Here is a 57,084-nt window from a genome sequence, read left to right as displayed (position 1 = left end):
TTAGCGCCAGCAGCAGTTAAGATTACGTCGAATTCTGATTGCTCTTCAGCAGCAGCACCAGCGTCACCAGCAACAGCAACAGCTGCAGCAGCAGATACGCCGAACTTCTCTTCCATAGCTTCGATTAGTTCAACAACGTCCATTACTGACATTTCAGCAACAGCTTCGATAATTTGGTCTTTAGTGATAGACATGACTCAAATTCCTAAATTCAATTAAATTTATAAAATAATGTAGCAACAAGCAAATTATGCTGCTTCTGACTCTTTTTGGTCGCGTAGTGCGGCCAGAGTGCGTACCAGCTTGCCAGCAGAAGCTTCTTTCATAGTTGCCATTAACTTGGCAATTGCTTCGTCGTAAGTTGGTAGTTTTGCAAGAACGTTTACGTCTGCTAATGCACCTTCATATGCTGCTGCACGTACTTCGAATTTTTCTTGCTCTTTAGCGAAATCTGTTAACAGACGCGCTGCAGCACCGGGGTGCTCATTAGAGAAGGCAATCAAAGTAGGACCGCTGAATGACTCAGTAAGACATTCTAGGTCTGTGCCAGCTACTGCACGACGAGCAAGGGTATTACGTACCACTTGCATAGATACGCCAGCTTCACGTGCTTTCGCACGAAGTGAAGTCATCGCATCTACAGTTACGCCGCGTGAATCAGCAACTACTGCAGAAAGTGCACCTTTGGCAGCTTCGTTGACGTCAGCGACAATTTGCTTCTTGTCTTCGAGTCTTAAGGCCATTGGCTTTACTCCTGGATTCCAATACCAGATAAATCTGGTGTTTACTTCCCTCTAATTCACTAGGATTTAGAGGCCTTTACGGTTTGGTGTTCCAGAATAAAAAATTTATTCTTGGGTTTCCTCACCATCTACGTAGGAAATTAAGCGGTTAAGCACCTACGGTCTTGGATGAGGGCATAAGCCCTGACCCATAATTACAAAGCGCGAAATTTTAGTACAAATTTCACGCGTTGTAAATAATTATACTTGGGTTTCTAATGACGCAACATCAATAGATAAGCCTGCACCCATAGTGGTAGATAGGCTAACTTTCTTGATGAATTGACCTTTAGATTGAGCAGGTTTAGCTTTTTTAAGAGCTACAACCAACGCTTCCAAGTTTTCTTTAAGCTTGTCTGCATCAAAATCAGCTTTACCAATAGTAGTATGGATAATGCCGTTTTTGTCGTTGCGGTAACGAATCTGACCCGCTTTTGCTAATTTAACTGCATCAGCAACGTTTGGTGTAACCGTACCCACTTTAGGGTTAGGCATCAAACCGCGAGGACCTAGGATTTGACCTAGTTGACCTACAACGCGCATTGCATCTGGAGAAGCAATAACTACGTCGAAGTCCATCTCACCAGCTTTAACTTTAGCAGCTAAGTCGTCCATACCAACAATGTCGGCACCGGCTTCTGTAGCAGCTTCAGCGTTTGCACCTTGAGTAAATACTGCAACGCGAACGTTACGACCAGTACCGTGTGGTAGCACAGTTGCGCCACGAACGTTTTGGTCTGATTTACGAGGATCTACACCTAAATTAACAGAAGCATCAACGCTTTCTAAAAACTTTGCAGAAGCAAGTTCTTTTAATAGCTCAACAGCTTCGGTTACTGAATAATCTTTTGTTGAATCAACTTTTTCGTTGATCGCACGCATGCGCTTAGAAAGTTTTGCCATCGTATTAGCCCTCTACAACCAAGCCCATAGAACGGGCAGAACCTTCAATTGAACGAACCATTGCATCAACGTCTGCACCAGTCATATCGACTGCTTTAGTGTTAGCAATTTCTTCAAGTTGTGCACGAGTAACAGTACCAACTTTAGTCTTGTTTGGAACACCAGAGCCAGACTTAATACCAGCCGCTTTTTTCAGCAAGTATGAAGCAGGTGGAGTTTTTGTTTCAAAAGTGAATGAGCGATCTGCATATACAGTAATTACTACTGGTACTGGAGCGCCTTTCTCAATTGAATCTGTTTTGGCGTTAAACGCTTTACAGAATTCCATGATGTTTACACCGTGTTGACCTAATGCAGGACCAACTGGTGGTGACGGGTTTGCGGCACCCGCAGCAACTTGAAGCTTAATGTAAGCTTGGACTTTTTTAGCCATTTTAATATACCTTAATTTGGGTTCTAGCGCCTTCCGATAACACGGTCAGCTTCCCGATGGAACAAAGGGCAGCGGATTATAGTCGATCCGCTGCCCCAAATACAACTGATTGTTTATTTTTTATCAGCCTTTCTCGATTTGGCCGAATTCCAATTCAACTGGCGTAGCGCGGCCAAAAATAAGCACTGAGACTTTTACGCGGCTTTTTTCGTAATCCACTTCTTCGATAGTACCGTTGAAGTCGGCGAATGGGCCATCGGTAACCCGAACCACTTCGCCTGGTTCGAATAACGTTTTTGGTCTTGGCTTATCACTGGTCTCATCTAGACGATCTAGGATAGCCTTAGCTTCTTTATCAGAAATAGGCGCTGGACGTTCTGCGGTACCACCAATGAAACCTAACACACGAGGAACACTTTTCACTAAGTGCCAACTCTCATCGTTTAAGTCCATTTGAACCAATACGTAGCCAGGGAAGAATTTGCGCTCACTTTTACGTTTTTGACCTGCGCGCATTTCCACTACTTCTTCAGTAGGAACTAAAATCTCACCGAAAGAGTCTTCCATAGAATGGATCTGGATATATTCTTTAAGAGATTTAGATACACGACCTTCATAGCCAGAAAAGGCTTGAACTACGTACCAACGTAATTTGCGCTCTTCAGTCATTAGATACTCACCCCTGTTACAAAGGCAACTAAACGAACTAATATGGCGTCTAGTCCCCATAAAATTAGCGACATGAATGCAGTAGCAGCTAATACAATCATGGTAGTTTGAATGGCTTCTTGACGAGTTGGCCAGATAACCTTACGCACTTCCATACGCGATTCTTTAGCAAATTCGAAGGCTTGCTTGCCTTTATTAGTTTGCGAAGCGATGCCTAAAGCAGCAATCATCGCGATCACAACGCCAATTACACGAACTAATACCGACATATCTGTGTATAGGTAGTTACCTACCACAGCGGCGATTAAAATTAGAGCAGCTAATGCCCATTTTAGGCCATCTAACGACCCACTTTGGTTTTCAGTACTGGTACTCATCAAACAACCTACAAATAATCCCACAAAATCAAAAATCCCTTTAAAGGGAAGTGGCAGGGGTGGAGAGATTCGAACTCCCAACATTCGGATTTGGAATCCGACGTTCTGCCATTGGAACTACACCCCTATAGCACGAAGCCCGACATTATAGGCACTTTGTTTCAAGATTGTAACCCTTAGATGTCGAAAAAACGTGCCTCATTCTGCAATAAGATAGCGAGTTGCTAATAAGCTCACGAGATCTCAGTGCCGAAAACAAAAAAGGCCGCTAACGCGACCTTTTTTCTGCTGTGCTAACTTCTTATTCGAAGATTTTAGCTACAACACCCGCACCTACTGTACGGCCACCTTCACGGATTGCGAAGCGTAAACCTTCGTCCATCGCGATTGGGCAAATTAGCTCTACAACAAATTTCAAGTTGTCGCCAGGCATTACCATTTCAACACCTTCTGGAAGCTCTACAGCACCAGTTACGTCAGTTGTACGGAAGTAGAACTGTGGACGGTAACCTTTGAAGAATGGCGTGTGACGGCCACCTTCGTCTTTGCTTAGTACGTATACTTCAGCTTCGAACTTGGTGTGTGGAGTAATAGTTCCAGGAGCCGCCAATACTTGGCCACGTTGTACGTCATCACGCTTAGTACCACGTAAAAGAATACCACAGTTCTCACCAGCACGACCTTCGTCAAGAAGCTTGCGGAACATTTCAACACCTGTACAGGTAGTTTTAGTCGTTTCTTTAATACCAACGATTTCGATTTCTTCTGAAACCTTAACGATACCACGCTCTACACGACCTGTTACTACCGTACCACGACCTGAAATTGAGAATACATCTTCAATTGGTAGTAGGAATGGCTTGTCGATGTCACGCTCTGGCTCTGGGATGTAAGAATCTAGTGCTTCTGCAAGCTCAATGATTTTTGCTTCCCACTCTTCTTCGCCTTCTAGGGCTTTAAGCGCTGAACCTTGGATTACTGGAATGTCATCACCTGGGAATTCGTATTCAGATAGAAGTTCACGAACTTCCATTTCTACTAATTCTAGTAACTCTTCGTCATCTACCATGTCACATTTGTTCATGAACACGATGATGTAAGGTACGCCAACCTGACGAGAAAGCAGGATGTGCTCACGCGTTTGTGGCATTGGGCCATCTGTAGAAGCTACTACTAAGATTGCACCGTCCATTTGAGCAGCACCAGTAATCATGTTTTTAACATAATCGGCGTGTCCTGGACAATCTACGTGTGCGTAGTGACGTGAAGGAGTATCGTATTCAACGTGAGACGTTGAAATAGTGATACCACGCTCGCGCTCTTCTGGAGCGTTGTCGATAGCTGCGAAATCTTTAGCTTCACCACCGTATACTTTTGCAAGTACGTTAGTAATGGCTGCTGTTAGTGTAGTTTTACCGTGGTCGACGTGGCCAATTGTACCAACGTTTACATGCGGTTTATTACGTTCAAATTTCTCTTTAGACATAATAGTTCCTCTGGATAAAGGTCATTGGCACAAAAGCACCATTGGTTTGCGTTTACCGAACGGTAAAAAGTAATAGGAAACTTACAAGGAGTGGTGCTGATAGGCAGATTCGAACTGCCGACCTCACCCTTACCAAGGGTGCGCTCTACCAACTGAGCTATATCAGCATTGGAGCGGGCAGCGGGAATCGAACCCGCATCATCAGCTTGGAAGGCTGAGGTAATAGCCATTATACGATGCCCGCATCAAACCTTTGGAAGACGACCTACTACCAAAAAATAATGGTGGGGGGGGACGGATTCGAACCATCGAAGCTTTCGCGGCAGATTTACAATCTGCTCCCTTTGGCCACTCGGGAACCCCCCCACACAATCACCCAATATAACGGGTGAGCCTACTTAAGAGATGGTGCCGATTGCCGGAGTCGAACTGGCGACCTACTGATTACAAGTCAGTTGCTCTACCAACTGAGCTAAATCGGCATCGCTTAAGTGCTGCGCATTCTATGTAATGCATTTATTAAATGCAACAACCAAATACAAAAAAAACTTCAGGAAAGGCGTGAACGCGCAAAATTCAGCCATTAGGTACATTTATTGGCCACGAAGTGACACTTCGCCTGCCATATAAGTCCTTACCAGCCCATCGTTTTCCAACAGGAGCTGTCCGCTAGCGTCGACCCCCTTTGCCACACCAGATACCAGCTTATGTTCAGAAAATCGCAGGCAAACCGGCTTATTGAAAAAAACGTCGTACTGATTCCAGCGTTGCTGCAATCCCGCAAAGCCTTGTTCACGAAAAACCTCAAACATAGTATTTAGTGAACGTACAACCGCCACACTGAGTGCGCTACGATCTGCTGCTGGACTCTGCTCTGATTCTAATTGGCTAAAGCTTTGGTCAATTTTGTCGGCATGCAATTTAGCTACACGAACATTAATGCCAAGCCCCACTACTAAGCTAAGCTTGCTATTGGCATGGCCTTGAATCTCAATCAGTACTCCGCCCAGTTTTTTGCCGTTTTGATAGATATCGTTAGGCCATTTTAAGCCCAGCTGCTGATAGCCGCATTCTTGCAGGGCTTCAACAATCGCTAAACCAACCGCCAAACTTAAGCCCATGGCGGCTTCAATACCGTCTTCAAGGTGCCAAAGTAGAGACATGCAAAGCTGCCCAGCATAGGGGGTTTGCCAATCGCGACCGCGACGCCCTCTCCCCAAGGATTGGTATTCAGCCAGCACTAATTGACCATGTTGTAAATCATGCAAGTGTCGCATTAGCCAAGCATTGGTGGAGTCTAGCTTATTAAAAACCAGTGGATTGTTGTCGGGTAAACTTTGTTTTATCAGGTTTTGGTCTAACAAGGACAGAGGTTCTGAAAGCCGGTAACCTTTACCTTTTACTTTAAAAATGTCTAAACCTAGCAAGCCTAGTTGCTTTATGTAGCTAGCCACCGTTGTTCTCGATACTCCGAGCAAATTGGCCAGCATTTCACCGGAACAAAACTCTCCCTCGGCGAGCCTTTTAATCAGCAGATAGGGTTTATCTTCATTCATTCGGCTGCCCAAGTACACTGCTTGGCGGAACCTCTTCAATGGCGCCAATAAACCTCACTTCCGGCTCTAGTACTATTGCAAAAGCCTGCCACACTTTAGCCCTTACCACTTTACAAAGTGCTATTAAATCAGCTGCGCTGGCAAAACCGTGGTTGACCAATACCAAAGCTTGCTCTTTATGCACTGCGGCGTCTCCGACCCTAAATCCCTTCAACCCAAGGTAGTCAATAAGCCAACCGGCCGCTACCTTGCTAAATCCTTCATCCGCGGAGTAGTAAGGAAGATCTGGATATAGCGCTAACAAACTCGTCAATTTTTGTTGATTGATAATAGGATTTTTAAAGAAACTACCAGCATTCCCGAGCACTTCTGGGTCAGGAAGCTTACTGGCACGAAGCTCACACACCTTATCAAATACTTGGCGAGCACTGGCATTAGCGGGAAGTTGATTCAAACCGCTATATTCAATCAGCGGTGCCCACAATGTTGGTAAGCGAAGCTCTACTTCGCAGATGACAATTTGGTCTTTTAAGCTTTGTTTGAAGATACTATCTCGGTAAGAAAATTGACAAGCCTGTCCGGTTAACCTTTTCGTCTGACCTGTAGCAACATCAAAATAAGTAACCGCGCTACAATAACGAGCGATTTCCAAGCCATAAGCACCAATATTCTGAACTGGCGCCGCGCCTACAGTACCAGGGATCAACGCCAAATTTTCTAGACCATTGTAGCCATTATCTACGGTCCAACTCACTAGCTCATGCCAGTTTTCGCCCGCGCTGACGGTTAACACCGTTTGCTCAGCGCTATCATCGACTGTAACGCCCATCATTCGATTAACAATAACCAAACCATCAAAGTCACTCAGCATTAACAAATTGGAGCCACCACCGACGATTAACCAGCTCAGTTTGTGTCTGCGAATATATTGAAACAACGCGGGTAATTGCTGCTGAGAATCGAGTTCAAATAAAAAGGTCGCTTTAGCGTCTAAACCAAAACTATTAAATTTGCGTAAACTGACTTGTCGTTGGATGTTTAATGCTGACTTCATTTTCTTAATCGTACTCTGCTTACCTCGTGATTTTTGCCCTTCTCCAAAATAAGATCCGCTCGTTCACGAGTCGGAAGAATATTTTCAATCAGGTTCACATGGTTAATACTATTCCAAATTTCGGTTGCGATATGAGTAGATTGCTGTTCACCCAAGCTGGCATAGTGGTGGAAGTAGTTATTGGGGTCTGTAAATGCGCTAGAACGAAGTTTCATAAACCTTTCAACGTACCACTTTTCTAATAAGCTTGGTTCTGCGTCGACAAAAATCGAGAAATCTAAATAGTCAGATACAAATACTTGTCGTTGCTGGCCTGGGTAGTCGCCTGCCGACTGCAGCACATTAAGCCCTTCCAAAATGAGAATATCGGGCTGCTCTACGACCACACTTTTATCTTTCACAATATTATAAGATTGATGCGAATACACCGGCGCGGATACTTTTGCTTCGCCGGTTTTTAAAGCTGCGATGAATTCAACTAAGCTTTTTTGATCGTAACTTTCAGGAAAGCCCTTACGCTGCATCAAGCCCCTAGCCTCTAGCTCCTCATTGGGATAGAGGAAACCATCCGTCGTAACGATGTCGACTTTAGGATGCTCCGGCCAGCGCTGCAATAAAGCCTGTAAGATCCGAGAAGTGGTGCTTTTACCGCCAGCAACACTGCCTGAAACACCGATGATGTAAGGTACATGTTTTTCTGTACCCAGAAAGTTAGCCAACACTTCACGCCTATCCTGGCGTGCTTTCACATACAGATTGAGTAAACGAGATAAGGGCAAGTAGATATCACAGACTTGCGGTAACGATAACGCTTCGTTAATACCACGGATACTTTCCAGATCAGATTCAGTCAGGGTCAGGGGAACAGATTGGCGAAGATGTGACCAGGCTTCACGTTCGAAATCAAGGTAACTAAAAGCAGGCTGCGTAGTGTTGTGAATAGCTGGCATGGGCCCTTCCTATATAATGCGGCACAACCATATACCAAAAGCGTAAAACACTCCACCTTAAAGCGCCCATTAACCGTGGCGGCGAATTACATCATCATGCAGTGGCACCACTGTCGCACCACGTTCCACTAAATGAACAGAAGGAAGATCGTAGTCATAAGCTCTACGATTTCGAGCCACCTTATTAAACACCACTCCGGCAATTTCGATATCCATGCGTGATAACTTATTAAGTGCATTCTCGATCGACTTACCATCGGTACGTTCAGCCTGGACCACGAGTAAGGTGGCATCCACTGACGGAGCCACCATTACGGCATCACTGACCTGCATCAGTGGACCCGTTTCGATGACTATTCGATCGTAATACTGACGCAAACCCTTTAGTAGCATCTTGAATTTCTTTGATGCCAACAAAGAGGTTGAATGGCGGTCGATCAGTCCAGCGGTTAATACATCAAAACCCAACTGGTTATCTCGATGGATACACTGCGATACAGTGTGAGTGCGTGACAATAAATGGGTTAGACCCGGTTGGGAAAGCGGGTAATTCAAATAAGTGGATACCGACGCTCTGCGTAAATCAGCATCAATCAGTAGCACCTTTTCAACGTCACTACAGGCGGCAGCGGTTTGGATGGTTAAGCTGGTTTTACCCTCGCCTTCCAAGGCGGAAGTGAACAATACAACTTGACCGCGGTTGGGCCGCATTTGCAAGCGAGCCCGCAGCGAGCGCAGCGGTTCACCTAGCCAAGGATGGACTCCTTGTCGTAACCACTTATTACTGCGCACTTTTACTTTAGGGACTTCGGCTATCACTTCTACGTTCAACGCGGTTTCCAATTCGTCCACCGTGGCGAAAGTACGTGACATAGCCTGCCTAATTAACACAAACACCACGCTCAAAATGCTGGCTAGCATGCCTGCTAAAATGACAATGATCGCTTTTTTCGGCTTTATCGGCGCTTCAGGTAAGCGCGCACTATCAACCATTTGAGCATAACCACGGTTAAAGCCTTCTGCCGCCTCTGCTTCTTTGAATTTCTCTAGAAAGGTATTATATAAACGGGCATTACTTTCTATTTCACGAGTTAGTTGGTTAAAACGCGTAGTCTTGCGGCTTAGGTCTTGGTACTCAATTTTTGCTAATCGCAGTGAATCTGCTAAGGCGGCTTCACGCGCAACGGCTGCCTGATAATTTTTTTCGATACCGGAAATGATAAAATTAGTTTGGCTACGCAGTTCTAACTCTACCCGTGAAATTTCCCCAGCTAAAGATACCCGCTTAGGGTGTTTAGGCCCATAGCGTTTAGCTAAGTCGGCTAATTCAAGTTCTAACTCAATGCGTCGGCGCTTTATACTTTGAACCATGGGATCGCGTTGGATTTCACCCAACGAAGTCAGTTTATCCAGATCACCTTTAGCCGCTTTTTTAACTAAAAACCACAGCGAACTGGCTTCACTTTTTTGTCGCTGAGCTTCTAGCTGCTGACTAGTTAACTGTTGCAATTCTTTACCGATTAGACCCAGTATGCCCTCTTGGTCTACTAAATTTTCTTGCTCTCGGTAGAGTTGTAATTCGACTTCTGAATTTTGTAGTGCCGACTTCAAGCGGTTTAGCTCTTGCAGCAGCCAGCCTATGGTATGGTCAGTCGCCGCTTCGCTAGAGCTGCGGTGATACTCTATATAAGCCGCCGAGATAGCGTTGGAGACTTGCTGAGCTAATAAACGGTCCCAACTTCTAAAGCTAATTTCAATTAAACGGCTTTTAGGTAAAGGGGTCACCGACAAACGCGTTTTAAACACCTTGAGTAATTTTGCTTCAGACAACGAGGGGCTAGGGCTGAATTGGCTACTGTAGCCGAGTGTGACAACTTGCCACCAATAGCGCCAAGGAGAAATAGGATTACGCAGAAACTCGGGGTGGTGTTGTAAATCTAACTTTTGAATAACCGCTAGAGCGATCCGCTCTGAACGTAGAATTTCTATTTCGGTATTAAAGTAGGCTTCCGCCTGAGTATCTAAGCTATATACGTCTTCTACTGCCACCATCTTAGCTTGGCTGTATCCGATCATTAACTTTGACGAAGCTTGGAATAAAGAAGGTAGCGCTTTAACGTAGAGCATACTGAATAATAGCGTCACCATGACCACTAAAATTATTTTCAGCCTAGCTTGCCACAAGGTAATAAAAAGCTGTCGAAGATCGACCTCTTTACTTTCCCTAGCTTGTGACGATTTCTGCTCTTCCATGAACCTAAACAACTTTTCCAGTATAAAAAACGGTAACTAACTAAATGATACTGCCAGCTAGTTTGGCGACATGCAATTGGCAAATAACGGAATTGAGGACAGAAATATCGATTTATACTGCAAAACTAGCTAATAACATTACTATTGTTAGGTTTATAACGAAAAAAGGCTCCTAAATAGGAGCCTTTTATATAGTTTAAAGCTTAGGCTTTAACTACTACGTCTACCAAAGTCCAAGACTTAGTCTTAGAGATTGGAGCACACTCTTTGATGGTAACTACGTCGCCTTCAACAGCAACATTCGCTTCATCATGAGCATGTAGCTTAGTAGTACGCTTGGTGTATTTCCCATAGATTGGGTGTTTAACCTGGCGTTCAATAGCAACAACAATAGACTTGTCCATTTTGTCGCTAACTACTTTACCTTGCAATGTACGGATATCGCTCATTACGCACCTGCCTTCTGATTCAGAATAGTTTTCACACGCGCGATATCGCGACGTACGTTTTTAAGCAAATGTGTTTGAGCCAATTGGCCAGTACTCGCTTGCATACGCAAGTTAAATTGCTCACGAAGCAGGTTAAGTAGCTCAGCTTTAAGCTCTTCAACACTTTTATCTTTAAGTTCGTTAGCTAACATCACATCACCGTCCGCGTTACAAAAGTAGTGCTAATAGGTAACTTACGCGCTGCAAGCTCGAAAGCTTCGCGAGCAAGTGTTTCTGCTACGCCGTCCATTTCATACAGGACTTTGCCTGGCTGAATTTGGGCTACCCAGTATTCTACGTTACCTTTACCTTTACCCATTCGAACTTCGAGTGGCTTTTTGGTAATAGGCTTGTCTGGGAATACACGGATCCAGATTTTACCTTGACGTTTAATGTGACGAGTCATAGCACGACGCGCTGCTTCGATTTGACGAGCAGTTAGACGGCCACGGCCAGTCGCTTTCAAACCGAAGTCACCAAAAGACACTTCTTGTCCTTTGCCTAGACCACGGTTACGACCTGTAAATTGCTTACGGAATTTAGTTCGTTTTGGTTGTAACATTCCCAGTTCTCCTATTTAGCGTTGCGCTTGTTACCGCGCTTCGGCTTAGAAGGAGCTTCAGGAGCTGCAGCCACTGGCATTCCGCCAAGAACTTCACCTTTAAAGATCCAAACTTTAACGCCGATGATACCGTAGGTAGTCAACGCTTCTGAAGTTGAGTAATCAATATCAGCACGAAGTGTGTGCAGTGGCACACGACCTTCACGATACCATTCAGCACGAGCAATTTCTGCTCCGCCTAAACGACCACTAACTTGAACCTTGATACCTTTAGCGCCTAGACGCATTGCATTTTGCACGGCACGCTTCATAGCGCGACGGAACATAACACGGCGTTCTAGTTGGCTAGAGATAGAATCGGCTACTAATTTAGCGTCTAACTCTGGCTTACGAACTTCAGAGATGTTGATTTGCGCAGGTACGCCAGCTAATTTAGCTACGTTCTTGCGAAGTTTTTCAACATCTTCGCCTTTTTTACCAATAACAACACCTGGACGAGCAGTGTGAATAGTCACACGGATGCTCTTTGCAGGGCGTTCGATGGTAATGCGAGACACTGAAGCACTTTTCAATTCTTTAGTTAAGAACTGACGTACTTTGTGGTCGCTGAAAAGGTTGTCTGCGTATTCGCTTTTATCTGCATACCAGGTTGAATTCCATGGTTTGACGATACCTAGGCGAATACCATTAGGATGTACTTTCTGACCCATTGCTTATCTCCTAGTTATCAGATACAACCACAGTAATGTGGCTGGTACGCTTGATAATACGGTCGGCTCGGCCTTTCGCACGAGGACGAATACGCTTTAAAGTTGGACCATCATCAACAAAGATTTTGGCAACTCTTAACTCGTCGATATCAGCACCTTCGTTGTGCTCAGCATTGGCGATAGCAGATTCTAGAACTTTTTTAACAAGTCCAGCTGCTTTCTTAGTGCTAAATTGCAACGTAACAAGCGCTTTTTCAACTGGTAGACCACGTACTTGATCTGCAACCAGGCGAGCTTTCTGCGCAGAACCACGAGCAAAACGGTGTTTAGCTAAAGCTTCCATCATCTACTCCTACTTCTTCTTCGCTTTCTTATCAGCAGCATGGCCGCGATAAGTACGAGTTGGCGCGAATTCACCCAGTTTATGACCGATCATTTCATCGGTAACAAATACTGGAACGTGCTGACGACCATTATGGACAGCGATGGTCAAACCGATCATTTGTGGAATGATCATTGAGCGACGAGACCAAGTTTTCAATGGTTTCTTGTCCCCGCTTTCCACCGCTTTCTCTACCTTCTTCAACAAGTGTAGGTCAATGAATGGACCCTTCTTGAGAGAACGTGGCATGGCGATTCCCCTTATTTCTTAGAACGACGGCGTACGATATATTGATCCGTACTCTTATTTTTACGAGTTTTGTAACCTTTGGTAGGAACACCCCATGGAGTAACTGGATGACGGCCACCAGATGTACGACCTTCACCACCACCGTGTGGGTGATCAACCGGGTTCATTACCACACCGCGAACGGTAGGACGAACACCACGCCAGCGCGTTGCACCAGCTTTACCAAGTTTACGTAGCATATGCTCGCCATTACCCACTTCGCCTAAAGTAGCGCGACAATCAGATAATATCTTACGCATTTCACCACTACGTAGACGTAGAGTTACGTATGCACCATCACGCGCAACGATTTGAGCATAAGCACCAGCTGAACGTGCCATTTGGGCACCTTTACCAGGCTTCATTTCAATCGCGTGAACAGTAGAACCTACTGGCATGTTACGCATTGGTAGACAGTTACCTGCTTCAATTGGTGCATCAACACCAGAAGCAATAGCTGCACCTGCTTTAACACCTTTTGGTGCCAAAATGTAACGGCGTTCGCCATCTGCAAATAATACCAAAGCAATGTGAGCACTGCGGTTTGGATCATATTCAAGACGTTCTACTTTCGCAGGAATGCCATCTTTATCATTTCGTTTGAAGTCAATCAAACGGTAGTGTTGCTTATGACCACCACCGATATGACGCACGGTAATTACACCGCGGTTGTTACGACCACCAGATTTCGACTTACTTTCCAACAAAGGAGCGTAAGGCTTGCCTTTGTGCAGGTCAGTATTAACCACTTTAACAACGTGGCGACGACCAGCAGATGTAGGCTTACATTTTACAATAGCCATTTAAGAATACTCCTATTACTCTGCGGTACCGGTGAAGTCGATGTCTGAACCTTCAGCTAAGGTTACATACGCCTTCTTCACGTCGTTACGACGGCCGAAACGAGCTCCATGACGCTTGGTTTTACCTTTTTGGTTCAAGGTAGTAACGCCAGTCACTTCAACTTCGAATAGTTTTTCAACTGCAGCTTTGATTTCTGCTTTAGTTGCTGTAGAAACAACTTTGAATACGATAGTGTTATCGGCTTCAGCAGACATAGTGCTCTTTTCAGAGATATGTGGAGCTACTAGTACTTTCAACAAACGTTCTTCGCTGATCATGCTAACCACTCCTCAATTTGTTTCACTGCATCTGCAGTTACCAACACTTTATCGAAAGCAATCAAGCTAACTGGATCAATACCAGCTACATCACGTACGTCTACTTTATATAGGTTACGTGCGGCCAAGAATAAGTTTTCATCAACTTCTGGAGTAACGATTAATACATCGTTCAAATCGAAGTCTTTCAACTTAGCAACTAATTCTTTAGTTTTTGGCGCTTCAACGCTGAATTTCTCAACCACAATCAAACGTTCTTGACGAACAAGTTCAGACAAGATGCTGCGGATTGCGCCGCGGTACATTTTCTTGTTAACTTTTTGGCTGTGATCTTGTGGCTTAGCTGCGAAGGTTACCCCGCCGCTGCGCCAAATTGGGCTTCGTATAGTACCGGCACGAGCTCGGCCTGTACCTTTTTGACGCCATGGTTTCTTACCACCACCTGACACTTCTGAACGTGTTTTCTGAGCACGTGATCCCTGGCGTGAACCTGCAGCGAATGCAGTAACAACCTGGTGAATCAACGCTTCGTTAAAGTCACGTCCAAAGGTAGTTTCGGAAACTTCAAGAGCGCTTTGCGCGTCTTTCAATACCAATTCCATTACTATCTCCTAACGTTACGCTTTAACAGCAGGTTTAATGATCACGTTACCATTGGTAGCGCCTGGTACGGCACCTTTAACCAAAATTAGGTTACGTTCAACATCAACACGTACAACATCTAGGTTTTGCGTAGTTACACGCTCTGCACCCATATGCCCGGCCATCTTCTTGCCCTTGAATACTTTACCTGGGCTTTGGTTTTGACCAATAGAACCAGGAGCACGGTGGCTCAAAGAGTTACCGTGAGTAAAATCTTGGGTAGCGAAGTTCCAGCGCTTAACAGCACCTTGGAAACCCTTACCTTTAGAAGTACCAGTAACGTCTACTTTTTTAACTTCATTGAACAAGTCAACTTTTAGCTCATCAGCTACGTTAACTTCTTCACCTTCACCGTCAGCTAGACGGAATTCCCACAGGCCGCGACCCGCATCAACACCAGCTTTAGCGAATTGACCCGCTTCTGCCTTGTTAACACGACTTGCTTTTTTAGCGCCGGTGGTCACTTGTAGAGCACGGTAACCGTCGTTATCTTCAGTGATAACACGAGTAACGCGGTTTGGCTCACATTCGATTACGGTAACTGGAATTGATACGCCATCTTCAGTGAAGATGCGAGTCATTCCAACTTTACGACCGATTAGACCAATCATTGTAAAAACCTCTTATTAGTCAGACTCAGGTTTAGCCCAAGCTGATTTGCACATCTACACCAGCAGCAAGGTCAAGGCGCATCAAAGCGTCAACTGTTTTATCAGTTGGCTCAACGATGTCTACAAGACGTTTGTGGGTGCGAATTTCATACTGATCACGCGCGTCTTTGTTAACGTGCGGTGATACAAGAATGGTGTAACGCTCTTTACGAGTAGGAAGTGGAATAGGACCACGAACCTGAGCGCCAGTGCGTTTGGCAGTTTCTACGATTTCCGCAGTAGATTGATCGATCAGACGGTGATCGAATGCTTTCAAGCGGATTCGAATTCTTTGGTTCTGCATTGACAGAGCTCCAAATAAAAAATTAAAGAACCTAACACACACCAACGACATCCTAGTCCAAAATTTGGGGATGGTAGTGCGCGCGACGAGTAACGTTTGTTTCCAAATCGGAAACACTGTTAGTAGCTAACTCATAACAAGTTAACTAAATGAATTGCCTAAACAACTCAGCCACTAATTTAGTGAGCCGCGGTATTATACTCAAGACAGATTAAAAAACAAGAGAAAGCCAAAAAATTGTTCAATAGATAGTCAGCCACAAGAAATCAGCCTTGTGAACCTTTAAGCAGCTCGCAAAACCTTAGCAATTGTAAGCCTATAATAAGCAACAATAAGCGCACACGTAGATTGCTATGACCCAACAGCACAGCTTGCTTGTATACAGCCAACACTCTCGGTTTGAGTTCTTGAATGAGCCCACTAATGCTTGGCGTTTTTGGCAATCGGCTACTTTACCTCCGCTTAGAACAATACTGCAGCAATCCCCAGCCCTACTGATTATCGACCTTGAACTATTCGCTAATTCGCCCAGCGATTGTAGAGTGCTTCAACACGTGCTGTCGCACCCCGGCATTCACTTACCCAACGTTATTTTCTACGCCCCACAATTACCTAGCGCAGAGCAACTCTGCTTGTGGGTAAATGGCTTTAAGCCGAAGTTTATTGTGTCAGCCGATACTAGCGACAGTGAAATTCAGAGCCTGGTAGAGCAATTCTGGCCCAATTCGGTCAACGATAGCGAGCAGCAAGGTTGGCTAGAACAACAACTGGCCGCCGAGGTTGCCCAGTTTCGCGCTCACTTCTTTGACTATACAGCCTTAAGTGACCAGCAACTGTCAGATAAAGTCATTTCCGCTTTATATGCTTTTTTTAAAGACAATGATGAAGACCATCGTTGCCGCACATACAGCGCTAATCATGTGCTAACCGAAGAAGGCAAAGCCAATCAGTTTCTTTGGTTTATCGCCAAGGGAGAAGTGGTATTAAAGAAACGCCAAGACGCACATTCTTTAGAAGTAGCCAGAATGCTGGCCGGTTCACTCGTGGGAGGTATGTCATTTGTAACCGGTGAGTTAGGTTTTACCAGCGCCGTGACAACCATGCGCACCGATGTTATCAAGCTGGATAGAGAGACCTTTGCCAGAGTATTAGATTCAAGTAGCCAATTGCTACCTTTGTTCACCAATCTTTTGTTACGCCATTTTAATCGCCGTTTACAAAAAAGTATTCGTACTAAACTTACCCTGCAAAGCACCTTAAACTCTTTAGACTCAGCGCACGAACAGTTAATAGAAAAAGAAAAAATGGCCGTACTTGGCCAGCTCATTTCAGGCATAGCCCATGAATTGAATAATCCTGTAGCGGCAATCATTCGCGGCAGCGACACCATCGCCAAGCAACTACCTCAAGTACTCGATAATGAATTATCTAAGCAGCAGCAACAACTCGGTAAGCAACTACTGCATGCAGCTTTTACCGTCATACCGATGTCCACTAGCGAAATTCGCCATCGCAGTAAAAACGCAGTGTCATTGTTTGGTGATGCCATCAGCGCACGTAAAGCCGTCACTATTGGCTTAGACAAACCGGAACTTCGCCAGCGATACCTAGAATCGAATAACGACATAGAAAGCCCCCGATTTATCGAAGAGCTATCTCGCTACCATCAAATTGGCAACTTCCTGCGTAATATCCAAGTCTGTGCCTCGCGTATCGCCGGGTTGGTAAAGGGACTAAAGCATTACGCAGGTCAAGATCCTGAACAGCCAGTGCAGGCAGATTTAAATGAAGGCATTGCCGAAACCTTAGTGATTCTTGAAAACCGTTTACGCGGCTTTGATGTGGAATGTGACTACGGTTTGTTACCGATATATCACTGCCATCCGATCGCTCTTCAGCAAGTATGGACCAACCTAATCGCCAATGCCTTAGATGCAATGGGCAATCACGGCAAGCTCATCATCAAGAGCCAATATATCGATGCCTCGCCCAGTTATATATCAATCAGTATCGAGGACACCGGCCCAGGAATAAGCCCAGAAATTATCAACAAAATATTCCAACTCAACTTTACCACCAAACGCGAGGGCAATTTTGGGCTGGGTATTGGGCTTACAGTTTGCCAACAAATTGTTGCCCAACATTTCGGCAGAATTGAAGTTGAATCTGAGCTAGGACAATTTACCCGTTTTATTATTACCTTACCATTAAGCCAAACTGGACAATAAGGACTCTCACTATGGAACAGTTACTGATTTTATGTGTCGATGATGAACGTGAAGTACTTGATAGCGTGCTACATGACATCGGAACATTAAGCCCCCCCTTTACCATAGACGGAGCAGAGAGCGTAGCCGAAGCTCGCGAAGTAATCAAAGAGTTTGAAGCGCAAGGGGGAAAATTGGCCTTGATACTGGCTGACCACATAATGCCCGACGAACTCGGCATTGATTTCTTAATAGACCTTAATCACTCAGACAACTGCGAACCGGCAAAAAAAATCTTACTGACTGGGCAAGCCGGTTTACATGACACCATTGAAGCCATTAACCGTGGCGGGTTAAATTACTATTTGGCTAAACCCTGGTCAGAAGAACAACTGCTCGAGATTGTTAAAGAAAAACTGACCGACTACGTATTAGAGCATTGCGACAACCCAATGCCTTACGCTCAAGCGCTTGATGGTGAGCGGATCTTTAGTTACGTATCACAACACCGAATGGACATGAGTAGCTAAACCCTATTTATCTAGGCCATGGATGTTCGCTATCATGGCTCCGAACACCACCCCAAAGGGCATAGTGAAATGGAATATCAAGCGCTCAAAGACTATTTAATGGCAAAGCCAGAGACCATCATGGAGCTGCCATTTGCTCCCGACGTACCGGTGTTTAAAGTACGCGGAAAAATGTTCGCTTTGGTAGGCTGGAAAGACGGCGTAATGAACATGAACTTAAAATGCCAACCCGAGCAAATAGATGCGCTTATTGATATTTACCCGGCGATTACCCGAGGCTACCACATGAATAAGCGCCATTGGCTGACCTTGTATTTTGACGGTAGCGATGCAGAACGAGAAGCCTTTCGCCTTATCGATAACTCTTTTGAACTGGTGGTTAAAGGAATGAACAAAAAAGCCCAATCAGAGCTGTTAGCGGCTAACTAAATGGTACCCAATGACTGACAAGTTGGTTTGACTTTTCACGGCCAGAGGGTTCATGCCAAATAGCTCTACACACTGCCTAGCGCTACTGCATATCATGCTTATCACAAGACCAAAAAAAACCTCGCTTAGCGAGGTTTTAAAAGATAGAGACAGATAATCTAAGCCACACTCTGCTTATGGATCAGCGTGTCGTTATCAATGATAAACTCCAAAGCAACTTCATCACAGGCATGTTGACGCGGACAAATATCACAATCTTTCATTACCTTCTCTGGCAGCATATTCTTTGAGGTTGGGCTAAAGCCTAGCTTCATAAAGAACTCCGGAACACGAGTCAGTACAAATACTTTCTCAATTTCCATTTTCTGAGCTTTCTTCATTAAGTGCTGTACCATCGCGCGACCTTGGCCAACCCGTTGCGAACCAGGATTCACTCCAAGCGAGCGTATTTCAGCCAAACCGGTGTCGTACAAGTATAGGGATGCACAGCCAGTCACCTTGCCGGCTTGTTCACTCACAGTAAAATCACCCACCGCTTGTACAAGTTCTGGGCGAGGACGTGGTAAGTTTTCGCCCGCTTGAGACCAATAGTTCACCATGTCTTCAATGGTATCTAGGTCGGTCATACGCGCCGAGCGTACATATAAGCCTTTCACGTTGCGTTTAGACAAGCGAGTTTCAGCTTCAGTTAGCGCGTGCTCAACTTGTTCAGGGGCTACCCCACCTAAAGCTTGACGTTTAGCTAAGGTAGACTCCAGCGACAAGTTAGGATAAACGTCATCTTCGATCTCTGGCGCCAGCTCTTTAAACTCAGCCAGAGTAAGGTCTTCCAAGGGAACCCCTTTCTCAATCGCTTTCACCACCGCAATCCCCACAATATGGTGAGCTTCTCGGAAAGGAATACCTTTAGCCACCAAGTAATCGGCCAATTCAGTAGCATTAGAATAACCACCTTTTGCGGCTTCGGTGGTGGTTTCTTCGTGCACGTCCATATCATCGAGAACCAGTTCAGCCATTGCTAAACAGTCGCCCCAGGTATCTAGCGCATCAAACAAACCTTCTTTATCTTCTTGCATATCTTTGTTGTAAGCCAGCGGTAGCGCTTTTAAGGTCATCATAATGCCTGACAACGCACCGTATACTCGGCCGGTTTTCCCTCGGATAAGCTCTAAAGCATCAGGGTTTTTCTTTTGTGGCATCAATGATGAACCAGAGGTCACCTGATCAGACAAATCTAAGAACGCTGACTCGCCAGAATTATAGAAGATGAGATCTTCAGCCATGCGTGACAAGTGAATCATGCTGATAGACGCGGTAGAGATAAGTTCAACTACATGGTCACGGTCTGAAACGGAATCTAAGCTGTTACGGGTGGCACGGCGAAAACCCAAATCTTTGGCTATTTGCTGGCGATCCATTGGATAAGCTGTTCCAGCTAATGCGCCACACCCCAAGGGGGAAACATCTAAGCGACTTAAAGCATCTTGTAGTCGAGAGTAATCTCGCTCAAACATTTCTACATAGGCCATTGCCCAGTGAGAAAAGGTGACTGGCTGGGCACGTTGCAGGTGAGTATAACCTGGCAAAACCGTATCTTGCTGCTGACGGGCAAACTTAACCAATTTTTGTTGTAGTTTGTCTAGGTGCTCAAGCAATTCAATACCCTGACTCTTACACCACAGTTTCAAGTCAGTGGCGACTTGGTCATTGCGGCTACGGCCAGTGTGCAACTTTTTACCTAAGTCACCCACTCGCTGGATAAGTTGAATCTCTACCCAAGAGTGAATATCTTCAGCATCACTACCTAAAATTTGTTGCGGGTTTTCAGCAACTTGTTTACCCAAATCCAATAAAGCCGATTCTAAACGCGCTTGCTCGTCGGCGTTAATCACACCTACGCTCAGCAAGGCCTTCGACCATGCAATTGACCCAGTTATGTCTTGCTCCGCTAAACGATAATCAAAACGTAACGAATCATTAAACTGCTTAAATCTGGTATCTGCAGCTTGGCTAAAACGCCCACCCCACAATGCCATTTTACTCTCCATTTATTATTGCAAAAACCCCAGTGCGTCGCGCAGCTGAGGTCTCAGTATTTCCTGCTTATACTTCGGCCAAGCTTATTTGCTATTTAAAGCACGGATCCGGCTGGCTAGAGAGTATAAACGAATAAAGCCTTCAGCGTGCTTTTGATCGTACACTTGATCTTCACCAAATGTTGCAAACTCTTCTGAGTACAAGCTATTCGGTGAACGTTTTTGTACAGCCATTGCTTGGCCTTTGTATAACTTAACAACCACTTCGCCGTTGGCGTCGCTCGCCATCGCTTCAGAAGCAGCAAGTAAAGAAGTACATAGCGGGGTAAACCAACGACCGTCATAGACTAAGTGCGCCATTTCTTGGCCTACTTTTTCACGCCAAACACGTGAAGTTTTGTCTAATACGAGTTCTTCAATGGCACGCAGTGCAGCAACAATTACTGTTCCGCCTGGTGTTTCATAACAACCACGCGACTTCATACCAACGGTACGGTTTTCAGTAATATCGATACGACCCACACCATGGGCTGCAGCAATTTGGTTTAGCTTCATCACTACTTGGTAAGGGCTTAATGCTTCATCGTTTACCGCAATAACTCGACCATTTTCAACTTTAAGACTGACATATTCAGGCTCATTAGGCGCATCAACGGGATCGGCAGTCAGTGTCCAAACACCCTTACTAGGCTCGTTCCATGGGTCTTCAAGCTCGCCACCTTCATGAGAAATGTGCCAAGCATTGGCGTCGCGGCTATAAATTTTAGTCGCAGAAGCCGTCGTCTCGATGTTGCGCTCAGCTAAGTAATCTAGCAGGTCTTCACGGCTTTCCATGTCCCACTCACGCCAAGGCGCAATCACTGTTAACTCTGGCGCTAGCGCAGCAAAACAGCTTTCGAAACGAATTTGGTCATTACCTTTACCAGTACAACCATGACATACCGCATCAGCACCCACTTTACGAGCAACTTCAACCTGCGCTTTTGCAATAATTGGACGCGCCATTGAAGTACCTAACAAGTAAGTTCCTTCATAGACTGCGCCGGTAGCAATAGTCGGGTAGATGTAGTCTGCTACAAACTCTTCTTTTAGGTCGACGATGTAACATTCAGATGCACCAGAAGCTAAGGCTTTTTCTTCTAAGCCAACTAACTCTTCTTCACCTTGGCCTACATCGGCACAAAAAGCCACGATTTCACAATTGTTATAGGTTTCTTTTAACCAAGGGATGATGGCCGAAGTATCAAGGCCGCCGGAGTATGCTAATACAACTTTTTTAATGTCTGACATTGTTAAATTCCTTGTTTAACTCAGCGCTTAGCTGAATTTCCACTAACTTAATAAACTAACTAAAACGGCATTTTGCGCGTGCATACGGTTCTCAGCTTGATCGAAAATCAAAGACTGAGGCCCATCCATCACTTCCGAAGTAATCTCCAACTCGCGGTGAGCGGGCTGGCAATGCAATACATGGTTAATACCACATTGTTGCATTAAATGCTGATTGATTTGATAAGCCATGAACTTATCTTTTACTGATTGTAGCGGCGTATCATCGCCCATCGACACCCAAGTATCACCATACACTACATCATAGCCTTTGATATCTTCTACGCTGTTAGTCACCACAATCTTACCACCATGATGCTTAGCCAATTGTTGCGCTTTTTGCACCACTTGTGCATCAGGGCTAGAACCTAAGGGACATACCGCCGCCACTTCCATGCCTAAAATAGCGCCGCCTAATAGCAAAGAATGAGTCACATTATTACCATCCCCCAAATAAGCTAATTTAACTTTGCTTAAATCTGAGTATTGCTCACTAATGGTTTGAAAGTCAGCAAGCCCTTGACAAGGATGGTACAAATCACACAAAGAGTTAATGATAGGCACGGACGAATGCTCGCGTAATGTTTGCAGCGTTTTGTGCGAGAATACTCGCGCCACAATGGCATCAGCCCAACGGGTAATATTTGAAGCAAAATCTTTAACACTTTCTCGCTCGCCCATCGCACCATTTTGCTGGTCGAGATAAACCGCGTGACCACCCAATCGATTAATGCCGATATCGAACGTCACACGCGTTCGTAGAGACGGTTTCTCAAACAGGGTTACCACACTTTTACCCGCTAGTGTTTGCCCGTAATCTGCCGGTGTTTTTTTGATTTTAGCGGCTAGTTCTAATAAGCCTAAAATTTGTTCTTGAGTTAAGTCCTGCAAGCTCAGCAGGTGTTTAAAATCACTCATATTCATTCCTTAAACGGTAACCTGAGTCCCTACCGACTCGCCATTATATGTTTGTCCAGCTAGCAGGCTAGCTAGGCGCACAGGATCTTTCCATGATGCTAACGCGACTGGTGTTTGTAAAAAAGCAGCGGCTTCTAGTGCGGCATTTACTTTTACCGTCATGCCGTCGGTAATGACTCCATCAGCAATCATTTTTTCAGCCAATTCGCTATTCAACTGCGCGACTAACTGTTTGTTTTGGTCAAGCACACCGGCAACATCAGACAGCAATACCAATTGACCTTGCAACAATTTACATACTGCAAGTGCCGCTTGGTCGGCATTAACATTGTAAAGTTCACCGTCTTTGCCAATGCCAATTGAGCTCATTACTGGCACATGACCAAGTTCAATCAAGCTAGTGAGTAACGCGGGGTTACCCACTGATGCCTCACCCACATGCCCCAAACGCGGGTCCATTTGTTCTACGTGACACGAACCCGCATCGCTTAAACACAAACCCACTGCCGACAAACCCGCTTTTAAAGCTTGAGCCAACAGCAGTTTATTACTGGTGCCCGCTAGAGCCCCTACTACATAGGGGATTTGCTCTTTAGGTGTTACCCGTAAACCGTCTAACTTTTCAGAGACAAAGCCAGTTTTAGCCAGCACGTCTTCAACCACCACCCCACCACCATGCACTAATACGATGGGTTGGCTGACCTGCTGTAAAGCAGCAAACAAGTTATCTAAGGCTTGCGCATTATTCAATACCGCGCCGCCTAATTTAATGACCAATGGTTTCATTTTTGAATCCTTAAATTAGCGATTCGGTAACAGCAAAGCCATTACGAATATTTAAACACTGTATGGCTTGGCTAGCCGCGCCTTTCAGTAAGTTATCTTCGGCAGAGACCACAATCAAGTCATCACCTTGCTGTTGCCAAGCTAGATCAATAAATGGCGTGTGCTCAACGTTACTAATAGAAGGCCATTCGCCATCTAACAGGCGAACAATATTTTGCCCAGCGTAGGCTTGTTGGTAAGCCTGATTAACTTGCTCTTCAGTCGTACCCGCTTTTAAACAAACATTAATGGTGGCCAGAATACCTCGTTTAAAATTACCTAAATGTGGAGTAAAAATAACTGGATGGCCTAAATGAGTGGCAATCTCTGGTTGATGACGATGATTAAATACGCCATAAGGACTTAAACTGACTTCGCAGAACGAACTGCCGAATGAGGCTTTACGCCCTGCACCACTCACACCACTGGTTGCATTAATAATGGCTTTACTGTTTGTGTCAATCAAGCCTGCTTCTGCCAAAGGCTTTAGCGCTGTTAACGAGGCGGTTGGATAACAGCCGGCCACTGCGACTAAATCCGTGAGCTTGATTTGCTCGGCATTCCATTCAGCTAAACCGTATACCGCTTGTTCCAATAACTCGGGAAATTGATGAGTAAACCCGTAGTATTTTTCGTAAAATTCCGCACTTTCAACTCGGAAGGCACCCGATAAATCGAATACCTGACAGCCAGCGCCTAATAAGGCACTCGCTAAGTCATGACTCACTTCGTGGGCGGTGGCGAGTAATACAATGTCAATATCGGCAAAAGTGCTGGCAATATCAGCCACTATTAGCGGCTGAACTGGGGCATCAACTACACCTCGGAGTTTACCGTGCAAGCTAGATAAGGCCTTGCCTGCGTCTAAGCTACGTTCTGAGACAAACAAACCAGCAAGCGCCAATTTTGGGTGTCGACTCACATAGCCCGCCAACTCAGCACCGGTATAACCACTTGCTCCGATAATTGCAGCCTTTAACATTGTTTCCTGTTTCCTTGAAATCGATGGCATATTAGTTTTTTTAGAAGCGTTTTTTACTCATTAGCTGAACAAAAAGTCACTTTTTAAGCAGTAACAAAAACACCGCGCTTCTAGTATAAGCGGAGCATACCACAAGCAATTCTTTATGCAATAATAATGAATTTTTATTTATTATTTGGTGTCGACGTCACCACATACAATATAAAATGATTATTTGCAGTACACTCTTTTACAGCAATACTCTACCAGTAGTGTGTAGAGTTATCTCAATCCAAGCCTGATTCTCTGTAATTTAATTACAGGTTTTTTGACTATATGGCTGGCCTTAGGTATGTTTTGGGTCGTAGACTTGGATGATTTAGTAAAAAAATTTCAATAAACGCTAGCAAACGCAATCAGTGAAGGAATAAGAATGAGCCAGAATATGCCTCAGGAAATCAACGCGTCGTTACGAGGAAACGTAAACTTACTCGGACAACTGCTTGGAAATACGATCAAAAGCCATATGGGTGAAGCGTTCTTAGAAAAAGTAGAGACGATTCGCCAGCTAGCTAAAGCCTCTCGCAATAATGACGACCAAGCTCGTGAGCAGCTATTAGAACTATTGCGTAATCTTAGCGATGACGAACTACTGCCGGTTACTCGTGCATTTAGTCAGTTTCTCAACTTGGCCAATATTGCCGAGCAATTTCATACGGTATCGAGAAATTGCGAAGGTAGCACTTGCGCTCAAGATCCGATTGACTTGGTATTCCAAAAGCTAAAACAAGAAAACCTCAGTGAAGCTGAGATTCACCATGCGGTAGCCCAGCTTAATATCGAATTGGTATTAACTGCTCACCCAACCGAGGTAACGCGTCGTACCTTAATCAATAAACACGTGAGTATTAATAACTGTTTAGATTGGTTAGAGCTCGACTTACCAGAGCGTGAGCGTGAAAACTTACTAGGCCGCTTGGAACAATTGATTAACCAAGCTTGGCACACCGACGAAATCCGTCAACAACGCCCGACTCCGGTCGATGAAGCTAAATGGGGCTTCGCGGTTATCGAGAACTCACTATGGCAAGCAGTACCAGAATTTGTTCGCCAGCTAGACAAAAAGCTCGCTAAACATTTTGATATGCGCTTAGCACTAGACTGCGCTCCTGTCGTGTTTTCATCCTGGATGGGCGGCGACCGTGATGGCAACCCGTTTGTTACCGCTAAGGTTACCGAAGAAGTGTTGCTTTCAAGCCGCTGGGTAGCGGTAGATTTGTATTTGAAAGAAATACAAATTTTAGTTAGTGAGCTGTCGATGAGTGACGCCAATGAAGCGCTATTAGAACAAACCGGCGATCAGAGCGAACCTTATCGTGCACTATTAAAAGTGTTGCGCAGCGAGCTACAAGAAACCCATGATTACCTCACTGCTAAATTAAAAGGCCAATATACCGAAGCGCGCGATATTATTACCAATACCGAGCAATTACGTGAGCCGCTAGAGCTTTGTTACTACTCGCTACAAGATTGTGGCATGGGCATTATTGCCGATGGTACCTTGCTTGACCTACTGCGCCGTATTGCTTGCTTTGGTATTAACTTACTGCGCTTGGACATTCGCCAAGATAGTGGTCGCCACGAAGAAGTGTTTTCTGAAATCACCCGTTACCTAGGCATGGGTGACTATGCTCACTGGAACGAAACCGACAAACAGCATTTCTTATTACAAGAATTAAACTCTAAGCGTCCCTTATTCCCTCGCGATTGGGAGCCCAGTGAAGCAGTACAGGAAGTTCTGGATACTTGCGCCATTATTGCTAAGCAAGAACGCGAAGCACTCGGTATCTACATCATTTCGATGGCGAGTGAGCCATCTGACGTATTAGCAGTACAACTGTTATTACAAGAAGCCGGTTGCCCCTTCCGCTTACCGGTCGCGCCATTATTTGAAACCTTAGATGATTTGAATAACGCACCAGCCACCATGAGTAAGCTATTGTCGGTAGACTGGTACCGTGGCTACATCTCGGGTCAGCAACATGTCATGATTGGCTATTCAGATTCAGCCAAAGACGCCGGCGTATTAGCAGCATCATGGGCACAATATCGTGCTCAAGAGGCTCTAGTGTCGATCTGTGAAGGACACCAAGTAAACCTCACCTTGTTCCATGGACGTGGCGGTACGATTGGTCGTGGCGGCGCTCCTGCGCATGCGGCCCTACTCTCGCAACCACCGGGCTCTTTAAAAGGTGGCTTACGTGTGACCGAGCAAGGTGAAATGATCCGTTTCAAATTCGGTTTGCCTAAAGTCGCTTTAGACAGCTTAAATTTATACGCCAGTGCTGTGCTTGAAGCCAACTTAGTGCCACCAGTTGAGCCAAAGCAAGAATGGCGAGAAGTAATGGATCAAATCGCTGAAAATTCTTGTGATGCCTACCGCGGCGTAGTGTGGGGCGAAGAAGACTTTGTACCTTACTTCCGCTCGGCAACACCTGAGCGAGAGTTGGCTAAGTTACCCTTAGGGAGTCGCCCAGCTAAACGTCGCCAAGATGGCGGTGTAGAAAGCCTGCGCGCAATTCCTTGGATTTTCTCATGGAGCCAAAACCGCTTATTGCTACCAGCATGGTTAGGTAGTGGTTCGGCCTTTGAAAGCCTGATTGAGCAAGGCAAAGCCGATTTACTTCAAGAGATGCGCACCTGGCCATTTTTTGATAATCGCTTAGCAATGCTTGAAATGGTCTTCATGAAAGCGGATACCTGGCTATCAAAAATCTATGATGACCGTTTAGTAGAACCTGAGCTACAGGTACTAGGTGAGAAACTGCGCGCGGATCTAGAAAGATCTCGAGCGGCAATTTTGTCATTAGCACCTGAGCATCGCTTATTAGCAAACCAAGCTTGGGTTGTTGAATCGATTAACTTGCGTAACCCTTACATTGACCCACTACATGTACTGCAGGTAGAGCTACTGAATCGTTCTCGTGCCAGTGAAGAGTTATGCCCAGTGGTTGACCAAGCCTTAATGGTGAGCATTGCCGGTATCGCAGCGGGTATGCGTAATACAGGTTAAGCCAGTACTCACTTAAGTGTAAACAACCCCGCTCTTGCGGGGTTGTTCGTTTTTAAACTAGGTAAAATACAGCACAAGGCTATAAAATTAGCATGGTCTTGCGCAACAATGCCATTTAGCCAAATGGCTCATTGATAGTTAGGATGTCTTCAATGCAACAATTTAAGGGATGGTTGTTTCTCGCCTCGTTATTGCTCTATCTGCTGTACGCCTTTGGCCTTATCGGTATTGGCTTCGCTACGATAGTCGCTTGGGGAGCTGCGGTCGTTTATCTCCCCCAACTCAGTCGCCCCATTAGAGTTCAAGCAGGCTGCTTACTGACAATAGGCATCGCATTGTTAGTATTTGCGGCAAGCCAAGATACTTGGTTAAGCGCAACAGACATTCTATCTATTAACTTGCCCTTACTTGCGATGTTTAGCGCGGTATCATTCCTGGCTCTGGCTAACCCCGAAAATCAACAAGACCCCTTACCAAGCGGTAAACGCAGTATTGCCACCACCGCGTTAGGGGTCAACCTACTTGGCGCCATTATTAACTTATCTATCGTTTTTATCGTTGGTGATCGCTTGGCCAAACAACAACCTCTGAGTAATGCCCAACAAAAAGTATTGATGCGTTGCTTTTGCGCCGCCGCTTGGTGGTCTCCCTTTTTCATTGCCACTGCAGTGTCGATAACTTATGCCCCCGGCATGCAGTGGCTAGATGTATTACTACCGGGCGCACTAATGGCCTTAATCGCCTTAGCGTTTACCATCACCGAAGTATCATTGCGCAATAAAGACAACTTTGCAGGTTATCCGGTTCGCCGAGAAAGCTTAACTATCCCTTTAGTGCTCGCGATAACCGTAATCAGCTTGCATTTTGCCTTTCCTGAATTCAGCATTATTTTAATGATAACTTGCTTAGCTCCGATGGCAGCGCTGGCTTTTTCTAAAGGCAAATCAAAAGTACTGGTTGCACGCCAATTTATCACTCACCGTCTGTCCAATGTAGGTAGTCAATACGTCTTGTTTTTAGCGGCGGGGGTATTTTCAGCGGGGATTAAAGCCTTATTGTTGGCTTATCCCGACACACTAAGCCTGCACAATGTAAGCTTTAACCACCAAACCTTTGCGGTGGTGCTAGCAATGATGATAGTGGCCTGTATGTTAGGCATTCATCCGGTGATTAGTATTTCTTTAGCCAGCCCTTTGCTATTGCCACTTAACCCAGAGCCAAGCCAGTTGGGCTTTTTGTTTCTGAGTTCTTGGGCGATATCTACCGGCAGTAGCCCCCTGTCGGGTGTAGGCTTAACCATGATTGGTCGTTACCAGTTTAGCACTCAGCAGATCCTGAAGAACAACTGGTATTACGCGGTAATCATGTGGTTAATATGCTCTGGGGTAAACGCCTTGCTCATGTAACAAGGTCGGCAATATGATTGCTCGTTTACAATAAAGAGCGTTCATTTGCTTTAAATTCGTAGTTGGGCATTCGCGGTCTATCTCATTTATGCCCCGAAGTTTGTCAACTTGATGCTGTTTTCGCTTGGCTGCTGTATCGGATTTCGCCTCTCGGCGACGTCATTTTTCTTTGGCGACCAAAGAAAAATGAAGCAAAAAGAAAGGTCGCCCTGCATTATCTTTACCCTTCATTGCTCAGTGGCAAGCGCGCCTGCGCAACTAGCTACGCTCAAACAGTGCTCGGCCTAGACCGCTTGCCACTTCCGCGACTCGGCGATAATGAAGGGAAGGGGCAAGGGAAAGCTGGCATATCCCTGCCCCATATTAGGCAGATAGTCCAATAACACCTTAAAAAACGGCCTTCACCCTTAGCAAAACTAATCGTTTTACTAAGTGCTTCTGCAATGCTTTTTAGAGGAAAACTTGTCGAAAACTGAACGTTTATCACTGCGGGCCATCATCGAACTAAAGAACTTATAATGGGGTGGCCAAATTTAGTTGACCATTACAGTGCTTAACTAAATGACGATAAAGTCAAAACCCACACGGCCCAGCTTCATAAACCACACAAAGATGACTAGCCAAGTCTTTGTATTTTCTGATAAGTTTGTTGATAGAACGAATATTGGTGGGAATGGTGCCATGGAATACAGGCTCATCTCTCGAGTTATCAACACAATAAGCGACATCAGTGGTTTCTTTGTGAACATCTAGTCCAATGAAAAACGTGCTAGATGTAGCCATGTCGATCTCCTGTTCTGTTAAGACTTTGCATCTAACAGTGTGGCTCTAGTTTGACTACCCCACGATAAACGCAGGAGGTCGGTACTTTCACTGGGGGAGCATTATGTCTAGGGTTCAAGGATGATTTCGGAAAACTTTTCATGGTCTCAGAGTACTTATCTAAAATACAATTCTATCGATTATGATCTTCATAACGATTTTGATTTCATTGAAATGAATTATATGATTGAAAATCAATCAGTTACTCTTAAGTGGAAAAGAGGTGCTGGAAATTGGGTAAATCAAAATCAACCTAATTTCATTGTTCTAAATATATCGAATGTATCTCAGTTTGAATTTAAGCCAAGAGATTCTGAAATACCTTTCACAGAAGATGATTGCTTAGAAAGTTTTGGTTTTATATCAGGTGATGATTGGTGCGATGGTCAATTCTGGGTTGATAAAGCACCAGATGATAGCTGGCTTTGGTCATTTATTTTTCAGTCTGGAGCTGAAATTATAATTGGGGCTAAATCAGCTATTGTGAAAATTGCCCCCTAATTGGACGTTAACTCCAACTGTTCCATACTCCCGCTAATCGGAAACACCTTTGAACAAGTGAATGCCCTAACAAGCTTGTGTCCAACAGTTTGTTAGGAAGTAATCATAATTTATTGCCTATCAACTACAGGTACAAAAACCTAGCATTGCTAGGCTTTTATAAGGTTTAGTAGGATTAACAACTAAGCAGGCACCGTTTCCGCTGGGCGAACCCCCAGAGTATGACAAATAGCATAGGAAAGTTCAGAACGGTTAAGCGTATAAAAGTGAAAATCTTTAACCCCTTCTCGTGATAACACCTTAACCATCTCAATCGCCACACTAGCGCCCACCAAATTGCGGGTAGTTTGGTCATTGTCCAAACCAGCAAATTGGCCATGTAACCACTGCGGCACCTTTACATTAGCAAAAGAAGCAAACTTCTTTAAGGTGTTGTAATTTGACACCGGCAAAATACCGGGAATAATTTCACCTTCTATGCCCACCGCTGCGCAACGGTCACGAAAACGTAAATAGCTTTCAACATCAAAGAAAAACTGCGTAATAGCTTGGTTTGCTCCGGCGTCCATCTTACGTTTTAAGGCCAACAAATCCGCTTGGGCACTTTTGGCTTCCGGATGCACTTCAGGATAAGCGGCCACTGAAATATCAAAATCAGCCTCTTGTTTAAGCAAGCTGACTAAATCGCTAGCATACATCGCAGGCTTTGCAGAACCTTGCGGTAAATCGCCCCTTAAAGCGACGATGTTACGAATACCACTATTCCAGTAATCCCGAGCAATTTGACGCAGCTCATCAGGCCTTGAGTCGATACAGGTTAAATGTGGGGCTGCAGCTAAACCGGTTCGGTCTTTGATCGCTTTAATCACATTATGGGTTCGGTCACGGGTGCCAGAATTAGCACCATAAGTGACGGATACAAATTTTGGCTTCAAGGTTTGCAAGCGTTCGATGGACGCCCACAAAGTTTGCTCCATGCTTTCGGTAGTCGGCGGGAAAAATTCAAACGACACATTAATATCGCGATTAAGCTCACTTAAGCTTTGATTGAGTGTTTCGATCTGTTGTGCGTGGTGAAATCCCATTACCTTCTCCATTAAAGACTGATAGACGTCTATACCGCTAGATAGTAACTCTGTGTTAATTTAAGTCAACCAGCTTCATGTTGTTGATAACATAAAGTGAATTAATTTCAATAAGGGGAAATTATATGCCTATCGCTGAGTATACGGCTAAATATGAGATTGACGCTAAAGCGAACCACGATTAACAAGCTAAAGATAATGTAAGGTCCACCATCGGCCTTATGGCGTCAGTTTAAATGGTAGGGCTAGTAATCAATTAGCAGGCTGGTTTAGCCTTGAAAGGCGTGTATTGAATCGCCGTTACCCACCACTCTTTAAGCCCCGTTGGCGTTGTCACAAATACATCATCATCGACTTGCTTGCCAATCAAAGCTCTAGCCATGGGTGAGTCTATCGTTATGTAGCCAAGCTTGGGATCTATTTCATCGGTACCCACGATGCGATATTGCACTACCTCACCCGCTTCGTTTTCCAGCTCTACCCAAGCGCCAAAGAACACTTTGCCATTTTGCTGGGGGTAATGATCAACAATCTCTAAGGCGTCTAGGCGTTTATTTAAAAAACGTAAGCGAGAATCAATCCGGCGTAGTTCACGCTTACCTTCTTTGTATTCAGCATTCTCTGAACGATCGCCCAAGGCGGCCGCTTCAGATACCGCTTGGGTGACTTCTGGGCGTTTTACTTTCCAAAGATATTTAAGCTCTTTGTCTAATTTATGCCAGCCCGCACGGGTAATAAGATTGGTTTTCATACGCATTCTACTATTCTGCCTAAGCCGCCAATTATAAACGACTTAGGCAGTAAAATGATAAAGCAATAAGCTAAATATGTGGCTTGGTGGTTTCGCGTTTAACTAACTCAACGGGAGGAAGCCTAAAGCTATTGCTATCACCACCATTAAGCATATCTAACATCGTTAATGCCGCCGCATACCCGGTATCGAAAATAGGTTGGCGAACCGTGGTTAATGGTGGGATAAAGAATGCTGCACTAGGCACATCGTCAAACCCAATCACCGAAATGCGTTCTGGTACCGGTCGTTTTGCTTGATATAGCGCCTGCATAGCACCAAATGCGGTTAAGTCATTTGCCGCAAAAATAGCCGTATATTGCCTTTTGTTGGCCAATAAACGTTGTACCGCCTCAAAACCACCTTTTTCAGTAAAATCACCTTGCTCTATTAACGCAAGCTTGACCGGTAAACCAGCATGCTCCATCGCTTGCGTATACCCTTCTAAACGCTGCTGGGCATCAGGGTGCCCTGCCGGCCCCTTAATATGAGCAATTTCTCGATGCCCTAATTGAATAAGGTGATTGGTAGCCATATAAGCTCCCACCGAGTTTTCAATTTTAATCGAGCGTAAACGCGCCGCTTCAAGATCTCGACCTAACGCGACTATTGGCTTTTTCTTTGCGTACTCAATAACTTGAGAATCGCTCAAACCACCAGTCACTATAATAATACCATCAACCGAGCGTGATAAGAGTAGTTGCATCGACTCCATTTCTTCTTCGGTATTCCAGTGGCCAGTAACAATGATGTGCGAATAGCCTTGAGCTAATAACACTTCTTCAATCCCGCGTAGAATAGAAGAATAGAATGGGCTATCGGGATGCTGTACCAGTACTCCTATAGTCATCGTTCGACTACTGGCACTGGCCCCTGTTTGCTGACCAGGCTTATAGCCTAGCTCAGCCATGGCGGATTGAATTTGCTTTCTCTTGGAATCTGAAACATAAGTGGTTTGATTCATAAATCGAGATACAGTACTGGGCGAAACGCCCGCTAATGCAGCCACATCATAAACAGTAGAGCGTTGATCTGATTTGCTTTTATCTTTCACAGTAATTCTCTGAAATCTTGATCGAGTTACCATTTTATCCCTCATTACACCCAATACAGAAGCCATTGAGCAGTCAAGGAATAAACCCCTTTGCTCAACTATATACTGCTACTTAGCTAAGAACTTGCTTTGAGTAAAATTATGCATGAGAACGCCGTAGCAGATCACATATTCGAATAGCAAAGCCCTTATCTGAGTAGCTTTTTTGTGGTGCAAATAGTAAAGGCCGACATAAGCCGACCTACTTTTTACAACAACCGTGTCGCTATTTCGTTAACGCTTTTTCATCTAAAGCGCTTGTTACCCATACCAACGGCGCATTCCAGTTAATGGTAATCTCGTTTAATGTCCATGCTCCAATCTCGTCGGCAAAACAAGTTTGAGCAATACAATTACCCTCTAAGGTTGCAGCGACTGGGTCACTAAAACTAATAGAGTTTGGGCCACCCGATAACGCGCCTGGTGCTGGAACGGGTGATTTCTCATCAGCTTGGTGCGCCCAAAAACGGTGATGTGGGTTTTTCAATGGGTTACCACCGTAACCTGTGATGTAAGATTGATCCATTGGGTTACGCCCAAGCAGGTAATCCATACCATGCGCCAGCGTTTGCATGTAATGTGTCTCACCCGTGTAATCAGCGGCATAAGTGAGAAATATTCCGCGGTTAACAATATTTGAGTTTGAACCCCAAGGATATTGCTCAGCAGTGTAAGGGATATGGTAACCCTCTTGAGATAACTGCTTAGAGTATGCATCTGCTGTAGCAATGATATTAGCGCGAGCTTTATCACGTGTTGCTTGATCGAGTTTACTAGGTACTAAGGCTAAGCTTAGGGTACCTGCCGAACTCAAATCCTGCCAAAATAAATCACCACTTGCGGTTTCATCGCCAACTGGCGCCGCCAAAAATGCCGGAGAAGCTTTTAAAGCAGTCAAGTATTGTTGCTCACCAGTGCTAATAAATAACTCTGCCGCAGCCCAATAAAACTCATCGGCTAACTCAAGGTCACCGTAAGGACCAGAGCCAGTAAAGTTATCATAAGCATACACCTCTGGGTGTTTGGCAGCAGCCTGCCAAGCACGGCTCGCAGCATCTAAACATTGCGCTGAAAACTCAGCATCAATGTCTTTCCAGATACGAGCACACTGGGCTGCAGTAGCAGCAAGGTTGAGGGTAGCTGCAGTACTTGGTTGACCAACGTAACGCTTCATAGTGTCTTTATGAGGAGGCAGAGGCATGCCCGTCCACTTCTCATCGGCTACCTTGTGAAACACCAAGTTAGATGCATCAATTTCAGTAAGCTTGAGATCATCAATATTGTCTTGTTGATTACCCACTGGTACCGCAACGCGTTTACCTTCTGGAATTTGCATCGCCAGCATAAACTCCATATTCCAGCGAGCTTCATCCAGTAAATCATTAACTCCGTTGTTCATTTCAGGCAATAATTGCTTACCGTCAGCAAAAGGCTCAGGAACCTTATCTATAAATTGTGAGCGCTCATAAAGGTTCATCAACGTCCAGGTACTAATTCCACCATTTACCACATACTTACCGTGGTCACCGGCATCATACCAGCCACCGGTTAAGTTCATATCGAAATCACAACCCGGCCAACGGTTACCTTTAGCATCCTTTTTGTCAAAACAACTAACGGTATCATTGGGGTGACCTGCTGGGCGAGCAAGATCAGGGCGTTGCACATAATCAGCTTTAATGTCCATACCACTACGGTTTTGATAGAAATAACTTAAAGCGTCATGTTTGAGTTCAGAATAGATATCTTCAGCAATGCGGAACGGGTGGCTGGTTTGACCGTTAGCCGTTAAGGTTAGCCCTGTTTGCGGCGTTTGAATGTGGCTAAAATCAGCGCGATGAACGTTCTCACCAGATGCTTTATTCAAGCCAAATACACGGGTTTTTCCGCTAGCAACAACTTCTCCATTAGCGTCATTAAGCTGCCAAAAAATAGGTTGTTGAGCGTCACTATCAATGATGGCGAATTTCTCGGCTTTAGGGAAAAAACCTACCTGATTAAGCCTAACTAAAGGTATTTTCTTCTCTACCTTATAATTAACACCCTTGACAGAAACCCCGCTGAAACAAACTGTTGCAGCTTTTTGCGCGCCAAGTTGAAATTGAAACTCGGTCTTGGGATCACTTTTCTCTTCTTGAACAAAGCTAAAATTAAACTGCTCCGCTTGTTTACCGATTGTAATATCTTCTAGAAAGAAATGGGTATAAGGAGGGCCTTCATGTTGAATCAAGGCCTTAAAACCGGTTTCCTCGGTCGCTCTTGCAGTAAATTGCACTGCATAGCTCTCGCCTTGGGCTAAACCTAAACCAGCTTGACCAATAATCACATCCCAAGCATTGCTACCTGGTTGAGCGATCTCGATACACGCCTCACCAGCGTTGGCCGCAAGCTTACCGCCGGCAGACCACCAACCATTGGTGGCTTCACTAAACTGACCATTTCGTAGCATTTCCTTGGCGTCAGCCGCTTGCGCATCGAATCCTGTGAATGCAACACTGCACATCAATACACTGGCACCTAAACCATATATCTTAATCTTGTTGGCGCTCATTGAGCTCTCCTTGAACATGAGACGTTTTACTTAACTCAACCATAATCGGAGTGGAAGCGTAAATTAAGGTTTAAACTCACATTCCCATGACACAAGCCGTGACACGATGAATATCTATGAACTACTTATGAAAAAAATTTAGTCTGGTGAAACTGTTTTCACTACTCTGTTTATTATCAGCGGGATGATTGCACTTGCAGCGCTTACAGAACTGAATATCATAGTGTTCCATACTACGCTGTAATCGCAGCCCCCTAGAATAAGCAAACACATGTCAAATATAGAACAACAAATCGCCACTGATATTAGTGCAAGTTATCAACAGGTTAGCGCTGCAATCAAACTCTTGGATGAGGGCGCCACAGTGCCTTTTATTGCTCGTTATCGCAAAGAGGCCACCGGTGGCTTGGATGATGGACAACTGCGAACCTTAGAACAACGATTAAGCTACTTACGTGACATGCAGCAGCGTCGACTAAGCATTCTCAAATCAATTGCCGAGCAAGACAAACTCACCCCGCAACTTGAACAAGCGATTAACGCCACCAGCAGTAAAACCGAATTAGAAGATCTTTATCTTCCTTATAAACCTAAACGCCGCACCAAGGGACAAATAGCGATAGAAGCAGGCTTAGAACCGCTTGCCGAGGCATTGCTACAACAACCCGATACCGTTCCCGAAATACTGGCCGAAGAATTCATTAACCTAGAGGCAGGTTTTGCCGATAGCAAGGCGGTATTAGATGGCTGCAAATTCATCCTAATGGAGCGCTTTGCAGTGCAAGCGCCACTCTTGGCCCGTTTACGCCAGTACTTACTAAACAACGCGCAGGTTAAAGCGTGCGTGATTGAAGGCCAGAAAATAAACGGTCAAAAGTTTCAAGACTACTTCGACTATCAAGAAGCCATTGGTAAAATCCCATCACACCGCGCGCTAGCGATCCTTCGCGGGCGCAACGAAGGCGTGCTAAATCTTAGTGTCGAAGTAGAACAAACAGACGCGCTTAGTCATCCGGCCGAGCAAATTGTTCGTGACTACGTGCAACTAACACCTAAGGGTGTAGCCAGTGACCAATGGGTAAACTCGGTTGTGCAGTGGACGTGGCGGGTTAAACTCAAGCTACAGTTAGAAACTGAATTACTTAACCAACTGCGAGAGCGGGCCGATGACGAAGCGATCTCGGTGTTTTCACGCAATCTTAATGACTTATTGATGGCCGCCCCGGCAGGTCCCAAAGCCACCCTAGGTTTAGACCCTGGTTTACGTACAGGCGTAAAAGTGGCGGTGGTTGATGCGACTGGTAAACTCGTTGCCTACGACACAATTTACCCACATGCACCGCGTAATAATTGGCAAGGTTCGCTAACAACATTGGCAAGCTTAGTGACTAAATACCATGTAAAACTGCTAAGTGTCGGCAATGGTACCGCCTCGCGTGAAACCGATAAACTCGCCGCAGACCTAATTAGTATGTTGCCTCCGCAAGGCATTCAAAAAGTCATGGTTAGCGAAGCTGGAGCTTCGGTTTACTCTGCCTCAGAACTGGCTGCCAATGAGTTTCCAGATTTAGATGTGTCTATTCGTGGCGCAGTATCTATTGCTCGCCGCTTACAGGATCCCCTTGCCGAGCTAGTTAAAATTGAGCCAAAGGCCATTGGTGTCGGCCAATACCAACATGACGTAAGCCAAAGCAAGCTATCACTGCAGCTAGATAGCGTGGTTGAAGATTGTGTGAATGCCGTCGGTGTTGATATTAATATGGCGTCCGCGCCACTGCTGAGTTTTGTTGCTGGACTCAACACCACCATCGCACAAAATATTGTAACTTACCGCGATGAAAATGGTGCTTTTACATCGCGCACGGCAATAAAAAAAGTCGCCCGTTTAGGCCCTAAAGCCTTTGAACAAGCCGCCGGTTTTTTACGGATTAACCATGCAAAAAATGCCCTAGATGGATCAGCGGTTCATCCCGAGGCCTATCCTGTGGTTGAAGCGATAGCCAAACATAGTCAGTGCCAAGTGAGTCAGCTAATCGCCAATAACGAACGCTTAGATAAGCTAGACCCCAAACAGTTTACCAATGATAAGTTTGGTCTACCTACTGTTACTGACATCATTGCCGAACTCAAAAAACCAGGACGTGACCCTCGCCCAGAATTTGCTACCGCAACCTTTAAAGAGGGGGTAAACACCATCAATGATCTTAAACCCGCGATGCGCCTAGAAGGGGTAGTAACCAACGTCACTAATTTTGGTGCCTTTGTTGACGTAGGTGTGCACCAAGACGGATTGGTGCATATATCCTGCCTTGCCAACCATTTTGTTAAAGACCCCCATCAGGTGGTAAAAGCGGGTGATATTGTAAAAGTGAAAGTGTTGGAGCTTGAACCCCAGCGTAAACGCATTGCCTTAAGTATGCGCTTAGACGATGAAGTTCAGGCAAACAAAACGTCAAAGCCAGTGGCTAGCCAAACCAAGCAGCGATCAGCCCCTAAGCCAAAGGCCAACAATACAGGAAGCGCCAAACCCATAAACAGTGCCTTCGCTGATGCCTTTGCTAAAGCCAAAAAATAACCATTTTTTGGTCAATGGATACACTAAATGTGAGTTTATCGGTAAAGGTGTCGAGCAGCGCTGACTTTAGGCTTGTAAGCTAAACTGTGACTGTGGGCGGAATGCAGCAGCGCTGGCATAGCGCTGCTCAATGTTTTGATTACGTTGCTGCATTTGTTGAGCTATATCGGGGAAACGTTGTTGCAGCTGCTGGGCTTTATCTCGCTGTTGCGCCAACTCTTGCTCTACTGTAGTTAATCCATCTTCAGCGCCAGTTAGCGGCTCATCTGCTGCTTGCCCTTCGCTAAATTGGCTGCTACTTAATTGTTGTTGCGCCTCAGCCGCTTTTTGCTGAGCTTGGGCAGCGACTTGTCGGTCTTGACTTGACGGCTCGGCAGGCGCTAAAGCGGCACGTTGCACTTGTTCCATTTTAGCAATGGTAGCTTGCGGGTCACCGGGGATCTCGCTGGTGCTAATAGACACCTCGCCGCCAACGGCATACTGCTTGCCGTCGGGGCCACGTTCTAATTCTAATTTGGCAGCACTTGCATATTGCCCGCCAACCGCTTGATGTTGGGCTTCATGAATTCTAACTTCACGGTCTCTAGCGCTAAGCTCATCCACTTTCTTCTGCTCACTGTCAGTGAGCTCTTGTTGACCTTTTGGTGAAGCGCTAGCTTGATCTGAGTTTGACTCTTTGCCTTGCTGATCTGAATCTTTAGCTTGTTGTTGCTGCTGTTGTTCTTGGCCTTGCTCCCCTTGCTCACGAGCATGCGCCTCCCGCTCCTGCACCCTAGCTTGTTCTTGAGCTTGCGGATATTGGGCAGTAACTTGAGGTTTACTACGATCTTTCTCTGCGCCCACTTCAGGTTCTTTAGCAAAGGTGGCCACTTCTTTAGGTTGTTCAATAACTTGACGCAATTGATTATCGCGTCGCGCTGAATCGGTAGGCGGGCTGAGACTATTGGGGATGATATTAGGTAAAGAGACATTGATATTCATGCTAGGCCTCAATATCCAATAACGAACCCATCATTGTCGACTCGGTTTGAATTAACTTAGCGCCAGCCTTTGCGTACAACTCGGCTTGATTTAAGGAGACAATAGCATCAACCACTTGGTTTTGCTGGGGCTCTCGTCCAGCAGAGACCTCTGCCAGCGACTGAGCACTATCACTCACTTGTTTATTAGCGGTAGCTATGATTTGATAACCGCTGTTCGCTGCGCCAACCTGCATATGCCCCCCACAATGAGTTAATAATTTGCCTTTAAACGCCCTAATATTAGCAAATTGTTCACTTTTACACCACTAGTGAACGAGAAAAGTCTGTTACTCGTTCAGTAAATAACTGTTTCTCTGAAATAAAAGGCGCATGTGAAGAAGACTCAAAGCAATATTGTTGCGCACTGGGGGTTAACACGGCGTGCTCTAGCATCGCAGCCCTAGGAACGAGGGCATCACTGCGACCAAACAATTGCAACCACGGCACATCAATAGTGCTAGCAGCAGCGCGTAAGTCGGTTAATTGCAGCAGCTCTAAACCCTGCTGTAATGCAGCAAGCTTAGGTAAAGGCCGTTCAGCCAGTAAATGTCGTAGTTGTTTTATGTCTTGCTTCGCATGGCTACTGCCCATTGCTTGAATGGCTAAAAATTGCTGTAGAGTTTTACTGAAATCACGCTCTAGACCTACCGCAAAACTATCTAATACATTGGGCGCGATGCCTGGCCAGCCTTGCTTCGCGATAAAATGGGCTGAGCTAGCCACGCTAATTAAACCACGAATACGACGAGGGAAATCTATCGCCGCTTGCATCGCCACTAATCCACCTAATGACCAACCTAGCCAAATCGCTTGCTGCGGTACTTGCGCAGCCACCGCGTTCGCCATGTCACTCAAGTTCAATTGCTCTACAGCAGCAGAATGCCCAAAGCCCGGTAAATCAATCTGATAGAGGCAAAAATGCTCGGATAATAGCTCTGCCACAGGTTGCCACACCGCGCTATTCAAGCCCCAACCATGGATCATCACTAGGGCAGGACCATCACCTTGTCGCTCACAATGCAATTTGCTCATCTACACTTACTAATTAGTTATTCAGGAGCGCCAATGTTAACCAGTTTTAGCTCAGCTTTAAACCAGACTCTTGGTAATGCGAGGCAGTGTAGCTTTTGCCTACAACATAAAGAGACACAAGCAGCCTGCTGTGCTAGCTGCTATGCACTATTAGTGGCTAACCAAATGTGCCGTTGCCAACAGTGTTTTTTAAACATTGCCGAACCAGGTGTGTGTGGTCGGTGCCAAACCGAACCAAATGACTTTGATAGTGTATTTTGCTTAGGTGATTATCAATGGCCGTTAGAGCCAGTGATTAAAAACTATAAATATGCAAAGCAAATGCACCTAGTAAAACCGCTGAGTCAATTGCTATGGGCACAAGTCAAACAGCAACAAATTTGCTTACCCGATGTTTTTTGCTCGGTTCCGCTGCACTGGTTTAAACAATGGAGACGCGGCTTTAACCAAAGCGATTTGCTCTGCCAACAAGTGGCTAAACTTGCTCAGCGCCCCGTCGAACAGGTGTTAAGTCGGCCCCGTTATGGCCGTAGTCAAGCGGGCTTGAATCGACGCCAACGACAGCGTGCATTAACAGCCTGCTTCTCATCTAAAAGCACAATAAAATCAGCTCATTGGGTACTAATAGATGATGTAGTCACTACCGGTAGTACCGCCAATACCTTAGCAAAGTTGCTAAAAAATGCTGGAGCTAATAGAGTGGATATTTGGGCTATGGCAAGAACGCCGAACGCCAACACTAGCCGCGCTGATAAAAAAGCCGTACAATAAACCCTAGTATTTTACTCAGGTATCGAGGAAGCAGATGGTATCGATCTCAGAAACCGCTCAGCAACACTTTGTGAAGCTGTTAGAACAACAGCCTGAAGGCACCCACATTCGCGTATTTGTGGTAAACCCAGGCACCCCAAGTGCAGAGTGCGGTGTATCTTATTGCCCACCAGAATCGGTAGAGGAAGACGACACTCAACTGCCATTCTCTGGTTTTAAGGCGATGGTAGATGCTGCTAGCGTGCCGTTTTTAGAAGAAGCTGAAATTGACTTTGTTACCGACAAGGTTGGCTCACAACTCACCCTTAAAGCCCCTAACGCAAAAATGCGTAAAGTCGATGATGACGCTTCATTAATCGAGCGAGTTGAATACACGATTGAAACTCAGGTCAATCCTAACCTAGCCTCACACGGCGGAAAAGTGAGTGTGATGGAGTTAACTGAAGACGGAGTGGTAGTGTTACAATTTGGTGGTGGCTGTAATGGTTGTAGCATGGTAGACGTAACGCTTAAAGAAGGCATTGAGAAGCAATTGCTGGAGGCTTTTCCAGGCGAATTAACTGGCGTTCGTGATATTACAGAACACCAAGCAGGCGAGCACTCTTATTACTAGAAGTGGGTAAGCCACGGTCCTATTAAGCGCTATTTTAGAATGGCGCTTTTTTATTGACTTAAGGCCTTACTACTCGCCAATCACTAACCTGCATATTAATAAAACCAGCCTGCTGGTAAGCTTTTTCTATTTGACCTGCGCCTCTTAAGTGTTCAATACCTTTATCCAAAGCCCTTAGCATTTCTTTAGCATGTGGAAACGCTGCGCTCACCGCATACACCCGGCTATCGTTTAACGCCACCTTATAATGAGGGATCGGCAATAAACGTTCTCCTTCCACTAACAAAGCCATATCTTGCCCTGCTTGAAAGGGAGCAAGTAAAGCATCAACTCGTCCTTTTATCACTGAGCCATACATACCAGACCAACTACTAATACTGTGTAACTTAGCAAAATCTAATAACTGTAAGGTTTGCCAATCCACGGTCCATTGTTTGCTAGAAATTAGCGATAGCTGTTTAACTTCATCGTGGTTGGGGATGCGCTGCAATTGCAAAATTGGGTGATCAGCTCGCACATAAAGACCGGCAAAAAAATCGCCAGCCCGCACCATCTGAGCACTCATCAATAAATGTTGATTAGACGCCACATCCTTTGACCAAACAGTTGTTGCCGTGGCAGCAATTGAACCGTGTTCCAGCAATTTATTGGTTCTTAAGTAGCTATCAGACACCTGTAAGCTAAGCCCTTCTTCCCATCCGCCTAGAAATAGGGCCTGCTGAATGAGCACCAATTCAACCACATCTCTGCGGCTGCCCTGCCCAGAGAAGTCATCAATCAGTAATGGGTTTCGATCCAACAAAAATTGATGGTAATCGTGCAGTACATCTGTCGGTACCGCGAGCACAGCAACAGGTAAGCTCACGGGTTGGAGCAATTCATCCGCCCAAAGCCAAGTTGGCCAAATTAATCCTATCCATAGGGGGATGGCTAAGTACTTAGTCATTAATCGATCTTTCATGGGGGATTATCAGTAAATAATCATTAACTTAACGAAGGATAAATTATAACAAATTCAGTAGGTAAGCATCCACGCTTTACATCAATTAACTATCAATGAGTATGATAGAAGGCCTAGAAAAGAAGAATACGGTCATAGTGGGATATGACCGTATATTTGCGACTACTCGCCTTTTTGCGAACGAGACAGTAAATCTATCGCGGCTTGTTTCGGTGATTTAGCCTGATACAACACTTGGTAGACTTGCTCTACAATTGGCATTTCAACGCCAACGCGCTCAGCGAGCAAATACACCTCTTTGGTATTGCGGTAACCTTCTACCACTTGACCAATTTCAGCTTCAGCCTGCTCAAAAGACTTACCCGCCCCTAGTGCTAGACCAAAACGACGGTTACGGCTTTGATTATCGGTACAAGTCAGTACCAAGTCACCTAAACCAGCCATACCTTTAAAGGTCTCAGGATCGGCCCCTAAAGCAATACCGAGCCGCTCCATTTCTCGTAAGCCACGAGTAATAAGTGCGGTGCGAGCATTGGCACCAAAGCCTAAGCCATCAGCTAAACCAGCACCGATCGCAATCACGTTTTTGACTGCACCACCGAGTTGTACACCGACAATATCATTATTGGTATACACCCTAAAACTACGCTCACAATGCATCACCTTGGCTAAATAGCTAACAAAGTCAGCATCTGACGATGAGGCCGATATCGCAGTGGGTAAGCCCGCCGCTAATTCTTTTGCAAAAGTAGGACCTGAAATAACCGCCAAGGAACGTTGTTCACCTAGAACCTCAGTCGCGACCTCAGACAACAAATGGCCGGTATTCGCTTCTAAGCCCTTGGTAGCCCAAGCAACCCGTGATTGCTCAGTTAACATAGGCTTTATTTGACGCATCACGTCAGCAAAAGCAAAGCTAGGCACAACCACCAGCAAATTATCGCTTTGAGCAACAGCAGTCGCTAAATCAGCTTCTAACTCAAGGCTATCAGGAAAGGCAACCCCGGGTAAAAAGTCGCTATTTTCACGAGCGGCCTCAAGGGCAGCCACGTGTTCGGACTCATGCCCCCACAAAACTGTACGTTGACCATTACGAGCAATCGCAATAGCCAATGCGGTACCGTATGAGCCTGCGCCCAATACGGTCATGATTGCCTTAGAGTTAACCATTATGCGTCAGCTTTTGCTTCTTTTTGTTGCTCAGCTTGCTGTTGTACATAGTTTGCAAACAAGGCATCAAAGTTAACCGGTGCTAAGTTAATTTGTGGGAATGAACCACGGTTAACTAAGTTAGACACGGCTTCACGCGCATAAGGGAAAAGAATGTTAGGGCAGTATGCGTTAATCGCATGTGCAAGTTGTGGCTCAGGCATGTTACCTAAAGTGAAAATACCACCTTGGTGAACTTCACATAAGAATGCTGTTTTATCTTCAACTTTAGCGGTAACCGTTAGAGTAAGAACAACTTCAAACACGTTATCAGCAAGCTTGTTGCTGGTAGTGTCTAGGTCAACCTTAACTTCAGGCTTCCACTCTTGTTGGAATACTTGAGGAGAGTTCGGCGTTTCAAAAGAAATATCTTTTGTGTAAATACGTTGAATTGAAAATTCTACTTGTGGCGCTTCTGTCGTTGCTGCTTCAGCCATGATAATTACCTTTAATACATTTATTTAAATTTGTTTAATCGTTAATTGAACACTAACCACTAAATCACGATCTTACTTCTTAGTGACCGGTAAATTTGCTGACTTCCATTCGGTCATGCCACCGCGTAGGTTATACACGTTCTCAAAACCGCCTTTAGACAGCGCGTTGGCTGCTGAGCCTGAACGCATCCCTGTTTCACATACTACGATAATGGGGCTGCTCTTTAAGTTTTCAATAGGCTTAAAGTTATTAGCTTGTATTTGAGTTAAAGGAATGTGACGTGCGCCCGCAATATAACCCTTTTTAAACTCATCATTGGTTCTAACATCCACGATCACTGCGTCTTGTTTATTAATCAACAACGTCGCTTCATGATTGCCAACTGATTTAACTTTAGACAACATTGGTTGAATGAAACTGTAGATAACAGCACCAAACAAACCAACCCAAGCGAATGAAATGATAGGGTTATTTCCGACAAATTCGACAACTTGCTGCATAGTTCGAGTATTCCTAGTTAAGCAAATGGTTTGATATATTTGGGCGAGAGTATACACCCGAGCGCCAAGAATAGCAGCTATAGTAAACACTGAACGCTGCAAATTAGCCTAAGATTGAAAAGCCGCCTCTAAAAGTGACAAAAAACAACTAATCTCGGTTGAATTGCGCTCAATCAGGTGACTCAGCCCAAAAATGTAGTAATATTTCACGAATTCGTTTTTAACTTTTACATTTACCAATTAAGGAAATTGCAATGTCTGCAAGCAAAAAGCCTTTAGCACTAGTCATTATGGATGGCTGGGGTTACCGTCAAGATAGCGCCGACAACGCTGTAGCAAACGCTAAAACCCCAGTATTAGACAACCTTTGGAACACTGCTGCCAGCACGCTAATCTCGGCTTCAGGCCTAGATGTAGGCCTGCCAGATGGCCAAATGGGTAACTCTGAAGTAGGACACACGAATATCGGCGCAGGCCGTGTTGTGTATCAAGAACTCACCCGTGTTGGTAAATCAATTACAGATGGCGACTTTTTCACCAACGAAGTGTTGGTTGGTGCGGTAACTAAAGCAGTATCCGCCGGAAAAGCCGTTCACATCATGGGGCTATTATCTCCAGGCGGTGTTCACAGCCACGAAGACCACATGCTTGCAGCCATTGATTTAGCCGCTAAACAAGGCGCCAAAGAAATTTACTTACACGCTTTTCTTGATGGCCGTGATACGCCACCTCGCAGCGCGCAAGGTTCTATTGAAAAGTTTGATGCTAAGTTCGCTGAAATAGGGTCTGGCCGCATCGCTTCATTAGTAGGTCGTTACTATGCTATGGACCGCGATAACCGTTGGGAGCGAGTTGAAGAAGCCTACCAACTGCTCACTGAAGGCAAAGCTGATTATAACTACGCAAACGCAACTGAAGCGCTAGCGGCTGCTTATGCTCGCGATGAAAACGACGAATTTGTTAAAGCCTCAGTAGTGGGCGACACCGCTGCCACCATTAACGACGGCGACGCAGTATTGTTTATGAACTTCCGTGCTGACCGTGCTCGTGAAATATCACGCTGTTTTGTCGAAAAAGACTTCAGCGGTTTTGCGCGCGCCAAAGTCCCCGCTTGTGAGTTTACAACCTTGACTCAGTACGCCGCTGATATTGATGCCCCTTGTGCTTATGGCCCTAGTGACCTAGTGAACACCTTGGGTGAATGGCTAGAAAAACACAACAAAACGCAGCTACGCATTTCAGAAACTGAAAAATACGCCCACGTTACTTTCTTCTTCAATGGCGGCAAAGAAGATGCCTTTGTTGGTGAAGATCGAGAGCTAATCCCATCACCTAAAGTCGCCACTTACGACCTACAACCAGAAATGAATTCTGAAATGTTAACCGATAAGTTTGTTGCAGCGATTGAAAGCGGTAAATACGATGTCATCATCTGTAACTACCCAAATGGCGACATGGTAGGCCACACTGGCGTATACGATGCTGCGGTTAAAGCTTGTGAAGCGGTAGATCACAGTATTGGTCGTTTAGTTGAAGCGCTAGACAAGGTGGGCGGTGAGTGTTTGATTACTGCTGACCACGGTAACGCTGAGCAAATGGTTGACCCTGAAACGGGCGGCATTCACACAGCGCATACTAACTTACCAGTACCATTCATCTACTATGGCCGTGAAGCTACGCCAGTTGAAGGTGGTCGCCTAAGCGATATTGCCCCAACTATGCTAACTTTGATAGGCATGGAAACTCCAGCAGAAATGACTGGCAAGCCATTGATGAATTTGAAATAATGGCTTAATGAAAAAGCCCATTTCACATTCGAGTAAAGGCCTTATTCAGTCCTTTACTCGCCTGTTAAACGCCAGCCTCGTCGCTGGCGTTTTGCTATTACTGAGCCCCAACACCTTTGCTGACGAGCAACAGCAGCTACTTGATGTCCAGCAGCAGCTAAAACACCAGCAGCAACAACTCAAGCAGCGTAAAAATGATATCAATCAAGCACAAGAGCAATTACGTCAATACGAATTAGCCTTAGCCGATTCCAACCAACAACTCCGCAAGCTGAATAATCAACTCGCCCACTCTAAAAAACAACAACAGCAAATCGAAGCGCAAATGCAGCTGCTACAACAACAACTGCAGCAGCAACAACAAGCGCTTATTACTCAGCTCAACAGTGCTTACCGGCTTGGCCAGAGCGATTACTTGAAGATGTTACTCAATCAACAAGATGCCGCAAAACTAGAGCGCATGTTGCACTACTACAAATACTTAAGCAAAGCGCGTAGCGAAGCCTTAATTGCGGTGAACGACAAGCAATTAGAACTAAGCCAAACCAAGCAAAAACTGGCAGAAAACCAACAACAATTAGAACAACTGCTTAGTCAACAACAACAGCAACAACAGCAACATCAAAGCCAGCAACAACAACGTAAACAGCAATTAAGCCAGTTGAATAGCTTGCATAATACCGAGCAAAGCCGCCTTGAGCAGCTGCAAATTAACGAGCAACACCTTCAGCAGTTAGTGAGCGAGCAGATTGAGCAACAGCAACAATTAGCACTGCAACAAAATGTAGATAAAACCCCACTTAAGGGTTTGGCAAAAGCTAAAGGCCAATTACCTTGGCCTTTGAAAGGTAAAGTACTACATAGCTACAACAGCAAAAACCAGGGGCAAACACGCTGGCAGGGCATTGTTATTGATTCCCACCCCGGCACCGACATTCAAGCCATTGCCAGTGGCAATGTGGTATTTGCTGATTGGTTGCGTGGCTACGGCTTAGTCGTCGCCATTGATCATGGTGAGCAATACCTCAGCTTTTATGGGTACAATCAGAGCCTTAATGCCGAGCTTGGCCAACGAGTAAGCGCTGGGCAAACCATCGCTTATGCCGGTAATACGGGTGGACAAAGCACCAACGCGTTGTTTTTTCAAATTCGTCATCAGGGTAAAACTCAAGATCCGCGTAAATGGTTAAAATAGTTAACGGGTTATTTTTGCTTTTGGCCTGCACCCAGGCATTAGCCAGCCAATTAAGTATAATTATTGATGATGTAGGGAATAGTTATGCCGATTTACAACTCCTGCAGCTAGACCCAAGCATCACCTTATCAGTGCTTCCATCTAGCCCCTATGCTAAACAGATTGCTGCTCAAGCCGAGCAACAACAACGAGAAATAATGCTTCACCTGCCAATGCAAGGCAGTGGCAATTTAGCCTTAGGCCCTTATGGCTTAACAGACAACTTAGCAGAGCCTCAGTTTAAGCAACGCGTAGCGTCAGCGATAAACGATTACCCCGAAGCAAGCGGCCTGAATAACCATATGGGTAGCCAATTAACTCAACTTCCCACTGAAATGCATTGGTTAATGCAAGTATTAGCAAATAAGCAGCTGTTCTTTGTTGATAGCCGAACCCATTTGGCAAGCATTGCTGAAGATGTGGCTAAAGCCTACCGTGTGCCAGTGTTACGCCGCCATGTATTTTTAGACCATCACGACGAGCCTGCCGCGATTCAAAGACAATGGTTACAAGCCATTAAACTTAGCCGTAAATACGGCCACGCCGTATTGATAGCCCACCCCCGTGCAAATTCGGTAGCCCTGTTACAACAACTAGCCTTGCCCGAAGATGTCACGTTAGTCGGTTTACAACAGCGACTGGCCTCTGCCTTCCCCAGCCCGCAGCCCGCTACGCCTGACATTCAGTTAGTTGGAGCGACGACGCCAATACTTGAGCCACAAAACAACAAGGCGTTGTAGCCAGCACTAAGCCGCATAACATTGGCGAGTTAGTTGGTATCGTTCTCTAAGGCAATCAAATTGGCTAAGGCTTGCTGTTGAGTATCGCCACATACCCAATGCGCGGCTTTAAAGTCACTGCATACCTTGGGGCGTTCTGGCTGAGCAAATATTTTACATAAGTTGTCAGCATCTAAATGCTGACAACGCTCACCGGCTGGCTTATTTAACGATGTGATAGAGGGCGCAATACAGCAAGCGCCGCAGCCGAGTCTACACTGCATGTCTATTCTCTGTAGATGCTAAAGAGGAGTAGTCTAACAGATTAAGCACTTACAGAATGGATAAGCCAACTATATTGTTCGCCAATGCAAGCCCTCACCTTAGCTAACATGAGTCATCGATTCATAGTGTTCATCGATGAGCACATAGGGTGATGGCGACGCCCATGTTGCTAATAAAAAAGGACTAGTAATTAGTCCTTTTTTTAATGAGTTCAGCGCTTAGTGCCTAATGTAAAGTACGTAAGCTTAAACGCCCAGTGGGTGATTGATAATCATCGAAACAGAAAATAGAACCATTACTGAGCGTAATACAGTTTTTCTGAATAATACCCTCTTCATTAACTACACCATTTTCATCGGTGTTAGTGTCAATAATCACCGATGGCGCCGACGGTATACCATCAACCTTTTGATGAGAACTATCATTGTTAATGGTATCGGCTTCGTTGTCGGGGTCGGTATTCCCATCTGTACCTGGGTTCCAGGTAATACCAGAATGAAGATTTACCTCCATATACCAACCACTGCCGCCAGAAGCACAAATGTCTTCGTTAGGTAACAAAGTAGTAAAGCTCAGCTTATTGGCTAGCAATAAGCTCTCGGTCACCTGACGCTCACCATAGTTGTTAGTATTATCATCTTGGGTATTGACTAAGTCGAGATACCAACCTTGTTGGGCTGTCCAATCAATGGGGTAAGAGGTAAGCAAGCGGTTAGCTGAGTCTTCTTCAATGATCGCTTGGCGCAATAAAGTATCATAAACATGAATACCATCCGCTTCACTGCGCTCTGCGGTAAGATAAGATTGATTCAGCTTATCCCAAATAACATAAACCGATTGAGTGGGTTCCCCAATGGCGTTGTTATCGGCATTTTCAACATACTTACCGGTACCAAAAGCCACCAACACACCCTCTGATAAGCCATAAGGGTGAGCGCCTACCGAAGGCCTAGTGGTAATTGGCTGTGCGCGGTAGACCGAGTCTTGTTGATCTGGGCTAGTAGCAGTAAACAATGGTTTATCATCAGTGGTAGCTAGGCCCCAAGCAGTGCTGGTTGAGCTAGAGATGTCAAAGGCCCACATATTGCCATATAAATCCCCAGAATAGACCCGATCAGCAATACCATCGCTATTTAGGTCTACCACGGCGGGCGTTGCCATTGCATTGGGCCTAGACTCACCCGTTGGATCGTCAGTGGCACCCACGCCAGTATGGAGCGTCTCAATAAGCTCGCCAGTAGTTAAGTTGGCGATGTACAGCACTCCTTCACTAACCGAAGAGTTATACCCATTAGAAAAAATAACACCAGTATCACCATTGGCAAGTTTTGCAATAGTGGGTTTAGCGCGGTTGTAACCAAGGCCAGAGAACCCCGTTGTTGAGGTATCTATTTCCCACTTGATTTTATTCTTATTGGCGCTAGACATGTCACTAACATCAATGGCATACAGGCCTTGAAAACCAGTGCCTAGAGTACCCACCACGGTGGTATTTCCTTCACTATCCGTGAAACCGGAAATACCGCCATCAACAAAATACTTATGGGTATAAGTGCTTTTGGTTAAGCTATTTAAGCCAGTAAATACTTGGCTAGGAATATACGCCATTATCTCTGAGCCATCGTCAGCATCGATAATGTGCACCATGCCATCATTGGCACCAAAGACTAACACGGGGGTACTAACACTATGGCCATTGACACTATCAACATAATAGGGAGTTGAATTAATCACATCACCCAGGGCTGAGGCACGAGTTCGCATGGAGTAAGCTAGGTCGACCTCTTCATAGGTTCTATCACCGCGCAGGTAATCAATCACGGCAGTGAGATAAGCCAACTTAACAGTATCAGAGCCACTTTGCCCGGCCAACAAGGCAACAATTTGGTCAGCACTCAAACCAGAGGCTGAACCATCAAGTGAATTGGGCGCTGCAAAATCGACCACTTGGTTACTCTCGCTATTACGGGTGTAAATATTTCTTGAGCTAACCTCTTGTTGGTCAATGCTTGTTGCGGCACTCCAGCTTTCCGTTGCACTAAAACCCCCTGCATCTGCTGCAGCAAAAGCTTTCACATCGCCGCTCCAGTATTCGCCATCAAAGGTAGATTGATACAAAAATGCCGAGCTATTTAAAAAAGTATTGTTAAATACTGGTGGAGTGGCGGATTGATTTCCACTGGCGATTTTTTCAAGTGCTTTACCAATTTGCGCGCCTAGTTGTCCAGCATTGGTCACTGGGAAAAAATTATCAGGCTCGCCACTTACGTCATTATCCCACTCGCCCGCATCAGGCACGCCATTGCCATTGGTATCGGTAAATCCGCCCCATTTAGCGGCGTACCATAAAGGAGACGGTAAGTATTCTGCATCACGAGTAGCGCTTGGGAAAAAGTTTCGAGTACGCTGGTGCGGCAGTGCTGCTTCGCTTCCGGTTTCCCGAGAATTATTCGGGAAGGCGCTATCATCCTGCTCTGGGGTATCTAGGTAATACACGGTGCCATCTTGAGCTGACAAGCTGCCATTTCCATATTTTTTTTGTACATCAAGGTAAATGCCGTCTTTATCGGTGCCAGCAATTACATAACCGGCGTGTTGTTTAAAACCAGTTGCGGTAAAAGTGGTGTTAAGCGCCAGTTGCACCCCAGTTCTTTTTAGTTCGTCGTCACAACTATTATCGGCGCTATAAACCGGGCACAAATCATCCATTACCTTATAGGTGTATTGAACAATCATGTCCATTTCATGGTCAGCGCCTTGCTCGGCATCTTCATAGTTAATGACAAACTCGCCCTCGGTAGGCTCAGATTTAATCACGTAATAATCAACGATAGTATTGGTAGGTTGGTACCCTCCCCTAGTATTACTCGCAGTTGTTTGGTAATGGCCGCCTACGGTTTTAGCAAAGGGTAAAATGTTTATTTCTTGTTCGTCTTCACCGACAAGCACTCTAATATTAGGCAACGAAGAAGACATAGAGACTACAGTCGTGTTAATGTTTTGCTTGCCGGATTTAGAAGGAAACAAATCTGTTTTGTGGCCATAATAAGCCGCTGCGGCTACCGCATAACTACCTTGTTTGGTGGGTTCTTGAGGTGATAGCCCGCGAATATTAGCCAGCGATCTAACCTCTTTGGCTGTAGGAGCCGTGGCGGTACTCAATAAACCCGTAACATCATCAGTAGATTCACCAACAAAATACTTCCCACTGATGTTTTCATTACTGCTATTCGATATCGTATTTAGTAAGACTTGTAAATTAAAGCCGGTAAGTGCTGCCGTTGAGTAACTACCGGTGTTTTCGTTATTTTCAGGAAACACTGTGGCGCCAGGCAATTCGTCTGAATCAAAAGACGGGCTAAAGTCACTAATTACAAGGTTGTGCGCAGCGGTACAATAAGGCCTACCGCCAGTTTCAGCGTACGGGTCATCCCATTGCGCATAAGGTAAACCAAGCACGGCATCAATAGCTCCGCTTCCTGAAGAATACTCGCTACTAGCAACCTCTTCACCATGAAAATAACGCAAGCTTTCATAAAGCATTTCGCCGATAGGGTTTCCCCATGAAGCACATTCTCCACTTTGGATAGGACGATCATTGATCCAACCACAGGTGGTTGTGACCCCTCCACTAGTGAAGTTTCGTGGATAGCTTTTATCTCCATAATTAAAACCAAAAATACGTAAATTATTAATGGTGCTAACGATCCCGTCTACTTCCGCTTCAAACACGCCTGTCGAAATATCGATTTCATCAGAAAAATCAGATATTACTTTGCGTAAAACTCCACCTGAGGTGTTTTTATCGAAACTACCAGTGATTAAGCCAAACTCGATACTGCCATCTTCGCCGTAGTCATGCAGTAAACCGGTGGGTTTGTAGCTGCTTTGTACCGGCCCTAAGTCGCTTTGGTACTCTTTACAGTTATCTTCTAGTTTATTTTCTACACAAACCGCTACCCTAACATTAAATGTAAGCTGATCAGCTACCGTCCCATCTAATACTGGCCTTCCTGTTGTTGCCCAATTCCAAATATCATTTTCTTGGTTGAGCTTAACTTTCAACTTAGGAGTACCACCATCAGACCACGATGCAGTGCCAAAAAAATGCTTCCTTTCATTATTTGGAAGTGAGTAAGGAGTATAGTGTGTGATGTCATATAGATTTTCTGCTACAGAGGTATAGCTCTTGCCCCATGAATGCGCATCCTGCGGAACAAACGCCCGCTCTAAGACCGTGGTGCCGTTACTATCAGTACTGCGGTAGCCACCATACAAAACTTTCCGTAATACATCCATGCGTGACATGGTGAGGTAATTTAGAAAATCGCCACTCCACTCACCACTACAGGCTTTAGTGCTTGCATCGGCCGCTTCTCCCGGAACGAACATATCGTCCTCGTAAGTGTAACAACGGTAACTATCAAAATATCCCTCATACGTTATGCTAGTGGGTTTGAAATTTAGATCTAGCTCGCCATCACCGTCTAAATCAGTGGCGTCGTTATAGGCTTCATAAAAAAGCGTATGGTCACGCCCCATCACCAGCATAACCATCGGCGAAGGTGTCGTTGCCACATAAAGCGGTGCGTCGGCCAAATCTAAATTTGCGGCCAACAAAGGAGAAGATATGACCAGTGTTGCAAGACTTAAAGCAATTTTAGGCATGATACGCATTACCAGCAACCTCCGCTTGAAGGGGTGGTTAAGCCTTGGCTATTAATGCTCATTGGACTGCAACTATCACCCGCTTGCCCGCCGTTAGGCTTCGCTGTGGCGGTTAAGGTGTAAGCAGAACCCGATACACCACTGGCTGCAAGGGTGTAATAGCTATTGAAGTCAGTGTCAGCGGAGAAATGATTAAGATTGCCACTAGTATCGGCGGCTCCAGTATAACTTAGATTCATGGCGTAAAAACTTTCCATATGTTGTGCTGCTTCCACCAAAGTTCGTTTGGCTTCTTCACGGCGAGTAGATTGCACATGGCTCAAATAACTGGGGTAGGCAATAGCGGCTAAAATGGCAATAATCGCCACCGTGATCATCACCTCTATTAGGGTAAATCCTTTTACTTGTTTCACTGTGCTACTCCATGAATGCGACATAAGATTGTAAGTAAGTCACCGCACCACCCGCACCTTCGGCTTTAGAGGTAATACGTAAAAAGCGGCGTTTGGGTATGCTAACGCCCAATACTAAACCCGAATCCACCCCGCCATCTTCGATAATGTAACTGGGAGATCCCTCTAAGTCAGCGCCACCAACATTGGTGACGGTTGTCATTTTATTTGCCGCAACCCAATTACCGTCAGCGTGCCACCATTCATCGCTGGCAAAAGCCGGCGTCACTAGGTTATTTGCTGTAGCTAAATTCAATTTGGCATCTTCGTGATAGGCTTCTTTACGCACAATATACTCGGCTTCATTAATGCCTGAGGTGGCCCGTGCAAAACTCATAGAATGATCTTGGTGAACCGCGGCATTCTTGCGGCCACTGGTGACTTGTTGAGCAATGGCCACCCCAATCATGGCAATAATTACCACCATAATCAGCGACATAATCAGCGCCATACCGGCTTGTTTAGATGCTTGTATTGGCATGTTCATTACGATCCTTGATTAAGAAGTAACACTGTTTCTGACACCGCCTGACGTAACATCTGGTCTGACGCGGTAATAGTCTCATCCAGCAATTCATAGCTATTACTATTGCTTAGGTTGCTCATGGAGACTTCTTGAGTCACCAAAATACCCATTTTAACTCGGTTAATTTGCAACCAGTCGGTCACTTCACTGGCTTTAAAGTATTTGTAATCACTATCATCAAGGCTGCCGTACAATATTTGTATATTATCGATATCTTCATCAAATACCGTGTCGCCGGTGTTATCTCGACATACCAGTTGATTGCTGGTGGAAACAAAGAAAGTAACCGTAGTTTGGGTATTTTCTGCCAGCTCATCTCCGTTACATTGAAAGATGCTGTTATTAGGAGCCGCCGCGCCAAAATACCGCAAACTAATCACGTCGGTATTTGCTTTAGCACCACTAAAACTGGCTTGATTTTCCAGGCCTTGCAGCATCTGCCCTTCAGCCCAAGTGAAACCAAAAGCATCGGCAGCGGGGACATTTGATAACAGGGTGTTTTGATACAACTGGTTATAATCACGAAATCCAGCTTGTTGCAGGTATAAACGCAAGGTTTGCATGCCCATGCGGTTTTTATTAACTAATAGATGACTGGCCCTGGTTGCTTCATAGCTTTTTTGGTCACCAATTAAAGCGGCATATAAACCGCCCACTACCAGCAATGACAACACGAGGGCAATCATCAACTCAACCAAACCAAAACCCGTTTGTTTTGTCATTACCTTACCCATACCGCCACCTCGCTGCACTGGTGACCATTTCCACTGGCGTCAGCATTACAATTTGCGACTCCAGAGCCACTTAAATTGGCATCCCAAGTCATTTGTACTGTAACGAGATTGTTCGAATGATTTAGCGAAAAACGTAGTTGCGGAATATAAGGGCTAACGGTGGCGAACCAATCACTGATTTCATAAGCGGCAAACTGAGCGCGAGTACAGCTTACGGTGCTTAAGGCACAATTTAGGCTGCTAGGGGCAGCGCCATCAGCCAGGTTGCTGGCATTAAATTCATTATTCACCGTTGACGCGGGTAATGCGCTGAAGCGCTGCACCAGATCTAACATGGCGATATTAGCCGTTTGCGCGAAACGTGCTTGTTGGGCGGTATTCACCGACTGAATTTGCAAAGCGGCATGGCCTAGCAGGCCAATTGCAACAATAACCACCGCAATCAACAATTCAATTAAGGTAAAACCCTGTTGCTTATGGGCAGTAAGTTGTTGACGGAGCTGCATACTCAATCCTCCCCATACGCGTAAGTGAAATACGTTGATCTTGATAGTCATTAGACGGTGCGCACACGGTTAGCTCTCCTGCCGATGCATGGCCTGTAGGAAAGAAACGTACCAAGGTACTGGTGCTACCGTTTGCTGAAGGGCTGTATTTAAGCTCTCCAGATTGAGGCTTAGGGTAGGCAGCAATAATCTGGGCGTTGGGATTACGGCTGTCTAAAGAGCCATCTCGATTTGTATCGAGGTAAACCAACCAGCCTTTATTGGCTCCCCAAGCAGCCTCACAACTAGTACCATTAGTCGTCGGGCATACATAACTGGAAAGATTGTTACGAATGGCTTCTTGTTGGGCAACAATCAGACTGTTAGCCAATAAGTCACGGGTGACTTTTTGCTTATTGTCTTCCATGAGACCTTGAATTGACGGTACCGCGATGACCATCACAATAATCAAAATAGCGACCGCGATCATCAATTCCATCAGGGTAAAGCCCTGCATTTTGTGGTGTTGTTTGCTACTAACAAGCATTGCTTATCATCCATAAAAAGCGTTAGCTACCGCTGCATTTAGAGTATTGTACCTAATAAATGGGTACTAATTATTTTTACGCGGGCTATATATAAAAAAATCAATATATTAGCAAAGCATTCTGGCAAACATCCTGCTTTTGTACAATAAGCAAACAAGGATTAGTTGACAGATATCATATTTCCAACTACACCACATGTAGCGTTTGCTTGACAGCTATATATTTAAACGACTTAGCCACAAATTCAATCTTTGTGACAGAACTAAAATCACGAGAATTGCACTAAAATCATTTCAGCACTCTTGGTTTGTGATAGCAAAATGTGTACTCTAAATTCACCGTTTTACTTTGCAAATACA

58 protein-coding genes and 5 tRNA genes (1 of these 63 only partly in view) are annotated in these 57,084 nt (G+C 45.2%); 12 read left to right on the top strand and 51 right to left on the bottom strand.

All coding sequences use genetic code 11. The features are described 5' to 3' along the window. The 27 genes from rplL to rpsJ all read right to left on the bottom strand — a co-directional run. On the bottom strand, positions 1-194 hold the 5' portion of the coding sequence (gene rplL / locus M0C34_RS02340; protein ID WP_248714056.1) for a 50S ribosomal protein L7/L12. The gene continues 172 nt to the left of window position 1, outside the view; 194 of the gene's 366 nt are visible here — the first part of the coding sequence; it begins with the start codon at positions 192-194; its stop codon lies off the left edge, out of view. Between the two features lie 54 nt (positions 195-248). Continuing rightward, a complete protein-coding gene (gene rplJ / locus M0C34_RS02335; protein ID WP_248714055.1) occupies positions 249-743 on the bottom strand; it encodes a 50S ribosomal protein L10 in 495 nt (164 codons plus the stop codon). A 240-nt stretch (positions 744-983) separates the two neighbouring features. Next, on the bottom strand, positions 984-1,685 hold the full coding sequence (rplA, locus tag M0C34_RS02330) for a 50S ribosomal protein L1 (RefSeq protein ID WP_248714054.1): 702 nt from the start codon (positions 1,683-1,685) through the stop codon (positions 984-986). Between the two features lie 4 nt (positions 1,686-1,689). Continuing rightward, complete coding sequence (gene rplK, locus M0C34_RS02325; protein WP_248714053.1) at positions 1,690-2,118, bottom strand: 50S ribosomal protein L11; 429 nt, start codon at positions 2,116-2,118, stop codon at positions 1,690-1,692. 123 nt (positions 2,119-2,241) lie between these two features. After that, entirely contained in the window at positions 2,242-2,787 is a 546-nt protein-coding gene (gene nusG, locus M0C34_RS02320) for a transcription termination/antitermination protein NusG (RefSeq protein ID WP_248714052.1), read from the bottom strand. After that, on the bottom strand, positions 2,787-3,164 hold the full coding sequence (gene secE / locus M0C34_RS02315; protein WP_248714051.1) for a preprotein translocase subunit SecE: 378 nt from the start codon (positions 3,162-3,164) through the stop codon (positions 2,787-2,789). Before secE ends, nusG begins: the two co-directional genes overlap by 1 nt. A 51-nt stretch (positions 3,165-3,215) precedes the next feature. Further along, positions 3,216-3,291 (bottom strand) — tRNA-Trp (locus M0C34_RS02310). 174 nt (positions 3,292-3,465) lie between these two features. Beyond that, on the bottom strand, positions 3,466-4,650 hold the full coding sequence (tuf, locus tag M0C34_RS02305) for an elongation factor Tu (protein ID WP_248714050.1): 1,185 nt from the start codon (positions 4,648-4,650) through the stop codon (positions 3,466-3,468). Positions 4,651-4,741: 91 nt separating this feature from the next. After that, a tRNA-Thr gene (locus M0C34_RS02300) sits at positions 4,742-4,817 on the bottom strand. Positions 4,818-4,819: 2 nt separating this feature from the next. After that, positions 4,820-4,894: transfer RNA gene (locus tag M0C34_RS02295), tRNA-Gly, on the bottom strand. A gap of 38 nt (positions 4,895-4,932) precedes the next feature. After that, positions 4,933-5,016 (bottom strand) — tRNA-Tyr (locus tag M0C34_RS02290). Between the two features lie 40 nt (positions 5,017-5,056). After that, positions 5,057-5,132 (bottom strand) — tRNA-Thr (locus M0C34_RS02285). Positions 5,133-5,243: 111 nt separating this feature from the next. Then, positions 5,244-6,206, bottom strand: a complete 963-nt coding sequence (gene birA / locus M0C34_RS02280) for a bifunctional biotin--[acetyl-CoA-carboxylase] ligase/biotin operon repressor BirA (RefSeq protein WP_248714049.1) — start codon at positions 6,204-6,206, stop codon at positions 5,244-5,246. Next, complete coding sequence (gene murB / locus M0C34_RS02275; protein ID WP_248714048.1) at positions 6,199-7,260, bottom strand: UDP-N-acetylmuramate dehydrogenase; 1,062 nt, start codon at positions 7,258-7,260, stop codon at positions 6,199-6,201. The genes birA and murB overlap by 8 nt, the downstream gene beginning before the upstream one ends. Further along, complete coding sequence (gene coaA, locus M0C34_RS02270) at positions 7,257-8,210, bottom strand: type I pantothenate kinase (RefSeq protein WP_248714047.1); 954 nt, start codon at positions 8,208-8,210, stop codon at positions 7,257-7,259. Before coaA ends, murB begins: the two co-directional genes overlap by 4 nt. 69 nt (positions 8,211-8,279) lie before the next feature. After that, the gene (locus M0C34_RS02265) at positions 8,280-10,463 is read right to left on the bottom strand and encodes a GumC family protein (RefSeq protein WP_248714046.1); all 2,184 of its coding nucleotides are present in this window, start codon (positions 10,461-10,463) and stop codon (positions 8,280-8,282) included. A 203-nt stretch (positions 10,464-10,666) separates the two neighbouring features. Then, positions 10,667-10,912 (bottom strand): 30S ribosomal protein S17, encoded by a 246-nt coding sequence (rpsQ, locus tag M0C34_RS02260; protein ID WP_248714045.1) that lies wholly within the window; start codon positions 10,910-10,912, stop codon positions 10,667-10,669. Further along, positions 10,912-11,103, bottom strand: coding sequence for a 50S ribosomal protein L29 (gene rpmC, locus M0C34_RS02255; RefSeq protein WP_163134083.1), 192 nt, complete (start codon positions 11,101-11,103; stop codon positions 10,912-10,914). The genes rpsQ and rpmC overlap by 1 nt, the downstream gene beginning before the upstream one ends. Continuing rightward, a complete protein-coding gene (gene rplP, locus M0C34_RS02250; protein WP_248714044.1) occupies positions 11,103-11,513 on the bottom strand; it encodes a 50S ribosomal protein L16 in 411 nt (136 codons plus the stop codon). Before rplP ends, rpmC begins: the two co-directional genes overlap by 1 nt. A gap of 11 nt (positions 11,514-11,524) precedes the next feature. Continuing rightward, positions 11,525-12,223, bottom strand: a complete 699-nt coding sequence (rpsC, locus tag M0C34_RS02245) for a 30S ribosomal protein S3 (protein ID WP_248714043.1) — start codon at positions 12,221-12,223, stop codon at positions 11,525-11,527. A 10-nt stretch (positions 12,224-12,233) separates the two neighbouring features. After that, positions 12,234-12,566: a 50S ribosomal protein L22 gene (gene rplV / locus M0C34_RS02240; protein ID WP_248715580.1), complete on the bottom strand. Its 333-nt coding sequence runs from the start codon at positions 12,564-12,566 to the stop codon at positions 12,234-12,236. A 9-nt stretch (positions 12,567-12,575) separates the two neighbouring features. Next, complete coding sequence (rpsS, locus tag M0C34_RS02235; protein WP_026959667.1) at positions 12,576-12,854, bottom strand: 30S ribosomal protein S19; 279 nt, start codon at positions 12,852-12,854, stop codon at positions 12,576-12,578. Positions 12,855-12,865: 11 nt separating this feature from the next. Beyond that, positions 12,866-13,696, bottom strand: a complete 831-nt coding sequence (gene rplB / locus M0C34_RS02230; RefSeq protein WP_163134086.1) for a 50S ribosomal protein L2 — start codon at positions 13,694-13,696, stop codon at positions 12,866-12,868. A gap of 15 nt (positions 13,697-13,711) precedes the next feature. After that, complete coding sequence (rplW, locus tag M0C34_RS02225; RefSeq protein ID WP_248714042.1) at positions 13,712-14,014, bottom strand: 50S ribosomal protein L23; 303 nt, start codon at positions 14,012-14,014, stop codon at positions 13,712-13,714. Further along, positions 14,011-14,616 (bottom strand): 50S ribosomal protein L4, encoded by a 606-nt coding sequence (rplD, locus tag M0C34_RS02220; RefSeq protein WP_248714041.1) that lies wholly within the window; start codon positions 14,614-14,616, stop codon positions 14,011-14,013. Before rplD ends, rplW begins: the two co-directional genes overlap by 4 nt. A gap of 15 nt (positions 14,617-14,631) precedes the next feature. After that, complete coding sequence (rplC, locus tag M0C34_RS02215; protein ID WP_248714040.1) at positions 14,632-15,267, bottom strand: 50S ribosomal protein L3; 636 nt, start codon at positions 15,265-15,267, stop codon at positions 14,632-14,634. 31 nt (positions 15,268-15,298) lie between these two features. Next, positions 15,299-15,610 carry a 30S ribosomal protein S10 gene (gene rpsJ, locus M0C34_RS02210; protein ID WP_137674375.1) on the bottom strand — a complete coding sequence of 104 codons (312 nt, stop codon included), beginning with the start codon at positions 15,608-15,610 and terminating at the stop codon, positions 15,299-15,301. 353 nt (positions 15,611-15,963) lie between these two features. Here rpsJ and M0C34_RS02205 point away from each other — a divergent pair, with 353 nt between their 5' ends. The 3 genes from M0C34_RS02205 to M0C34_RS02195 all read left to right on the top strand — a co-directional run bounded on the left by M0C34_RS02205 (position 15,964) and on the right by M0C34_RS02195 (position 18,776). Further along, a complete protein-coding gene (locus M0C34_RS02205) occupies positions 15,964-17,838 on the top strand; it encodes an ATP-binding protein (RefSeq protein ID WP_248714039.1) in 1,875 nt (624 codons plus the stop codon). Between the two features lie 11 nt (positions 17,839-17,849). After that, positions 17,850-18,347: a response regulator gene (locus M0C34_RS02200; protein ID WP_248714038.1), complete on the top strand. Its 498-nt coding sequence runs from the start codon at positions 17,850-17,852 to the stop codon at positions 18,345-18,347. A gap of 69 nt (positions 18,348-18,416) precedes the next feature. Next, the gene (locus M0C34_RS02195; RefSeq protein WP_248714037.1) at positions 18,417-18,776 is read left to right on the top strand and encodes an MmcQ/YjbR family DNA-binding protein; all 360 of its coding nucleotides are present in this window, start codon (positions 18,417-18,419) and stop codon (positions 18,774-18,776) included. 158 nt (positions 18,777-18,934) lie between these two features. On the opposite strand, the gene argH is transcribed toward M0C34_RS02195, so the two are convergent. The 5 genes from argH to argC all read right to left on the bottom strand — a co-directional run bounded on the left by argH (position 18,935) and on the right by argC (position 24,866). Further along, complete coding sequence (argH, locus tag M0C34_RS02190) at positions 18,935-20,812, bottom strand: argininosuccinate lyase (RefSeq protein ID WP_248714036.1); 1,878 nt, start codon at positions 20,810-20,812, stop codon at positions 18,935-18,937. 84 nt (positions 20,813-20,896) lie between these two features. Beyond that, complete coding sequence (locus M0C34_RS02185) at positions 20,897-22,102, bottom strand: argininosuccinate synthase (protein ID WP_248714035.1); 1,206 nt, start codon at positions 22,100-22,102, stop codon at positions 20,897-20,899. A 42-nt stretch (positions 22,103-22,144) separates the two neighbouring features. Then, entirely contained in the window at positions 22,145-23,059 is a 915-nt protein-coding gene (locus M0C34_RS02180) for an ornithine carbamoyltransferase (protein WP_248714034.1), read from the bottom strand. A gap of 9 nt (positions 23,060-23,068) precedes the next feature. Further along, a complete protein-coding gene (gene argB, locus M0C34_RS02175) occupies positions 23,069-23,845 on the bottom strand; it encodes an acetylglutamate kinase (protein WP_248714033.1) in 777 nt (258 codons plus the stop codon). Positions 23,846-23,855: 10 nt separating this feature from the next. Beyond that, a complete protein-coding gene (gene argC / locus M0C34_RS02170) occupies positions 23,856-24,866 on the bottom strand; it encodes an N-acetyl-gamma-glutamyl-phosphate reductase (RefSeq protein WP_248714032.1) in 1,011 nt (336 codons plus the stop codon). 412 nt (positions 24,867-25,278) lie between these two features. Between argC and ppc the strand changes: the two genes are divergently transcribed. Further along, positions 25,279-27,918 (top strand): phosphoenolpyruvate carboxylase, encoded by a 2,640-nt coding sequence (ppc, locus tag M0C34_RS02165; RefSeq protein WP_371923108.1) that lies wholly within the window; start codon positions 25,279-25,281, stop codon positions 27,916-27,918. A gap of 152 nt (positions 27,919-28,070) precedes the next feature. Continuing rightward, positions 28,071-29,324, top strand: a complete 1,254-nt coding sequence (locus M0C34_RS02160) for a hypothetical protein (protein ID WP_248714031.1) — start codon at positions 28,071-28,073, stop codon at positions 29,322-29,324. Between the two features lie 573 nt (positions 29,325-29,897). On the opposite strand, the gene M0C34_RS02155 is transcribed toward M0C34_RS02160, so the two are convergent. Next, on the bottom strand, positions 29,898-30,107 hold the full coding sequence (locus tag M0C34_RS02155; protein WP_248714030.1) for a hypothetical protein: 210 nt from the start codon (positions 30,105-30,107) through the stop codon (positions 29,898-29,900). A gap of 120 nt (positions 30,108-30,227) precedes the next feature. Here M0C34_RS02155 and M0C34_RS02150 point away from each other — a divergent pair, with 120 nt between their 5' ends. Further along, positions 30,228-30,647, top strand: coding sequence for a hypothetical protein (locus M0C34_RS02150; RefSeq protein WP_248714029.1), 420 nt, complete (start codon positions 30,228-30,230; stop codon positions 30,645-30,647). A gap of 182 nt (positions 30,648-30,829) precedes the next feature. Here the strand turns inward: M0C34_RS02150 and metF are convergent, their stop codons facing one another. The 4 genes from metF to M0C34_RS02130 all read right to left on the bottom strand — a co-directional run bounded on the left by metF (position 30,830) and on the right by M0C34_RS02130 (position 36,166). Next, on the bottom strand, positions 30,830-31,732 hold the full coding sequence (metF, locus tag M0C34_RS02145; protein ID WP_248714028.1) for a methylenetetrahydrofolate reductase: 903 nt from the start codon (positions 31,730-31,732) through the stop codon (positions 30,830-30,832). 256 nt (positions 31,733-31,988) lie between these two features. Beyond that, the gene (gene greB, locus M0C34_RS02140) at positions 31,989-32,483 is read right to left on the bottom strand and encodes a transcription elongation factor GreB (RefSeq protein WP_248714027.1); all 495 of its coding nucleotides are present in this window, start codon (positions 32,481-32,483) and stop codon (positions 31,989-31,991) included. A gap of 70 nt (positions 32,484-32,553) precedes the next feature. Next, on the bottom strand, positions 32,554-33,576 hold the full coding sequence (locus M0C34_RS02135; protein WP_248714026.1) for a substrate-binding domain-containing protein: 1,023 nt from the start codon (positions 33,574-33,576) through the stop codon (positions 32,554-32,556). 265 nt (positions 33,577-33,841) lie between these two features. After that, positions 33,842-36,166: a glycoside hydrolase family 9 protein gene (locus M0C34_RS02130; RefSeq protein WP_248714025.1), complete on the bottom strand. Its 2,325-nt coding sequence runs from the start codon at positions 36,164-36,166 to the stop codon at positions 33,842-33,844. Between the two features lie 271 nt (positions 36,167-36,437). On the opposite strand from M0C34_RS02130, the gene M0C34_RS02125 reads away from it, so the two are divergent. After that, positions 36,438-38,741: a Tex family protein gene (locus M0C34_RS02125; RefSeq protein WP_248714024.1), complete on the top strand. Its 2,304-nt coding sequence runs from the start codon at positions 36,438-36,440 to the stop codon at positions 38,739-38,741. A 66-nt stretch (positions 38,742-38,807) separates the two neighbouring features. Here the strand turns inward: M0C34_RS02125 and M0C34_RS02120 are convergent, their stop codons facing one another. From M0C34_RS02120 to bioH, 3 genes are all read right to left on the bottom strand, one after another. Continuing rightward, the gene (locus tag M0C34_RS02120) at positions 38,808-39,722 is read right to left on the bottom strand and encodes a putative metalloprotease CJM1_0395 family protein (protein ID WP_248714023.1); all 915 of its coding nucleotides are present in this window, start codon (positions 39,720-39,722) and stop codon (positions 38,808-38,810) included. Position 39,723: 1 nt separating this feature from the next. Then, complete coding sequence (locus M0C34_RS02115; protein WP_248714022.1) at positions 39,724-39,957, bottom strand: hypothetical protein; 234 nt, start codon at positions 39,955-39,957, stop codon at positions 39,724-39,726. Positions 39,958-40,021: 64 nt separating this feature from the next. Beyond that, complete coding sequence (gene bioH / locus M0C34_RS02110; protein ID WP_248714021.1) at positions 40,022-40,795, bottom strand: pimeloyl-ACP methyl ester esterase BioH; 774 nt, start codon at positions 40,793-40,795, stop codon at positions 40,022-40,024. A 33-nt stretch (positions 40,796-40,828) separates the two neighbouring features. On the opposite strand from bioH, the gene M0C34_RS02105 reads away from it, so the two are divergent. Continuing rightward, complete coding sequence (locus M0C34_RS02105; protein WP_248714020.1) at positions 40,829-41,566, top strand: ComF family protein; 738 nt, start codon at positions 40,829-40,831, stop codon at positions 41,564-41,566. Positions 41,567-41,600: 34 nt separating this feature from the next. Beyond that, a complete protein-coding gene (gene nfuA, locus M0C34_RS02100) occupies positions 41,601-42,179 on the top strand; it encodes a Fe-S biogenesis protein NfuA (RefSeq protein ID WP_248714019.1) in 579 nt (192 codons plus the stop codon). Between the two features lie 58 nt (positions 42,180-42,237). Here the strand turns inward: nfuA and M0C34_RS02095 are convergent, their stop codons facing one another. The 4 genes from M0C34_RS02095 to M0C34_RS02080 form a co-directional block, all read right to left on the bottom strand. Further along, positions 42,238-43,125: a hypothetical protein gene (locus tag M0C34_RS02095; RefSeq protein WP_248714018.1), complete on the bottom strand. Its 888-nt coding sequence runs from the start codon at positions 43,123-43,125 to the stop codon at positions 42,238-42,240. A gap of 177 nt (positions 43,126-43,302) precedes the next feature. Continuing rightward, a complete protein-coding gene (gpsA, locus tag M0C34_RS02090) occupies positions 43,303-44,310 on the bottom strand; it encodes an NAD(P)H-dependent glycerol-3-phosphate dehydrogenase (RefSeq protein WP_248714017.1) in 1,008 nt (335 codons plus the stop codon). After that, entirely contained in the window at positions 44,310-44,786 is a 477-nt protein-coding gene (secB, locus tag M0C34_RS02085; protein ID WP_248714016.1) for a protein-export chaperone SecB, read from the bottom strand. The genes gpsA and secB overlap by 1 nt, the downstream gene beginning before the upstream one ends. Positions 44,787-44,858: 72 nt before the next feature. Next, positions 44,859-45,287, bottom strand: a complete 429-nt coding sequence (locus M0C34_RS02080) for a rhodanese-like domain-containing protein (protein ID WP_248714015.1) — start codon at positions 45,285-45,287, stop codon at positions 44,859-44,861. 254 nt (positions 45,288-45,541) lie between these two features. Between M0C34_RS02080 and gpmM the strand changes: the two genes are divergently transcribed. Genes gpmM through M0C34_RS02065 form a run of 3 tightly spaced genes read left to right on the top strand, consistent with a single transcriptional unit; the run spans position 45,542 to position 49,048 of the window. After that, a complete protein-coding gene (gene gpmM / locus M0C34_RS02075) occupies positions 45,542-47,074 on the top strand; it encodes a 2,3-bisphosphoglycerate-independent phosphoglycerate mutase (protein ID WP_248714014.1) in 1,533 nt (510 codons plus the stop codon). Positions 47,075-47,081: 7 nt separating this feature from the next. Next, entirely contained in the window at positions 47,082-48,269 is a 1,188-nt protein-coding gene (locus tag M0C34_RS02070) for a murein hydrolase activator EnvC family protein (RefSeq protein ID WP_248714013.1), read from the top strand. Then, complete coding sequence (locus tag M0C34_RS02065) at positions 48,257-49,048, top strand: divergent polysaccharide deacetylase family protein (RefSeq protein ID WP_248714012.1); 792 nt, start codon at positions 48,257-48,259, stop codon at positions 49,046-49,048. Before M0C34_RS02070 ends, M0C34_RS02065 begins: the two co-directional genes overlap by 13 nt. Before the next feature lie 29 nt (positions 49,049-49,077). Here M0C34_RS02065 and M0C34_RS02060 read toward each other — a convergent pair whose 3' ends face one another. The 7 genes from M0C34_RS02060 to M0C34_RS02025 all read right to left on the bottom strand — a co-directional run bounded on the left by M0C34_RS02060 (position 49,078) and on the right by M0C34_RS02025 (position 56,724). Next, positions 49,078-49,311: a YkgJ family cysteine cluster protein gene (locus tag M0C34_RS02060; RefSeq protein WP_248714011.1), complete on the bottom strand. Its 234-nt coding sequence runs from the start codon at positions 49,309-49,311 to the stop codon at positions 49,078-49,080. 226 nt (positions 49,312-49,537) lie between these two features. Continuing rightward, entirely contained in the window at positions 49,538-53,989 is a 4,452-nt protein-coding gene (locus M0C34_RS02055) for a pilus assembly protein (RefSeq protein ID WP_248714010.1), read from the bottom strand. After that, the gene (locus M0C34_RS02050; RefSeq protein WP_305883148.1) at positions 53,989-54,393 is read right to left on the bottom strand and encodes a type IV pilin protein; all 405 of its coding nucleotides are present in this window, start codon (positions 54,391-54,393) and stop codon (positions 53,989-53,991) included. The genes M0C34_RS02055 and M0C34_RS02050 overlap by 1 nt, the downstream gene beginning before the upstream one ends. A 4-nt stretch (positions 54,394-54,397) precedes the next feature. Further along, a complete protein-coding gene (locus tag M0C34_RS02040; RefSeq protein WP_248714009.1) occupies positions 54,398-54,919 on the bottom strand; it encodes a pilus assembly PilX family protein in 522 nt (173 codons plus the stop codon). After that, entirely contained in the window at positions 54,919-55,680 is a 762-nt protein-coding gene (locus M0C34_RS02035) for a PilW family protein (protein ID WP_248714008.1), read from the bottom strand. Before M0C34_RS02035 ends, M0C34_RS02040 begins: the two co-directional genes overlap by 1 nt. Continuing rightward, entirely contained in the window at positions 55,680-56,198 is a 519-nt protein-coding gene (gene pilV, locus M0C34_RS02030; protein ID WP_248714007.1) for a type IV pilus modification protein PilV, read from the bottom strand. The genes M0C34_RS02035 and pilV overlap by 1 nt, the downstream gene beginning before the upstream one ends. Next, positions 56,167-56,724: a GspH/FimT family pseudopilin gene (locus M0C34_RS02025; protein WP_248714006.1), complete on the bottom strand. Its 558-nt coding sequence runs from the start codon at positions 56,722-56,724 to the stop codon at positions 56,167-56,169. The genes pilV and M0C34_RS02025 overlap by 32 nt, the downstream gene beginning before the upstream one ends. Positions 56,725-57,084 lie beyond the last annotated feature (360 nt).

This window comes from Agarivorans sp. TSD2052, assembly GCF_023238625.1.
Classification (GTDB): Bacteria; Pseudomonadota; Gammaproteobacteria; order Enterobacterales; family Celerinatantimonadaceae; genus Agarivorans.
The sequence above is the reverse complement of the archived record's forward strand: the minus strand, read 5'-3'. Positions and strand labels throughout refer to the sequence as shown.

Excerpts from the sequence above, each read along its gene's own strand:
- argB (WP_248714033.1), bottom strand. The coding sequence starts at position 23,845 with ATGAAACCATTGGTCATTAAATTAGGCGGCGCGGTATTGAATAATGCG.
- rplD (WP_248714041.1), bottom strand. The coding sequence starts at position 14,616 with ATGGAATTGGTATTGAAAGACGCGCAAAGCGCTCTTGAAGTTTCCGAA.
- rpsC (WP_248714043.1), bottom strand. The coding sequence starts at position 12,223 with ATGGGTCAGAAAGTACATCCTAATGGTATTCGCCTAGGTATCGTCAAA.
- M0C34_RS02040 (WP_248714009.1), bottom strand. The coding sequence starts at position 54,919 with ATGAACATGCCAATACAAGCATCTAAACAAGCCGGTATGGCGCTGATT.
- ppc (WP_371923108.1), top strand. The coding sequence starts at position 25,279 with ATGAGCCAGAATATGCCTCAGGAAATCAACGCGTCGTTACGAGGAAAC.
- M0C34_RS02095 (WP_248714018.1), bottom strand. The coding sequence starts at position 43,125 with ATGACTAAGTACTTAGCCATCCCCCTATGGATAGGATTAATTTGGCCA.
- rpsQ (WP_248714045.1), bottom strand. The coding sequence starts at position 10,912 with ATGAGCGATATCCGTACATTGCAAGGTAAAGTAGTTAGCGACAAAATG.
- M0C34_RS02060 (WP_248714011.1), bottom strand. The coding sequence starts at position 49,311 with ATGCAGTGTAGACTCGGCTGCGGCGCTTGCTGTATTGCGCCCTCTATC.
- murB (WP_248714048.1), bottom strand. The coding sequence starts at position 7,260 with ATGAAGTCAGCATTAAACATCCAACGACAAGTCAGTTTACGCAAATTT.
- M0C34_RS02055 (WP_248714010.1), bottom strand. The coding sequence starts at position 53,989 with ATGCGTATCATGCCTAAAATTGCTTTAAGTCTTGCAACACTGGTCATA.
- M0C34_RS02200 (WP_248714038.1), top strand. The coding sequence starts at position 17,850 with ATGGAACAGTTACTGATTTTATGTGTCGATGATGAACGTGAAGTACTT.
- argC (WP_248714032.1), bottom strand. The coding sequence starts at position 24,866 with ATGTTAAAGGCTGCAATTATCGGAGCAAGTGGTTATACCGGTGCTGAG.
- rplW (WP_248714042.1), bottom strand. The coding sequence starts at position 14,014 with ATGATCAGCGAAGAACGTTTGTTGAAAGTACTAGTAGCTCCACATATC.
- tuf (WP_248714050.1), bottom strand. The coding sequence starts at position 4,650 with ATGTCTAAAGAGAAATTTGAACGTAATAAACCGCATGTAAACGTTGGT.
- pilV (WP_248714007.1), bottom strand. The coding sequence starts at position 56,198 with ATGCAGCTCCGTCAACAACTTACTGCCCATAAGCAACAGGGTTTTACC.
- gpmM (WP_248714014.1), top strand. The coding sequence starts at position 45,542 with ATGTCTGCAAGCAAAAAGCCTTTAGCACTAGTCATTATGGATGGCTGG.
- M0C34_RS02155 (WP_248714030.1), bottom strand. The coding sequence starts at position 30,107 with ATGGCTACATCTAGCACGTTTTTCATTGGACTAGATGTTCACAAAGAA.
- M0C34_RS02105 (WP_248714020.1), top strand. The coding sequence starts at position 40,829 with ATGTTAACCAGTTTTAGCTCAGCTTTAAACCAGACTCTTGGTAATGCG.
- coaA (WP_248714047.1), bottom strand. The coding sequence starts at position 8,210 with ATGCCAGCTATTCACAACACTACGCAGCCTGCTTTTAGTTACCTTGAT.
- secE (WP_248714051.1), bottom strand. The coding sequence starts at position 3,164 with ATGAGTACCAGTACTGAAAACCAAAGTGGGTCGTTAGATGGCCTAAAA.
- M0C34_RS02195 (WP_248714037.1), top strand. The coding sequence starts at position 18,417 with ATGGAATATCAAGCGCTCAAAGACTATTTAATGGCAAAGCCAGAGACC.
- M0C34_RS02130 (WP_248714025.1), bottom strand. The coding sequence starts at position 36,166 with ATGAGCGCCAACAAGATTAAGATATATGGTTTAGGTGCCAGTGTATTG.
- M0C34_RS02070 (WP_248714013.1), top strand. The coding sequence starts at position 47,082 with ATGAAAAAGCCCATTTCACATTCGAGTAAAGGCCTTATTCAGTCCTTT.
- M0C34_RS02150 (WP_248714029.1), top strand. The coding sequence starts at position 30,228 with ATGATTTCGGAAAACTTTTCATGGTCTCAGAGTACTTATCTAAAATAC.
- metF (WP_248714028.1), bottom strand. The coding sequence starts at position 31,732 with ATGGGATTTCACCACGCACAACAGATCGAAACACTCAATCAAAGCTTA.
- nusG (WP_248714052.1), bottom strand. The coding sequence starts at position 2,787 with ATGACTGAAGAGCGCAAATTACGTTGGTACGTAGTTCAAGCCTTTTCT.
- M0C34_RS02065 (WP_248714012.1), top strand. The coding sequence starts at position 48,257 with ATGGTTAAAATAGTTAACGGGTTATTTTTGCTTTTGGCCTGCACCCAG.
- rplA (WP_248714054.1), bottom strand. The coding sequence starts at position 1,685 with ATGGCAAAACTTTCTAAGCGCATGCGTGCGATCAACGAAAAAGTTGAT.
- M0C34_RS02120 (WP_248714023.1), bottom strand. The coding sequence starts at position 39,722 with ATGAATATCAATGTCTCTTTACCTAATATCATCCCCAATAGTCTCAGC.
- gpsA (WP_248714017.1), bottom strand. The coding sequence starts at position 44,310 with ATGGTTAACTCTAAGGCAATCATGACCGTATTGGGCGCAGGCTCATAC.
- rpsS (WP_026959667.1), bottom strand. The coding sequence starts at position 12,854 with ATGCCACGTTCTCTCAAGAAGGGTCCATTCATTGACCTACACTTGTTG.
- M0C34_RS02035 (WP_248714008.1), bottom strand. The coding sequence starts at position 55,680 with ATGACAAAACAAACGGGTTTTGGTTTGGTTGAGTTGATGATTGCCCTC.
- M0C34_RS02185 (WP_248714035.1), bottom strand. The coding sequence starts at position 22,102 with ATGTCAGACATTAAAAAAGTTGTATTAGCATACTCCGGCGGCCTTGAT.
- rplC (WP_248714040.1), bottom strand. The coding sequence starts at position 15,267 with ATGATTGGTCTAATCGGTCGTAAAGTTGGAATGACTCGCATCTTCACT.
- rplV (WP_248715580.1), bottom strand. The coding sequence starts at position 12,566 with ATGGAAGCTTTAGCTAAACACCGTTTTGCTCGTGGTTCTGCGCAGAAA.
- nfuA (WP_248714019.1), top strand. The coding sequence starts at position 41,601 with ATGGTATCGATCTCAGAAACCGCTCAGCAACACTTTGTGAAGCTGTTA.
- M0C34_RS02205 (WP_248714039.1), top strand. The coding sequence starts at position 15,964 with ATGACCCAACAGCACAGCTTGCTTGTATACAGCCAACACTCTCGGTTT.
- bioH (WP_248714021.1), bottom strand. The coding sequence starts at position 40,795 with ATGAGCAAATTGCATTGTGAGCGACAAGGTGATGGTCCTGCCCTAGTG.
- rpsJ (WP_137674375.1), bottom strand. The coding sequence starts at position 15,610 with ATGCAGAACCAAAGAATTCGAATCCGCTTGAAAGCATTCGATCACCGT.
- birA (WP_248714049.1), bottom strand. The coding sequence starts at position 6,206 with ATGAATGAAGATAAACCCTATCTGCTGATTAAAAGGCTCGCCGAGGGA.
- greB (WP_248714027.1), bottom strand. The coding sequence starts at position 32,483 with ATGAAAACCAATCTTATTACCCGTGCGGGCTGGCATAAATTAGACAAA.
- M0C34_RS02025 (WP_248714006.1), bottom strand. The coding sequence starts at position 56,724 with ATGCTTGTTAGTAGCAAACAACACCACAAAATGCAGGGCTTTACCCTG.
- rplK (WP_248714053.1), bottom strand. The coding sequence starts at position 2,118 with ATGGCTAAAAAAGTCCAAGCTTACATTAAGCTTCAAGTTGCTGCGGGT.
- rplB (WP_163134086.1), bottom strand. The coding sequence starts at position 13,696 with ATGGCTATTGTAAAATGTAAGCCTACATCTGCTGGTCGTCGCCACGTT.
- rplJ (WP_248714055.1), bottom strand. The coding sequence starts at position 743 with ATGGCCTTAAGACTCGAAGACAAGAAGCAAATTGTCGCTGACGTCAAC.
- M0C34_RS02265 (WP_248714046.1), bottom strand. The coding sequence starts at position 10,463 with ATGGAAGAGCAGAAATCGTCACAAGCTAGGGAAAGTAAAGAGGTCGAT.
- M0C34_RS02125 (WP_248714024.1), top strand. The coding sequence starts at position 36,438 with ATGTCAAATATAGAACAACAAATCGCCACTGATATTAGTGCAAGTTAT.
- argH (WP_248714036.1), bottom strand. The coding sequence starts at position 20,812 with ATGGCATTGTGGGGTGGGCGTTTTAGCCAAGCTGCAGATACCAGATTT.
- M0C34_RS02160 (WP_248714031.1), top strand. The coding sequence starts at position 28,071 with ATGCAACAATTTAAGGGATGGTTGTTTCTCGCCTCGTTATTGCTCTAT.
- M0C34_RS02115 (WP_248714022.1), bottom strand. The coding sequence starts at position 39,957 with ATGCAGGTTGGCGCAGCGAACAGCGGTTATCAAATCATAGCTACCGCT.
- rplP (WP_248714044.1), bottom strand. The coding sequence starts at position 11,513 with ATGTTACAACCAAAACGAACTAAATTCCGTAAGCAATTTACAGGTCGT.
- M0C34_RS02080 (WP_248714015.1), bottom strand. The coding sequence starts at position 45,287 with ATGCAGCAAGTTGTCGAATTTGTCGGAAATAACCCTATCATTTCATTC.
- M0C34_RS02180 (WP_248714034.1), bottom strand. The coding sequence starts at position 23,059 with ATGAGTGATTTTAAACACCTGCTGAGCTTGCAGGACTTAACTCAAGAA.
- secB (WP_248714016.1), bottom strand. The coding sequence starts at position 44,786 with ATGGCTGAAGCAGCAACGACAGAAGCGCCACAAGTAGAATTTTCAATT.
- rpmC (WP_163134083.1), bottom strand. The coding sequence starts at position 11,103 with ATGTTAGCTAACGAACTTAAAGATAAAAGTGTTGAAGAGCTTAAAGCT.